This is a genomic window from Mycoplasma iguanae, from assembly GCF_024722375.1.
Classification (GTDB): domain Bacteria; phylum Bacillota_I; class Bacilli_A; order Mycoplasmatales; family Metamycoplasmataceae; genus Mycoplasma_M; species Mycoplasma_M iguanae.
Map to the genome: position 1 here is coordinate 230,686 of NZ_CP102734.1, position 57,671 is coordinate 288,356.

Below are 57,671 nucleotides of genomic sequence, written 5' to 3' on the forward strand. Positions count from 1 at the left end.
GTTAAATGATTAACAATTATTACTGGAATGGTTTTAGTTATTATTTTAGCTGCAAAAGATGGAAATTTTGTAGATAATATATCAAATAATAAATACATTTCTCCGGCAGTAATTATTGGAACAAGCTTAACATTTATGTATGCTTTTGGTGGTTTTGAATCACTTGCCGGTTTATCAATGGATGTAAAAACCAAAAAAATTCGTATTTTATTAGTTAAAGTATTTGCAACAGTGTTTGTTTTATACTTTATTGCTTATCTTGCTTTCTTATTTATCAATGTAAATCGTGATGTACCACTAAACTTTAGAGGTATTTTCCAAATAAGTTTTGGTGCTACAGGAATTGTTTTATTTACAATTGGGATTTTCTTTAACCGTTTTTCTGCCAGTGTTTCTAATGTTTTATATTATTCAAAAGTTTTTGCTTCACTTTCTATAGATGGGTATTTACCAAAAATTTTTTCAAAAATAAATGCAAAAGGTCAATACGGAAATGCTTTGTGACTAATTTCATTTAGTACTTCAATTTCATCTCTTTTACTTTACTTTTTACCTCGATGAATAGGAATTGAAACAGGATTTGATACTTTTATTCAATCAACAACTATTTCTATGTTTATTCAATTTATTTTAACGATTTGAACTGTTTTATACTTATCAACGCAAAGTAAAATCAAAATTCCTTTTTGGGAAAAAGTACTTTATTTCTTAACAATTTTCTTATTAACTTATATTTTATTAATTTTTGTATTTCCCCCAGCATTAGGAGATGCAATTAATTGATCAAATTTATTCGCATTTTTAATTTGATTAGGAACAATGTTATTAGGATTCTTAATTTCATTCTTTACAACATTACTGAAAAAAGTTCAATTTTTCAAACAAAAACAATAATATAAACAAAAAACATTAAAAAACTAATTTCTATCAGATTTTTAATGTTTTTTGTTTATATTAAAATTTTATTTTCAAAATTACACCATTTTTTTCATTTCAAGTAAAAAATGTGTAAAAGTCTTATTAAAAAAAAAAAAAAAAAAGCCAAAATTTTATATAATTAATTACATATTATCTAGACTATTAAAAGTTAAAGTTGTTTTAACTTTTTTAGCTACAAATTAAAACTATCTCTAATCACAAACCAGAAATATAAATGAGGTTCATTATGAATGTTAAAAATAAAAAATTAATAGGAATTTTCTTTGCTGCTTGAGGTGTCTTAACAATTTCAACAGCAGTTGCAGTTCCTTTAATTTTAAGAAATAATCAAAAGACATTAAATAGTTCAAGTCAGTTTTCCGATATTAATAAAATTGATGTATCTATTGTTAATATTTCACCTACAGAAGTAAAAATAGAACTAAATGACTTAGATAATTTTTTAAATAGAAATTTAACTTTAGAATATTCTCCTGTAACTGAAGTACAAAAAACTTCATCAAATTCTAGCTTACCATCACAAAAAATTAATTTATTTGTTTCTAAAGAATCTATGAGCCTTTTGATTGGTGACTTAAAATTAAATACAACATATTCATTAAAAGTTTTATCAAATGATCAACCTATAAATTTTAATAATAATACAAAAACGGATGCAATCGTTTTTTCTACTTATAATAAACCTAAATTACATGCTTCTACATCTGATGAAAGTATTTATGTTAAATCTTCAAAATTAAATGAACAATTTTTAAAATCTAATATTAATATTCGTTATAAAAAATATTCTTCATCTTCTAATTCAGTTGATAGTTTTTATCAAAGTGCCAAAGGGATTGTAGGTTTAGATGCTAAGGAAAACGGTTCAGAAGAATATGTTGTTTCAGCAAATTTAGAAGGTCTACAAAAAGGAACTGCTTATGTTATCTATTTAGAAATCGAAGGACAAAGTTCATTCATTTCTGATCCAGTTATTGTTTGGACTAAGGGTGGGAATCCAGACGCTATAATTATGGAAGATCACACATTTGCAACCGGAGCATTAGGATTTTTAGGTGGAGTAGAAGATTACTCAATAGTTAAGGATACAAATACAGTTTTCTCTGTTCGTTATTGAGAAACAAACGGAAATTCTAGAGATGTTAAAGAACAAAAAATAGAATTTCAAAATACTCCAGATGTTCCTTTTGTTTTAAAAGGATTAAAACCGGTTACAGAATACACTTATATATTAGTTAAAACAGAAAACGGAAAAGACAGCAAAATTGTTAGTGAAGCTACTAAAAATTTCACAACAATAGCCCAACCAACTGTTGAACCGGTCAAAAGCGATCTAAATGATAATGTTTTTTCAGTAATTCGATCAAGATTTAGTAATGATTTAACCCTTAATGTTTGAAAATCTGCTTCAACTGCAGAAATTAAATTTAATAAAATTGCATCTGCTACAAATGAGGCAAAAGAAAGAGATTTAGTTGCAGTTGCCATCTCTGAACCTGTCAATAAAGATAACATTAATTGATCTCAAAATCAAAGTGGTAAAGTTTCATTAAATAATAAAGAAGCTAAATTTAATAATTTAACAGCTGGCAAATACATTGTTCAATTATTTAATAAGTTAGATGTAAATTTTGAGGCTCCTTATTTAGCACAAGGAATTAGCTTTGAAATTCCCCAACCTTTTAAGATTTTTGCGAACCAAACTGAATTATTAAAATCACAATTTAAAATTAATGTTTCTGATATTAGTAATGTAGTTTCTGGTGAAATCAGTCTTGTATGAGATATTAAAGACTCAACAGATCCAAAAACTAGAAAAGTTTCAACCATTAATTTAGAAGAAAATCAAAATGATTTTGAACAAACTATTTCAAATCTTTTAGCTTCAAAAGAATATGTAGTAAGTGTCTTTCCTTCAAAAGCAGATTTAAATTCACCGAGTGATGCCTTTGCAACGCTTAATTTTAAAACAGAAGATTTTGTTTATATAGAAAATATAGAAGCAACAGTTAAAAATCCAGAAGCAAAATTTACTTTAGCTGGATTAAAAGATACTTATTTAGATAAACCGCTAAAATTCCAATGAAAAAACAGAGATGAAGATTGAAATGAAACTAATTCAAAAGATTTTACTATTGACAAAACTTCAGTAAATAATGAAAAATATCAATTTTCTCTTCCGATTAAAGATTTAAAAGAAATTAAACTGAATAATATTTATGAATTTAGAATTGTGGAGCCAAATAAAACAGAAAATGTTTCTCAAGGTGGAGAAAACACTTTCTATTTTAATGATTCAATTTATAGTATTTCATCAGTCAAACAAAATTTTAAAGATGCCAATCTTTTTGATTGACATCAAGATTTAGATGTCAAAAAAGCAACTTCATGAAATGCTGGTAGAGCTCCATCTGGAACTAAATGAGGAGATACTGCATACACTTATGGTGGAATGAATGGAACAAATCAAGCTACAACTGTCGCCGGAATACAAACAGGTAAAACAGTTGATCTTGCATATCTTTTTGGTGCACCAGCAAAAACAAGGCAAGAATGATTGGAAATTTATCAATTTTTAGCTTTTAAAGGAACTGAAGCAAAACAAAAAGAAATGGCTGATCAGTTTTCATATGCTTACTGATTTAACGTTGGCGATAATATCACAAGTAAATATAAAGTTTTACCTTATGCTACTGATTCAACTGAACCAGCTAGAGTAAGTAGTAATGATTTCTATGGTGGAATTTATTATACATTTTTAGGAGGATTAGGTCCCCAATCAGATCTAAGTGCAACCCCTAAATCATCGGATTTCATTAATCAATCATGAAAAATTAGCAGCTTAGAAGGACTAGGTAAAGCTCTTTTATACAAGTTATATAAGATTAAAGAACATGGTTTTGATATGAATAATAGATTCATAAAAAATAAACTAGCAAGTAAACAATCAGATATTTATGCTTCACAAGTTAACTCAATCGATAAATTAAAAGGATATTTTAATTTATCATCAGCAACAAGTTCTAGTTTTAAATTTGAACTTGCTACTCCATTAGATAATGAAAAAAATATTTTTGCCAATGATGTTGAAGGAAGATTATATTACAAAGTAAGTGTTAAAAATAATACTGATAACGCTGAACAATTCACTTATTGAACTTATATACCTGGATTTAAAAAACCTACAGCTGCAACTGCAAATGATGTAAAAATTGAAAGAAGACTAGATTCGCTTTCTACACCTTTAATTTTGGAAGCAGAATTTAAATTATTAAAAACACAAGAACAAAAAAATGCTTTTATTAACAACCATTTTCTTGTGGATGTACCTTATATTTATGATTGAGAAGTTAATGAATTAACTAAAATTAATGATGAAAAAGTTAGTGTTTCTCTAACTTTAAAACCAAAAGATACTGTTTTAGGTAGTTATGAAAATCATAATAAAACAGAAAAATCTTCTTTAAGTGAAATCAGCTTTAAAAAAGAAGTAGATGTTTTAAGAACTGTGCAAAATACAAAAGATTTAACATTTACTTATAAATTCCCTGGTGATAGAAATGAGATGGCTAGTTTTGGAAGTCCAATCGGAAAATATAGTGAATGATCTAATATATTAGAGTATCGTGGTTTTATTCTTTTTAATCAGACATATGAAAAATTAATTATTAATTTTAAAGAAGCAATCATCAAAAAACAAAATGGTGATTCAACTGATTATGATGATTTAGTTACTAAACTTTCAAATTTAATAAATGAAAGTAACTCTAATGATAGCTTCAAAAAAGGACAGAAACTATACATTAGAGGAGCTCATCAACCTTTCTTTACTACCCAAACAGGAAATAATTCATTTATTAAAGAACAAAGTGTTTTAGGTACTGGAACTAATGGAGAAATAAAATTAGATTATTTCCTTTCAGATTCTGGTCATGATGAAGATAATAAAACTACATCAATCAAAAAAATGGTAGAAGAAATAGTTAATAAATACGGTAAATTAGCTAACCCCGAAGCAGACACACCTTCTGCAACTAATCCTAAAGCTTAATTTAAAAACTTAATCTTTCTAAGGATTAAGTTTTTTATATTAAAAAACGTCACTTTAATGACGTTTTATTTTTTTTGATTTTATTGATATTTAATTTTATCTAAAGTAGTTTGATCAAATACTTTTAAGAATTCAACCATTAAATCAATGATAGCTTGAATATCTTTTAAAGATGCAACACCAATTGGTGAGTGAAGATATCTTTGGGGAATTGAAATACCAATTGTAGGTACACCACCTTTACCATATTGAAGCTCTTCGGCATCAGTGCCTCCACCTTGAGCTACATATTTATAAATAGCAATATTATGTTTTTTAGCTAAAGATATCAGATATTCTACAAGTTTAGGATCCATTAATGTACCACCATCTGCTACATTAATAGCTACACCTTTACCTAATGTAGGAACTCCACTAATTGCTCCGTGAGTATCATGAGATGCACCTGTATCAATTGCAAAGGCAACATCTGGTTCGATTAGTGAAACTGCTGTTTTAGCGCCACGTAATCCTACCTCCTCTTGAACTGTTCCTACAAAGTAGGTTTGGTTTGGTAGTTTTTCATTTGTTAGTCTTTTTATTATTTCTGAAATAATAGTAACTCCAGCTCTGTTATCCATAGCTTTTCCACCGACTAATTCAGGGTTATAAAGTCTAATAGTTTCACCAGTAAAATAAATTCTATCACCTGGCTCTACACCTAGTGATTCAGCTTCTTTTTTATCTTTAAATCCACAGTCAACGAATAATTCTTTCATCGGAACTGCTGCTGTAACTTTTTCTTTTTCAAGAATATGAATTGAAGTGTGACCAAAAATTCCTGCATATTCTTTGCCTGTTGAAGCAATTAATTTGGCTTGTGTTCCTACAACAACATTAGGTCAAATCCCACCCACAGATTGTACTCTCAGTTGACCGTTATCTAAAACATCAAGCACCATAAAACCAACTTCATCCATGTGAGCAGCTAGCATAATTTTTGGCCCTTGATTATGACCTTTTTTAGTCATAATCAGTGATCCTAATCCATCTCGTGCATATTCAACATTAGCTTGTGCTGTATTTTTTTTAAGTGCATTAACTACGGCATCTTCATAACGAGACATAGCTTCAATTTCCATGTATTCTTTTAAAGCTAAAAACAAATCATCATATTGTTTTTTATCTCACATACTAAACTCCTTTGTCATTTTTTTATTAGATTTAATTATAAATTAAAACCCTTTTTAATGTAAAGATTTTTAACCACTAAAAAGCTATAAAAAACAAAGAAATGATTTGTTTTAAAATTATCTATTTATTTAAATAACATTTCAAAAAAAGAATAATTTTTTAAAATGTTATAATTTTATACATGTTAGATTTTTTAGGTAAACGGCTACAAAAAGCAATGAATTCAATGAGTAAAAAAACAGTTCTTACAGAGGAAGATATTGTTGTAGTAACTCGCGAAATTCGTTTAGCTTTATTAGAAGCCGATGTTAATTTAAATGTAGTAAAAAGTTTTATAAAAAATATTAAAGAACAAGTTGTTGGAAGCGAAATTGTCGGCAAACTAAACCCCGAACAACAAATGATTAAAATTGTACACCAAGAATTAAAAAATATTCTTGGTGGTAAAACACAAGAAGTGACTTTAAATTCTGGCCAAAATATTTTTATGATGGTTGGTTTACAAGGAACGGGAAAAACTACTTCTGCTGCTAAAATTGCTAATTATTTTTTAACAAAAAAACAAACTCAAAAACCATTATTAATTGCAGCTGATACTTATCGCCCGGCTGCTATTGAACAATTAAAGATTTTAGCTAAAAATATCAATGTTGAAGTTTATAGTGAACATCATGAAAATAAACCAGAAGATATTGTTGCTCGTGGAATAGAATATGCAAAAGCTAACAATTATGATTTAATTATTATTGATACAGCTGGACGTATTAGTATCAATGCTGAACTAATGGAAGAGTTAGTAAAAATTAAAAAGATTGCAAAACCTCAAGAAATTATCTTTGTAACCGATGCCTTAGTTGGGCAAGATATTATTAATGTCGCAGAAGAATTTCATAATAAATTAACACTTTCTAGTTTAGTGATTACTAAACTAGATTCCGATGCTCGTGGTGGAGCTGCTCTTTCTTTAAGACAATTATTAAATGTACCTATTAAATTTATCGGTACAGGTGAAAAAAGTTCTAACTTGGATTTATTTCATCCAAACAGAATGGCTGATCGTATTTTGGGTATGGGTGATGTATTATCTTTGATTGAACAAGCTGATCAAGTAATTGATAAGGAAAAAACCAAAAAAATCACTAATCGAATGTTATCAGGTCAATTTGATTTAGATGATCTTTTAGAATCATTAAAACAAATGCGTAAATTAGGCAAAATGTCTAAATTATTAAAAATGGTACCCGGCCTTGCAACAAAAGCTATCGATCAATCTAAAATCGATGCTGCTGAACAAAAGATTAAATTATTTGAAATTTTACTTTCTTCAATGACTCAAAAAGAAAGAAAAAATCCTAAATTATTAAAAAATGCCGCACGGAAAGATAGAATAATTAAAGGATCTGGAAGAAGCAATCAAGAATACAATACTTTAATTAATGAATTTGAAAAAATGTCAAAACAAATGCAACAATTTGGCCAACTTTTTAAAAAAGGTGGCACTGGTTTTAATCCAGGATCATTTAATGGAATGTTTTAATTAAAATAATAAAACCAACAACTAAAATTGTTGGTTTTATTATTTTTTTGGCACAAAAAACCTGTATAAATGATTTATTTAATAGACTTGATTAATCAAGTTAATTGAAAACTATGAGTTTAATAAATATATAATTTTATTAGTCAAAATTGAGAAGAGGATTTTATGTACAAAAAAAGATGATTTTTTTCTTTAGTAGCACCTTCTTTGACTGTCTTTTCAATTGTAATGCTAATTCCAACAGTTATGGGTATTATTTTGTCTTTTACTGATTGACAAAAAGGAAAAGAATTATATGATAACGGTTGAGTAGGATTTGCCAATTATCATAAAGCATTTCAAGATGGTGTCTTTGGCACTTCAATTTGATTTACTTTTGTTTTTTCAATTGTTTGTTTAATTTTAGTAAATTTAATAGGTTTTACAATTGCTTTAATGTTAAATAAAGCTTTTTATGGAAAAAATCTTTTCAGAAGTGTTTTTTTTATCCCCAATTTGATAGGTGGTCTAATTCTAGGTTACTTATGACAATTAATTTTTGATCGTGTCTTTATTGAAATTTTTGGTGGTGAATCCTTAAGACTAAAATCACAAATGGGGGGAATGTTTGCAATGGCAATTGTTTTTGCTTGACAAATGTCAGGTTATGTCATGATTATTTATTTAGCTGCTTTACAAAGTGTAGATAAAAATCTATCAGAAGCATCCAAAATTGAAGGAGCAAATAGATTTAGAATTTTTAAAAATGTAACATTACCAGCGGTGATGCCTGCTATTACTGTGTCTGTATTTTTAGTATTAAGTGGTTCATTTAAAATGTTTGACCAAAATTTAGCTTTAACAGATGGAACTAATAATACAGGACTTTTATCATTCGATATTTATAGTACAGCCTTTAATCCTGCCTATTTAGGAACTTATGGAATTGCTCAGTCTAAATCATTTATTTTTACTTTATTAGTATCAGCAATTGCTATTAGTCAGGTTTATATTTCCAAAAAATTCGAGGTGCAGCAATAATGAAATTATTTGAAAAAAAATTTATTTTGGAAAAAGAAAAAAAATCGCCCACTTTAGTAGCTCTAAAAATTACTTTTTTTACTTTTTTAGTAGCAATTGCAGTTATCTGAATTTTCCCATTTTTTTTAATGATTAATAGTTCTCTAAAATCTACTAGCGATTTTATTTTTGAAAATGTTTTAAAATTAGCCAAGATAGGTCAAGGAGCAAGTCAAAATTATAGCAATGCTTATGTTGCTTTAAATTTTTGGGAGTCTTTTTGAATTACTTTATTAATTACTGTTTTAGCGAACTTTTTCATCATTCTCTTTAGTTCACTAGCTGCATGACAATTAGCAAGAAATAAGAAATGATATTCAAAAATAATTTTTTATTTGTTTTTAATTGTTATGATTGTTCCTTTTCAAGCGATTATGTTACCACTTGTTTCTATTATGGGTAAATTACATTTTATGAATATTCCTGGTTTAATTTTTATGTACACAGGTTTTGGAATGAGTTTATCAATTTTTATGATGCACGGTTTTTTAAATACAATTCCTGTATCTTTAGAAGAAGCTTCTAAAGTAGAAGGATATAACCCTTTAAGAATTTATTTTAAAGTAATTATTCCTTTATTAAAACCTATTATTACTACAATTGTAATTTTAAATACAATGTGAATTTGAAATGACTTTTTATTACCTTACTTGATTTATCAAAATAATCCTAATATGCCCACAACTACTGTTGTCAAACTATTTACTAGCTTAGTTGGAACATATGGAACTGATTTTAAATCATTAATGGCTGGATTAACAATTTTGATTATCCCTGTAGTAATATTCTTTATTTTTGCTCAAAGAAACATTGTAGCTGGATTAACAAAAGGAGCAATTAAATAATGAAAATATCTAATAAAAACAAAATACTACCTTCTTTTCTAGAAAAAAATTATCAAAAATTATTAGCAGAATCAAAAGATCAAACTGAAGATAATAATGTCTTAGAATTAAGAAATATTGATAAAGTTTATGATAATGGTTTTCAAGCCATTTTTGGTACTAATATAAAAATTAAAAAAGGTGAATTTTTAGCACTTTTAGGTCCTTCAGGTTGTGGAAAATCTACTACATTAAGAATGATTGCCGGTTTAGAAGATGTTACAAGTGGTGAAGTTATTTTAAATAATGTAAATGTTACCAACTTAGAGCCAGCAAGTAGAAATTTAACAATGGTTTTTCAAAATTATGCTCTTTTTCCACATCTAACAGTTAAACAAAATATTTCATTTGGATTAAAATCTAATAAGAAAAAATTAGGCCAAGGTGGCAAAATTTTTAAACAAATTCTTTTTTTAAAAAATAATTTAAAAGCAAATTTAAATCTTTTGAATAGCATTAAAAATCTTGAAAAAAGTAAAACAAAAATTATTGCTTTTGAAAAGCATCTAACTAAATTGGAACAACAGTTAGAACAACTTTTAAAAACTCAAACTAATACTTCTACATGAAAAAGGAAATTCAAGAAATTAAAAATTCAAAAAAATATGTTGGAAAATATTATTGAAATTTCCAAAAATAAAGTTCAATATTATGAAGCAAAAAAAGATTTGCAAAAACCAATCATTTTAGAGAATGAAAAAATTAAGCAAGAAATTGAAGTATTAGAAAAACAAAGAATTCAACTTGCTAAGAATGATAATTACAAACAAATTATTGATCAAAAAGTTGAATTAGTTTCTAAAGTTTTAGGTTTGGAATATTATCTAAATCAAAAACCAGGTGCTCTTTCAGGTGGTCAACGTCAAAGAGTTGCTTTGGGTAGATCAATTGTAGGAAATCCCACCTTATTTTTAATGGATGAACCACTATCTAACTTAGATGCTAAACTAAGAGCAACAATGCGTACTGAAATCCGTAGTTTGCATGAAAAAATTAATGCAGGGACAGTTTATGTAACTCATGATCAAATTGAAGCAATGACAATGGCCGATAAAATCGTTGTTATGGCTGATGGATTCGTTTTACAAACTGGAACACCTAGTGATGTTTACAAAAATCCTTCATGTATTTTTGTAGCAGGTTTTGTAGGAACTCCTTCAATGAATTTTATTTCAGGACAAGTTAAAAATAAAACTTTTGTATCAGATAAAGGATTAGTAATTCATCTAGATTATCCAGATAAAATTCAAAACACTTATGATGGACAAAAAGTTATTTTAGGAATTAGACCAACTGACTTTGCAGTTGATGAAAATTTTAAAGAAGTTTATAAAGCTATCAAAGTAAAAATAACTCATAAAGAATTATTAGGTAATGAAATTCAATACAAAGCTTTAATAAAAGTAAAGGAAGAATTTTTAGAAGAAATTATTTTTATTACTAATTCATATGAAAATTATGAAGTTGGAAGTATACAAGAAATTTCACCAATTCATTCAAGAGTTCATTTATTTGATCAAGAAACATCAATTGCATTAACTTCAAAATTTAACTTAGAAACAATTAGTGCATTAAAAAACTGAATTATTTCAGAGGAAAAAATTCAAATTAGAAGAGAAATTTTAGAAAAATCGAAAAATAAGAAAAAATATTCATTAATAAAAAAACTAAAAAATCAAATATTTAAAAAGGAAGATAAAAATGAAAAATAATAAATTTAAATGATTAAGTGCATTAACTTTAGCAACAACTCCTGTAGTATTTTTAGCAGCTTGTGCATCAACTGCTGCTTCGGAAACAAACTCAAAATTATTTGAAGCTATGTCTAAAGATCAATTAGCAATCAATTTAAAAACATCATTAGCTGGTTATTCAACAGAAGCAATGGAAATTATTTCTAATAAACAAGAAATTAGTCAGCAATCTAAAGATTTAATTGATGCTTTCAATAAATTTTATGGTACAAAATTATCATATACCCAAATTGGCGGATCAACTGATTATGGACAGTTTTTAGCAACAAAATTTGCCAATGGAGTAGGTAATGTTCTGCTTCTAAGCGGCGGATCACTTGCAGGTTTCCAAGATCAAGATAATATTTTAATTGATACTCCTTCATCTAAAATGCTTGCCAATGAAACTTCAACAATTGGTCAATATGTAGTAGGGAATAAAAGATATATGGCTCAAACAATTGAATCATATGGTGTAATTTATAATAGAGATGCTTTCCAAAAAGCTAAAATTACAGTTTTTGAAGGTCAACCTTTTGAAACAACACAAACAAAGCCTGCTGAATTACCAGCTGATAAACCACAAAACTACAACGGAACTATAAAAGTTGGTGAAACATTATATGTATTTACCGATGATTTAAATTTAGAAGGTTGAAAAGCAATCATCAGTCAAGTAAAAAATGCTGGTCTAAAACCTTTTTATACAACTTCAAAAGCTACAAGCGGAAATATTTGACCTTTAACTAATCATTTATTAGGTGCAGTAGTTACAGCACAAACCGGTCTAAAACCTTCTAACTTGACAGAATTACAAGATGCTGAAAAAGTTTTAACAGATAGTGTAATGCAAGGAATGAAAGACGGATTAGAAATTTATGGTCAAAATGAAACTTATAATAGAAACACTAATACAGTAGATATTGCGATGCAACAAGTAGCTTTTGGTAGAGAATATGCCATGAGTCAAAATGGTACATGAGCTACGCCACAAATTAAGCAAGCTAATCCAAATGCAAATGTAGGATTTTTACCTCTTCCAGTATTTGATGCAACTTCAAAAACTTCTAAAATTGTTAAAACAGTATCTCAAAGATGAGGTGCTACAACTTTAGCAAACGATCCAGCTAAATTAAAAACAGCCCAATTATTTTTACAATTTTTATACCAAACAAAATCAGGTGCAGAATATGCAGCAAATGAAATGCAATTAAGTACACCTTATGGTCAAGTTTCAGGTGTAAGTTTAGAAATTAATGATCCACTTTCAAAATCACAATCTCAATATTTAGATAGTGATATTATTGAATCGGTAGATAATTACTTTGTACAAGGGTTTAATAATCAAAACCAAGTTTTAGTATCAGCTGTTAATTCTGGTTTTGCTAATCCAACTGAAGAAAAAACCAAATTAACTGCTGAGTGAAACAGATTAAAAAATAGTGCAACTGATAAATAATCATTCAAATTTATTTTTAAATTCTTCTTTTTTCTAATTAAGAAGAATTTTTTTTATGCTTTTATCTTTTATAATTAATTGATTATTTTTATAAATTGATAAAATTAGACATATGAAAAATGAGAATTTAAACTTAACACAACGAATTATGTTGTATTTAAAAGAAATAATGGATAATAAAAAAGTAGATATAGATCAACAACTACCATCAGAGCACTTTTTAATGGAAAAATTTTATTGTTCACGTCTTACTGTTGTGCAAGTTTATAATAAATTAAAAAGTTTAGGCGCAGTTTATACGAAACCTAAAAAAGGTTATTTTGTTGCAAGAAATTATCATAATTTAATAAAACCCATTTCAGGTTCTATAAAATATAATAAAACAAATATTTTAAATAAATCTAATTATGAAAATACTTGATTTAAAGATTATGAAATCAAGTTTGATTATGGATTTAATGCATTTACAAAACAATACTTTAATGATTTAGAAATGATCATGGAAGCTGATTATTTCATTTCTAAAAAGTATAATCAATCTACAAATATCGAATTTGAACAAAATATTATTGAATATTTAGTAGGTAAAATCTTAGTATTAAATAATGTCGTTTATCATTTACAATATGAAGATAATAATTTATGAGAATATAAAAAAATTGTGGTAATTTACATGTATGGTTATGATGAAGAAGGAATTATTATAGCTGCAAAATATAAAATAAAACCGGAGCATTTCAAATTCAGTAAACAGGAATTTTCACTATTTTAATTTTGTTGCTTGATTAGCCAAGAAAAATCTTAATAAAAATTTTTTTTGTATCAAAATATAACAAGAAAAGTATTTTTTTTTTTTTTTATATTTAAGGATACAAAATGGCTAATAATAATATAGAAAGAATAACAAAAATAGATGCTAACTTAGCTAATGTTAAAGCTAAATTAGGTGTTTATTTTTTCAAAAAATTTATTAAATTTTCTTTATGACAACCTGAAGCTTTGGAAGTTTCACTTTTAGTTTATGATCAAGCAAATCCCCAGTTATTAGTTTTTAAAAAAACATGTATCAAAAAACAAAATGTTTGAACTACAAAAATAGATTTAAAATATGAAAAATATTTTTATACATATTTAATAACTCATCCTAACAAAACTCAAAAAGAAGTTTTAGATCCTTATGCTAAATCTATGGCAGCTTTTAATTGATTAGAAGTCAAATCTCAAGCAAAAGGAGCTATTGTTAATTTAAATGCCACTCATAAAATAGAATATAGAAACAACCTTAATGAAACTTTAATAAATAACCCCGTAATTTATGAATTACATATTAGAGATTTTACTTCTTTATGAGAAGCAAATCTTAAAACAAGAAAAGGCACTTTTTTAGCAGCGATGGAAGCAGGTCTTTTTCCTTACTTAAAAAATTTAGGTATTAGTCATTTACAAATTTTGCCTATTAATGCTACTTATACAATTGATGAAACAAATTTAAATATTTTAAATAAATCTCAAGGAAATGGATTAACTACTAACTATAACTGGGGTTATGATCCTCATAATTATTTTACAATCAATGGTTGATTTTCTTCCAATCCCCATGATCCTTACAGCAGAATAAATGAATTTAAAATGTTTGTTAATGAAGCACACAAACACAATATCAAAATTGTAATGGATGTAGTTTACAATCATCTTTTTAAAAATGATATTTTAAATGATGTTTTATCAGATTACTATTTTAGAGACTTTTCTCAAGTTTGACCAGTAGATCAACCAGCATTAGCTTCTGAAAGAAAAATGGTCCAAAAATTAATTTTAGATTCACTAATTTATTTTGTAAAAGAATTTGATATAGATGGTTTTAGATTTGATCTATCATGCTTTATTGATAAAATCACTTTAACCAAAATAGTCAAAAGATTGCAAAAAATAAAAAAATCTATTTTGCTTCATGGCGAAGCATGACCTTGAAGTGATTTAGATTTTAATAATACTTGAATTAAGGGAGTTAACACCAACAAATATGGTTTTGCTTATTTTAATGATTCTACAAGAAATGCGATTAAAGGTAAAGATTTATTTCAAAATTTAGATACTGGATTAGTGAATGGTAATTTAAATTATTTTAATTCATATATTAATGGTATTGTAGGTAATATTAAAAATTATCCATTCATTAATTCATTTTATTCTCAAAATAAATATGATAACTTTGCAGTTTCACCTTTAATGAATTTACAATATTCAGCTTGCCATGATGGTTTTACATTATGAGACAAAATTAATGTGTCCTCTGATGCAAACTTAATAACAAAAATTGATCAGTATCGTCAAGCCTTGATGCTGCAATTAACAACACAGGGCAAACAATTATTTTTAGCTGGTACAGAATTTTTGCAATCTAAACCAAATGATGCAACAGGTGCAGAATCAGGCAGAATTTTAAAAATAAACCCCATAAATGATTTTTTTAATTTAGAACCTTTTGACAATGGTTTTAATGAAAATTCTTATAAAACAACAGATTATGTGAATGGTTTAAAATGATCTAATTTAAAAAACATAAATGTAAAAAAAGCTATTTTTAATTTTTTTAAGGAAATCTTACATTTTTACAAAAACACTAATTATTTTCAGTTTAAAACCTCCCAAGAAATTATTGATAATATCCATTTTATAAAAGTAATTTATGGCTTCACAATTTTTAGAATTTATGATCAAGCAAATCCCCAAAAAGAAATTATTGTAATCCATAATTTTTTAAATCAAAAAATTGATCTTGCAAAAGACATCAATTTGCAAAATTATGAATTAATTTTCAGTTCAAAAGCAAATATTAGAAAAATAACTAAAAATATTGAGCCTCACTGCTCATGAATTTTAAGTAAAAAAGGAGAAAAATAATGAATTTAAAACAATGAAAAGATAAAGTTATTTATCAAATATTTCCCAAATCATTTTATGATGCAAACAATGATGGATCAGGAGATTTATTAGGAATTATTAAAAAATTAGATTATATTAAATCTTTAAATGTGGATGTTATTTGATTATGTCCCATCTACAAAACAGATTTTGCAGATGCAGGTTATGATGTTTTAGATTATTTTGCTATCTGAGAAAAGTTTGGAACTTTAGCAGATTTTGAACTTTTAGTTCAAGAAGCAAAAAAACGTGACATGGAAATTATGTTAGACATTGTTTTAAATCACACTTCAAAGTCTCATCCTTGATTTAAAAAAGCTTTAGAAAGTGAAAATAATCTTGAACACAATTATTATATTTGAGCAGATAAACCTAATAATGCAGAATCTATCTTTGGTGGAAGTGCTTGAGAATATGTACCACATTTAAAAAAATATTATTTTCATTTATTTGCAAAAGAACAAGTAGATTTAAATTGATCGCACCCCAAAACTATCGAAGCAATGGCATCAATTATTAATTTTTGATATAACTTAGGAATTCGCTGTTTTAGATTAGATGCAATTCAACATGTAAATAAAGAATTCACTGACCAAGGAGTTATCCACTCTTTTGGTGAAAATATGGTACTTTATTTGCAAAGATTTCTAGATTTAATTTTAAAAGATAAAAAAGACATTTTATTTGTTGGTGAAGCCTCAGCAATAAATCATGACAAAATTTTACAATATGCACAAGGCAAAGATAAAATTTCTTCCAGTTTTTATAATTTTTCATGATGATGAATAGGATGAAGCAAATCAACAGGAAGAAATGGTTATGATGCAAACTGAAAAATCCAAGATTTTGCACATAAAGATATGATTAAAATTCAAAATAATAAAAAAATAGATACTAATTTTTTAACTAATTTTTTAACCAACCACGACACATCTCGAGCTATATCGCGTTGAGGTAATGAGAATATTTTTTGAAAAGAATCAGCAAAATCTTTAGCTTTATTACAGTTTGGTACTAAAGGGGCACAAGTAATTTACTTTGGTGAAGAAATTGGAATGTTGAATCCTAATTTTCAAAATTGTCATGAATTTCGTGATGTTGATGCCTTAGTAGCATATGATATTTTTGTTAATCAAAAACAAGTCTATTCAGAAAACGAAATGACTAAATATTTAGCAATTAACGGAAGAGATAATTCAAGATATCCAATGCAATGAGATAAAAATAAACCAAATTTTGGTTTTAATAAAGGAACTAAAACTTGAATTAAAACAGGAAGAAGTGAAAAACCTAATTTTGTTAATGAACAAGAAAATGATCCAACTTCAATTTTAAATTTTTATAGACAACTAACAAAATTAAGGCAAGCTCCAGAATACAAAGATATTTGAATTAATGGTACACAAAAAATGTCTTTAAAAGCTAATGACTTAATCATTTTCCAAAAAACAAAAGCCAACAAAAAGTTATTATTTTTAATCAATATTTCTGGAAAAGAAATTTTAAATATTAAAAAATTTAATTTCACAAAATTAATTTTAGATTCATATGATGATAATAAAATATTTAACTATTCACTAAGACCATATGAATCAAAAGTATTTTTTATAGAAGAAAATAAGGGAAATAAATAATGGCAAAGTTAATTTATGATTTAGATAATAAAATTATTTCACAAATAGGATATGATAAATTAAAAACCGCTAAAACTGAGTCAATTTTTGCACAAGGAAATGGTTTTTTAGGAATTAGAGCAGTTGATGAAGAAAGATCTATTTATAATAAAGAAGATTTTTTCATTGCAGGTTTATTCAATAAAGGTGACAAAAATGAAACTACAGAATTAGCTAACATGGCTGATTTATTGCAAACTTCAATTCTTATTGATGGAGAAATATTCGAAATATTACCAGAATTTGAATATAGTAAAAGCTTAGATCTAAAAACTGGTGAATTAAAAAGAACTATTAGATTTCAAAAAAACAATAAAAGCTTTGAGTTTATTTTCCAAAGATTTGTCAGTCAAGAATTTAAAAATTTTTATTTTCAAAAAATTACTTTAAAACAATTAAGTGGATATAAAACAAAAATCAAAATTTCTCCTATGATTAATGGTCAAACAACTAACAGAGGAATTCAACATTTCGATGAAGGTTTTAAAAAATATGTAAGTAAAAATACTTTGCAATATGAAGAAACCACCAACGAATCAAATATTTTTGTAATTCATTCTATGGCGATCAAAGCTTATTTAAACAACAAACTTTTAGAAAGTGGAAATGATGATTATGTTATTAAAATGCATCGCCGACAAGTAGGATTTGACATTAGTTTTGAATTAGAAACTAATCAAGAATTTAAATTAGAAAAAAATATGTCAGTTTTTACTAATTTAAACCAGCCAGAAAAAACAAAAAAAGATATAATAACTCAAGCTCTAAAAAATATTGAAATTTTAGAAAATCAATCATATGAAGATTTTGCTCAAGATAACACAAAACATTGAAATAATATTTACCAGGAATTTGATGTTAAAATCCATGGCAAAACAGACCATGCAAAATATACACAATTAGCATTAATGTTCGCCATTTTCCATATGAATACTTTTGTACCAAAGAATAATCCTTTTGCTTCTGTTGGAGCTAAGGGTCTTTCTGGGGAAGGGTATCAAGGACATTGTTATTGAGATACAGAATTTTTTATTAATCCTAACTATCTTTTCACTAATCCATCAGTAGCAAAAAATCTGTTAATTTATCGTTATAAAGGAATTGAAGGTGCTAGAAAAAAAGCTGCTGAATCAAATTTAAAAGGAGCACAATATCCATGAGAATCAGCCCAAGGAGATAGTGGGGAAGTGACACCTTTTTGAGGTCAGCCTGATGTTAAAACTTTTAAACAAGTACCCATTGCATCACGCAATCAAGAAATTCATGTTTCAGGTGATGTAGCATTTGCTTTTGATCAATATTATCAAGTAACAAAAGATCAAAAATTCATGGAAGATTACGGTTATGAAGTAATTATTGACACAGCTATTTACTGAGCTTATAGAGCAGAAAAAAAAGATGAATATTTTGTTATTACTAATGTAATGGGTCCAAATGAATATAAAGGAAATATAGACAACAATAATTTTATTAATTTGGTAGCTAAAAGAAATTTAGAGTTAGCACTAGGCTATATTCAAGAATTAAAATCAACAGCAGAAGGGAAATTAATCCTTGAAAAAGTGAATCAAAAAATCCCTTATGATTATGATATTAATTTGATGCAAAAAGTTGCTGAAAAATTAGTTCAGCAACTTCCTAATGAAAATAATATAATTGCAGAAAATGATCAATTTTTAAAATTGCCTTTAATTGATGTAAAACCTTTTCAATGTTTAGGTGATGCTGGTAAAAAATTATTTAATACAACAGAAGGACATAAAAGATTAGCTTCTCAAATTGTCAAACAAGCTGATGTTGTTTTGTCAACCTTTATTTTTGGAGAATTATTTTCCCAAGAAGTTGCCGCAGCTAATTTTGATTATTATGAACCGATTACTACACATGATTCATCACTAAGTGCAACAACTTATACTATTAAAGCAATTGATTTTAGAAAAATGGATATAGCTAAAAAATTATTTGATTATTCAATAAACATTGATTTAGGTCAAAATATGTTTTCTTCCAATGAAGGAATTCATGCCGGTTCACTAGCAGCAATTTGACAATCAATTGTTTTTGGATATGGTGGAATGCGTTTTTTAAACAAAAAATTACATTTTAATCCTATTTTGCATGATCAATGAGAAGGGTTAGAATATTCAATATTGTATGAAAATAATAGAATATTAGTTCATGTTTTAGAAAATCAATTTACACTTCAGCTAATTGAAGGAAATGGGGTTGATGTTTATGTAAATAATCAGCCATATAAACTAACTAAAAATAAAGTAGAAACTTTTGGGATAATTCAATCATGATAAAAGGATTAATTTTTGATTTAGACGGAGTAATTACTGAAACTGCCACATTACATTTTTTAGCTTGAAAAGAAATTGTAAAAGAAATAAATATTAATTTTACAGAAGAAGAAAATTCAAAACTAAAAGGTTTATCTAGAATTGATACATTAAAAGCAATTTTAAAGTTACACAAAAAGCAAATTAGTGAGCAAAAAATAGTTTTTTTAGCAGATAAAAAAAATGAATTCTATAAAGAATTATTAAATTCACAATTATCAGAAAAAGATATATTACCAGGAATTGTTCCTTTTTTAAATGATGCTAAAAAACATAATTTAAAAATGATTATTGCTTCTAGTTCTTTCAATGCTCAAAAAATACTAGAAAAAATTAAATTAAACAGTTACTTTGATGGAATTGTAGATCCATCAACAATTAAAAATGGTAAACCTGCTCCAGATATTTTTTTAGCTGCAGCAAAACTTGCCAATTTAAAACCAGAACAATGCATTGGATTTGAAGATGCCTTAGCAGGAGTAGAGGGATTAAAAGCAGCTAATATTTTTACAATTGCACTAACACACAATTCTCTAGAAGACTATTCAAAAGCTGATTTAGTTTTTAAAAGTACTAATGATTTAAATTTAGAAAAAATTTTAAGTATTTTTAAAAGTAATAAATAAAAATATCGCAAAAGCGATATTTTTTAATCTTGTTTTTGTTCATCTTCATTATTCAGTAAAACTGTTTTTATACTTTGATCTTTAATTTTTTTGGTAATTTCGGCACCATAGTGCATATTACCTTTAATTTTTGAATATGTATTATTAAAATCATAAAAGATACCATTTTTATAACCTTGTGTTATGTAACCGGGAACTACTGCTGATAAAATTCCTACAATTCTCATTTTAGCATCAATGACCATTGAACCAGATGAACCACCTTTGACAAATTCATCTGCTTCAACTAAATGTCTTTTAGCTGTTGAATAAACTTTTTTGATTAAAATTTTATTTTCACCTTTATCACGAGCATTTAATTGTGCTGCAATGGTATTTTCAAATTGATTTTCTGGCATTTGGTTACCATCAATTTCTTCATTAACATTAACCCGATTTTTTCAAATTTTTTCAAAATCTGCTTGATTTGTATATTTATCTATATATAGTAATAAATCATTTTCATTAACTCTTCTAGGTAATTGACCTGTTATTAATTCTGTATTTGGATAATAACTTTCAGGATCTAATCCTTCTTCAAAATTTAAATTAGGTGTTAATAAAGATTTTAATTTTCCTGTGAAAGGGGATAGAGTTGTAGCCTTTCAGAAATTTCCCACGCCATGACGCATTGCATTATATTTTTCTTGTCTGTAAATATATTGATCCATTGATGAATTATTTGAAGTTGAATATCCAGGATAACCACCTGAATAAAATTCTTGATTCATATCTAAAACTTTATTATTACTAATTTTTAAAAATAAATCTTTTTCTGTTTTATTAGTAAATGCAGTTCATAATTCATTTCATTTTTGACGTAAATCTTTTTTATTTAATGTCATTTTTAGAACTATAAAATCTGAACCTAAAGAATTATAAGTAAAAGTATTACCCCCAACTGTAACTTCGGTTTGGTGTTGTGGTTGATAAAAAATTGAATCTAAAAATTGAGCTTTTTGTTGCTCTAATAAATCATTTGATTTAAATCAAGTTTTTAAAGATTGATTTCTCCCTCTTCTTAAATCATTGATTTGATTTATAAAACTGGTATTTCTTCTTAAAACACTTGTACCAAACTGTAAATTAGTTACTAAAGCAACATCATTGGGATTGGAAAAAGTTCCTACAAAACCGTTATGGTATTTTCTTGGATTCTTATAATTTCTTCTTCATTGATAACTAATCGCTAAAGGATCTAGAGCAATATTTACTTCTTTGGGCTGATCAGGATTTTTTGGATCACTTATTTGATATGTTCCAATAAAAGCATTCGCATAAGAACCGACATGAACATTTGTTCCAACTAAATAAGTTAATGTGTCACTATCTTCATCATTTTCTTGAACTATTCTATCTAAAATTCAAGCTGTTCCACTACCACCTGAAACGTTTATATATTGAGATCCATCATTTAATTGTGAAGGTAATAAAACCCCATTAGCATTATTTATTGCTGAATCTGTATAATCAGGATTTTCTGAAGTTGTACCTAAGGCCACTGAAGCATAAATAACATCTAAATTCATCGATAGTTTTTTAATATGATCATATAAATCTGCGACAGTTTTTAATCCATCTGCTGTTGTTAAAGTAATTTCAACTTTTTCATGATTTTCACCCACAAACAGGAAGGAAATTACTAATTTTCCTTGTTCATTGTCAATTATAAAATTGAAATTTGAAATATCAGATCAATTAAAGTTTTTATTATTACCAGTTTTTGCTTTAATTAATTTATTTAAAAATTCAACATCATCAGCTTGTTCTTTTTTTTCTTTTAAAGCATCAGCCACAGCTTTAGCTGTGTAGCCTGATGAATTATTTTTTACAAAATCACGTAACTGATTTCTATCAAATTCATAATCACTGCTTGGTTTTGAAACTATTTCAGGTTCTGCTGGTTTTTCTTCTTCGATTTTGGGTGTGTTTTCTACTGGTATACTTGGATATGCGTTAGGAAATCTACGACCTGCATCAAATCCATAATCCTCAAAATAATATTTTGATAAATCTCATAGATCAGTGTTATTAGGTGGAGTTGCTGGTTTATTTTCAGACTCAGGATCAGATTTTTTTTCTTCTTGTTTTTCATCAATTTTAGGTGCAGAAGTTTCAGGTTCTGTTGGAGTAGTATTATGACTTTCTGCACTTGATTGTTCTGTTTTAGGTTCTTTGATTTCTTGTTCAGGGTTTGATTTCTCATCTGGAGTAGGATCATTAGGTTGTTCTGGATTGCTTTCCACTGAAGGTGGTATTTTTTCTTCATTTGAATCATTTGTTGCATTTTTATTTTCGTTTTCAGTATTAGCTGATTTTTTATCATTTTTTTCTCTATTTTTATCAACTAATGTGTAAGAAGTACATGAAGAAAGAATTAACCCTGAAAGGCTTAATAAAGAGAACGAGTAACTTAAAAAAGTAATTTTTTTCGATTTTTTCATATCAATAACTAATTTTTTCTTGTTTTGTAGATAATTATTAAATTATTATACTACTTTAGAAAAAATATTATATATAGGTATTGAGTTATTTAATTAACCATTTTTTGTTATGAACATAATTTTTCATATTGTTAAAATTCTAAAATTTAATTTAAAAAACAAATTAGGGAAAATTTTGATTTTTTAAGTAATTAATAATTTATAATTTTGAATGTATTCAATATGATAAAAAAGGAAAAATCTAATGATTTATAAAAATGCCATGATTACAACAAAAGATGAACAATTCCTTGGTTTTTTAGAAATTAATAATGAAGGTAAAATCATAAAAATTGTAGATGGAACCACAGAAAAAGAAGGTTTTGATTGCCAGGGGCAAATCATAATGCCTTCTTTTATTGATTCTCATACTCATGGTGGTTATAATTTTTCATTTAATGATTTGGCTTATGAAAATATTGCTGATAAATTAAAAAATTATCAAAAAAATTTAGTAAGTGAAGGGGTATCACATGTTGTACCAACGATAGTAACTGATACTTGAAAAAACATTGAAAAAATAATTAAAAATTATCAAAAAATTGATAAAGAATATTTAGCTTATTTTTTAAGTTTTTATTTAGAGGGGCCTTTTATTTCTCCAATCAAAAAAGGAGCTCATAATTCTGATTTATTGATTGGCTTAGACGATGAAAAATTAACTTTTTTAAAAGAAAATTTTTCAAAAGAAAAAGTTATTATTGCAGTTGCTCCCGAAGAAAAAAAGAATTTTCAATTTATTGAAAAATATTCAGCAGATCTATTATTTTCTGTAGGTCATTCCAATGCTTATGGTTTATCAAAAAACAATTTTTTTAATAAACATATTAAAAGAGTTGTACATTTATTTAATGCATGTTCAACCTTTGATCATAGAGATGAATCAATTGTAAATACAATTTTTGAAAGTGAAAAAATTGAAAAGGATTTTGCAATCGAAATTATTGGTGACACTTTTCATGTTAGAGATCAAGTTTTAAAATTTTTATATAAATCTCTTGGTGCTAACAATTTAACAATTATTTCAGATTCCTTACCGCAAAAAGGTTTAAAAAATGGAAACTATAATTTAGGTAGTTTAGAAATAATTAAAGTGGATGATTTATTTTATTTATCAGATCATAAAACTTTAGCAGGTAGTGGAATGCCTTATAATAAAATTTTAAAAAATTTTTACAGAGCTACACAAGCTTCTTGACCTGATATGGTAAAGATGTCTTCATATAATGCAGCAAAAAATTTAAAAGCAGAACAATCATTGGGAATATTAAAAGAAGATACACTAGCAAATTTTGTTTTAATTAATGAACAGTTTGAAGTAAAACTTTTATATAAAGATGGCAAAATAGTTTTTAAGAATAAAGGATGTAAATTAAATGAAAATTAGTACCTTCACAAGTAAAGAAGAAGCAAGTGTTTTTGTTGCTTTTAAGATTTATCAAGCCATTGTCAATAAACCTGATCTTAAATTAGGTTTAGCAACAGGTGAAACACCAATTAATGTTTACAAGGAATTAGTGAAATTAAGTAAAGAAAATAAACTAGATTATTCACAAGTTAAAACATTTAATTTAGATGAATATTCAGATATTGATATCAAAAACTCACAAAGTTATCATGCTTTCATGGAAGAAAATTTGTTTCAATTTCTACCAACATTAAAAAAAGAAAATATTCATTTTCCTGATGCAATGCATGACTATGATGGAGAAATTGAAAAAAATGGCGGCATTGATTTACAAATTTTAGGTATTGGAGTTAATGGACATATTGCCTTCAATGAACCGGGATCAGTAAAAGATTCTAAAACCAGAAAAATTAAATTAAAAGAATCAACCATTTTAGCTAACTCAAGATTTTTTAATTCAATTGAGGAAGTTCCTAAATTTGCTTATTCAATGGGACTTGATACCATTATGAAAGCAAAAAAAATTATTATTCTCATTTTTGGAGCTGCAAAAAAAGAAGCTTTTGCAAAATTATATGCAACAAAGCAGTTTGACATCAATTTTCCTGCATCCATTTTACATGAACATCCTGATGTTGAGGTAATTTTGGATAATGCTGCCGCTAGTTTAGTGAAATTAAACTAAAAAAATCTAAATAATAAAACTTAGATTTTTTTAGTTAGATTTTATTTGTTTAGCTCAATTAAACGATCAATAACTTTACGGTTTAAAATAGGCATTTGTAAGTTTGTTCTTGGTAATACTTTTTTGATTTCTTCAATAGTTGATATTCCATAAACTTTCATTAATTTTTCATATTCTTCATCATATTCTGCATCGCTAACCTCAAGTTTTTCTAGTTTAGCTACTTCAGCAAAAATTAATGATTTTTTTAAATTTTTCAGAGCTTCATCACGAATTTGTTGTCCAATTTGTTCTTCATTAAAGTTTGTTAATTCCAAATATTCTTTTCTTGTAAATCCTTGACTTTTTAGTGAATCTTCAAATTTTTGATTAATGCTTTTCATTTCGCTTAAAATAATTGTTTCAGGAATAGGAAAAGTTGTTTGTTTGATGATGTTTGAAAATAATTTTTCTTGGAATTTAACTCTGGCTGCTTCTTTAACTTCTCTTTCAGTTAAATCTCTTAAATAAGTTGAAAATTCAGCGATAGTTTTAACATTAGGAATAGCTAATTCAGTAATAAATTCATCTGTTAGTTCTGGAACTTCAATTTCTTTAACATCAAAAATTTCAATTTCAAAGGTCGCAGGTTTTCCAGCATATTTTTCCATGTGATAGTCTTCTGGAAAAACCACATCTATTGAACCTTTAAAACCTTTTGTTTTTCCAATTAAATTTTCTTCAAATCCTGGAATAAAGTGACCTGATCCGATTTTTAATTCAAATTCATCTGCTGATCCACCTTCAAATTCTTTTCCTTCAATAAATCCTTTAAAACTAAAAAGAATTAAGTCACCCTTTTTAATAGGATTTTCTGTAGAAATCATTACTGAATTTTTTTCTACTAATTTTCTTTTTTGTTCATCCAGTTCAGCTTCTGTAACAGTTTTTTCTTCTAATTTAATTCCAGAATCTTTGTATCCTTTTAATTCAAATTCAGGGTAAATAGGATATGAAACAGTAATTATTAATTCTGTTTTTGTTAAAGAATCAACAGCAAATGATGCTTCTCCTAAAATGATGTCATCAGGTTTGATTTCTCTGGCTGCTTCTTGAGCAACTTTTGGTAGTAAATTATTTAATGATTTTTCAATTACTGAGTGTTGATTAATCTTCTTTTCAGCTGTTGCGTGTGGAACTTTTCCTTTTCTAAAGCCTGGAACAACAACATTTTTAATTAAGTTATTTTTCACTTTTTCTTGTTCTTCAACTCATAATTTTGAATCAACATTAACAGTAATTTTTAATAATGAAGTTTTTAAATCCACTTCTCTTTTTAATTCCATATTTTTCTCCTAAATATAAGCGCAGTACAATAAAAAAATAAATAAAATTAATTATTTATTTTTTAGATTATTTAAATAATGCTTTAATTATAAATTATTTTTTATTTTCTTATGCAAATTTTGTTTATTAATAATTTGTGATCATTTTTTAGGATAATTTGTAGGAGTTTTAATGTTTTTATCAATAAAAACTAAAAAATTTTGTTTGTTAAGTTTATCTTGCTTTATCTCCATAATTTTAATTTGATCTTTTAGATGAAATTCTTGTAAGTATTCCAATGCATCATTAACTTCATTTTCAACATTAGGTCCTTTAATGAAACAAAAATATCCACCAATTTTAGCTAAATGATGTGCTGCTTGAATTAAATTTGAAAGTCTAGAAACAGCACGGGCTGTTACTAAATCAAAGTGTTCTTTTTTAGGTGATTGTTCTGAGCGAATTTGGACAATTTCTAAATTTTCTAAATTTAGTTCTTGTTTTACTAAATTTAGAAAATTTACTCTTTTAGCTATTGGTTCATAAATGGTAAATTGAAAATTGTTATTGGTTCAAATAATAAATGGTAATGAAGGAAAACCAGCTCCTGCACCAATATCTAAAATTTTGCCTTGTTTTAAATTAGTATGGTTAATGGCATTTTGCATTAATATAAGAGATTCATAAATTCCTTGTTCTCAAAGTGTATCACCTGAAAAACCAGTTAAATTCATTACTTGATTTTTTTCTTCTATAAGTTGGACATATATATTTAATTTATCAAAAATAGCCGGATTATTAACTAGCTCTTTAACTTTAATTTTATAACTCATTTTTTGTTTTATTTAAAGCATTAATGTCCATTTTAATGTCTAAATAAATATCAGAAACTGATTGACCCTTTCAATGAGCCATCATAACTCTTGCAATAAAACCAGATAAAGAAGCAACTTCTAATTTTGAAAAGTTTTTATTTTTAATTTGATCAATTGAGTCTGTAACAATCACACGATCAACATAAGGATCATTTTCAAACAATTCAAATCCACGAGAAAAAATTCCGTGTGTTGCTGCTATGATTATTTTTTGAGCACCATTTTCTTTTAAAGTTTTCGCAGCTTTTAAAATAGTTCCACCAGTATCGATGATGTCGTCAATAATTACTACATCACGATTTTGAACATTTCCCAAAAGTCCCATAACTTCACTTTCATTTGGTTTTTCGCGTCTTTTATCAATAATAGCTATTTCAATATTATTTGATAAAAGTTCCGAAAGAATTCTTGCACGAACAGCACCTCCATGGTCAGGTGCAACAATCGTAAATTTTTGTGAGTATTTTTTAACTGCTTGTGCTAAAACATATTGTCCTCTTAAATCGTCTACAGGAATATCGAAGAAACCTTGAATTGAGGGGTTGTGTAAATCAACTGCAATTACTTTATCAATGCCAACACTTTCTAATAGGTTGGCTACTAATTTAGAAGTAATTGGTTGTCTTCCTCTACTTTTTCTGTCCTGGCGAGCATAACCATAATAGGATAGAATGACTGTTATGCTTTTAGCTGAAGCTCTTTTCAGAGAATCAATGAAAATCAATAATTCCATAATATTTTCGTTGACAGGGGTTGAAGTGGATGCAATAATATAAACATCACAATTTCTAACTGTATCTTCAGATTGAATTAAAACTTCACCATCAGCAAATCTTTCGTACTTAATTTTTGTTAGAGGTAAGTCGATTTGCTTTGAAATTTTAGAAGCTAATTCCATTGAATTATTCATACTGAATAAAACTTTGTTTATTTCATTTCGCATTTTAAAAAAATACTCCTTATTTTTTTAATTTATCTTATAAGTTGTATTTTACAACTTTTAACTTTAAAATTGCATTTTTCAATACAAAAACTTGAAAAACAAAAAAAGTTCCAATAAGTTTATTGAAACTTTTTTTGTAATATTTCTTGAACAACTTTATTTGCCATTTGTGGGTTAGCATTTCCCTGTGTTTCTTTCATTAAATTACCTAAAAGAAAATTAGTTACTCGGTCAGGTTTTTGGGGATATGAATTTATTAAATTTTCATTTTCCAGGATTATTTTTTCCAGGATTGCAATTAAATCAATTTCACTGATTGATTGATTCATTTTGTTTTCTATAATAATTTGTTGAATAGACTTATTTTCTTTTTGTAAAATTTGAATAATTTGTTTAGCTTGTTTAGAACTAATTTTTTGTGATTCAATTAATTCTAGAATTTCTTTTAAATGAAAAGGTTTAATGTTTAAATCTTTCAATTGGACAGCTTGATTATTGACAATTGAAATGATATCTGAGAAAAATAAATTAGCAGCTTTTGTTTTGTTATGGAAATTAATAGCTTCAAAATAATCTAAATAATCAATGTTATTAATTAAACTATTGATATGAATTGGATTTAATTTTATTGCTAAAAATTCTTTTTCTCTTTCTCAAGGCATTGTCGGAATTAAAACATTTTCAAGTAGTGATTGTTCTAATTGAATTACAGGAATATTTGGTTCGGGAAAATATTTATAATCAACCTCTCCGGTCTTTTCACGCATTAAAACATTAGTTAAGGTTATCTCATCAAAGCGTTTTGTTTGTTGTTTAACTATTTCATTATTATCCAGCATTGAACTTTGTAAAGCAATTTCAAAATCGATCGCTTTTTTTATGTTAGAAATTGAATTCATGTTTTTAATTTCTACTTTATTTCCTAATGTGGAAGAATTTTCAGGTTTAAGTGAAATATTGACATCAACTCTTAAAGAACCTTCTTCCATTTTGGCATCTGAAATTCCTAAGTAAAGTGCAGCTTTACGAATATTATTTACATAAGCTATCGCTTCTTGTGAAGAACTAATTACTGGTTTGGTAACAATTTCAATTAAAGGAATACCTGCACGATTGTAGTCTAATAAAGTTCATTTTTCTTGATGTAATTGTTTAGCTGTATCTTCTTCTAAGTGAATTCTTTCTACAGCTATTTCCTTTCAAACACCATCAACAAAGATGGGCATTATTCCGTCTTTGCCAATTGGACGAAAAAATTGAGTGATTTGAAAACCTTTGGGAAGATCGGGATAAAAATAATTTTTTCTGTCAAAGTGTAATTGATTGTCAATTTTCATATTTAAAGCTTTAGCTAATTTAATAGCACTAATTACTGCAGCTTTGTTTAATTGGGGCAATGTTCCTGGATAACCAATATCGATTGGATGAACATTTCTGTTTGGATCATCTAAAAAGCTGTTTTTTGCAGGTGAAAACATTTTAGTTTTAGTGTTTAATTCTAGATGAATTTCAATTCCAATAACTACATCATATTTACTATTCATTTTCACCTCCTAATAATTTTTCCATTCATAAAGCAAATGAAAACAATTTTTCATCTTCATAAATACCATTTTCTAAAGTTAAATTTACAGGTAAATTATCTTTTTTTATTCAAGGAATGGAAATAGAAGGATTACCTGCTAAATTTGCACCAGTTAAAATATAATCCATGAAATTTCATTGTTCTTTACTATCAAATTTAGGAGCAATATCTGGTGTAGAAGGGAAGATTATTAAATCAAATTGCTTATGAATTTTTTCATAATATTCTTTAATTAAACGGCGTACTTTTTGAGCTCTTAAAAATAAATCTTGTTGATTTTCTTTATTTAAAAAATATGATCCCAATAATAGTCTTCTTTGGACCATGTAACCAAAACCTTTGCTTCTGGTGTTTGTCATAATTTCATCTCATGAATCACCTTTTTGGCGATTAGCAAAACTAATTCCATTAATATTTGCTAAGTTGGCAGAAGCTTCAGAATAAGAAATAATTTCATAAACTGTTTTAATAGTTTCTAATAATTGGATATTTGGTTCTAATATAGTTACATCAATATTTTCTGCAATTAACTTATCTTTTAAAATTTGATATTGACTAAAAACTTCTGGAGTAAGGAAACCATTTAAGTTAAAAAATGCTACTTTTTGGGGTTGAATCATTTGAGCATTTTTTATTGGAATATTTACTGTAGTAAAGTCTTTTTTATCAATTCCATAAGCAACTTCAGATAATGCTAAAGCATCTGAAACATTATGTGTAAAATAAGCGACATGATCTAAAGAAGAAGCATAAGCAAAAAGACCATAACGTGAAATTGCTCCATAAGAAGGTTTGAATCCTACAACACCCACATAAGAAGCAGGTAAACGTACAGAATCGCCAGTATCTGAACCTAATGCAAAACCTAAATTTTTAGTAAAAGCTGCAGCCGCTCCAGATGAAGAACCACCAACTTTACGAGTTAAATCCAGCGGATTTTTAATAATTCCTCAGTATGAAAAAATACCTTCACCACCTAAAGCTAGTTCATCGCAATGAGTTTTAAATACTGGTATCGCTCCTTCTGCGTAAACTTTTTCTAAAAATGTTGCATTATAAGAAGGTTGAAAGTTTTTTAATGATAAAGAAGAAGCTTGAGTGGAAGCATCAGCTGTTGCATAATTATCTTTAATTGAAAAAATAACATCTGCTAAAGAACCTTCAGTATTTTGTGAAATTTTATTTTCATAAATAAATGAAATAGCATTATTTTTATTGTTTTTAGCTTCTTCTAATGCTTTTTGAAAATTTCCTTTATTTTTAAACATTTTAAATTACCTTCTTAATTCTTATAAATTGATCATTGGAATCTTTAGCATTTGATAAGATCTTTTCTAGAACTAAATTTTCTGATTGATCAATTTCATCTTCACGTAAATAAAATTGTGGACTTTCTTCAATTCTTGCTAATGGTTCAATATTTGTTACATCAATTTGACGTATTTTTTCTAGAGCAGCCATAATTTCATCAAATTCTTTTTCTAGTTCATTTAAAACTTCATCACGTGGTTCAATTTTCAATAGATTTGCAACTTCAATCATTTTTTTTCTGTCCATATTAACTCCTATCATTTTGGTAAAGAAATAAATTCTTGATCGTTTAAATAATCTAGTTCTTTTTTTAATCCGGCAAACTTAATTCTGGTGGCATGCAAATAAACTCTGGTCGCTCTTTTTCCTCCATATTTACGATCACCATCAATGGGGAAACCTAATTTTGAAAGTGATGCCCTAATTTGATGTTTTCTTCCAGTATAAATTTGGGCATATTTTTTCTTGTTTTCAAAGAAAAATCTTGTTTTTCCTTTTTTTCCAAATTTTGGGTGAACCATTACCTTTTGATTAGCTTCATCTTTTAAAAAATAATATTCAACTGTGATTTCTTTTTCGGGCATAGAATTTTTAAAGGTATAAATTTTTTCGAAATTTGCTTGCTGGTTTTTCATCTCTCTTAAAGTTGAATAATTTTTTGCATAAACCATAATTCCTGAAGTAGTTTTATCTAATCTACCAATCGAAGATGGAATAAAGGAATCTGTTTTTTCAAATTTTAAATATTTTAAAACTTGTTCATCTAACGAGTTATTTTCACTATGAACAGCTTGATTTTCTTTTTTATTTACTATTAAAATATTTTCATCTTCATAAATAACTGCAAAATCAATACTAATATTTTTTACTTCTTTTGATGACTTTCTAGCATTAGAAATTCCATAAATAACAATTTCATCATTTTCATTTAGGATATATTTTTTTTCAACTTCTCTTGAACCATTAATTTTTAAATCTTTTTTTCGAAAAATCTTTTCAATTTTTGAAACAGGTAAATTATCCAAAAATTTTATTAAAAATTTGTAGATAGTTCTACCTGCATCATTGTTTGTTGCCCTTACTTTAATCATTTCCATCGTGATAAATTTTACTTTAAAAACTAAAATAATCGATACCGATAATGAAAATAATTAAATTATTTTAGCACTCAAATATAATTTGTGCTAAAATATTAAACACTATGAGTAGAAAACGAGATTATTATGAAATTTTAGGTATTCCAAAAAATGCAAGTGAGCGTGATATTAAAAAAGCATATCGTAAACTTGCTATGCAATATCATCCCGATAAAAATAAATCAGCAGATGCAGAAGCTAAATTTAAAGAAATTAATGAAGCCAATGAAATTCTTTCTGATCCCGAAAAGAAAGCAGCTTATGATAAATATGGTCACAGTGCTTTTGAACAGGGTGGATTTGCTGGTGGACCTGGCTTTAGCGATTTTGGTGGATTTGATTTTGATTCAATTTTTGAATCATTTGGTTTTGGTTCATCAAGATCAAGAAGAAGAAATCAACCACAACGTGGTGATGATATTTTAGCTCAAATTAGAATAAGTTTTGAAGAATCAATTATTGGAAAAACAATTATCCAAGATTTGACCAAATACGAAACTTGTGATAAATGTCATGGAACCGGTGCAGAAAAACCAAGTGATATTCAAAGCTGTCATGTTTGTCATGGAAGCGGATCAATTGACAAAGTCATAAGAACTCCTTTTGGACAAATGGTTAATAAGCAAACTTGTTATACTTGTGAAGGAAGTGGACAAGAAATTAAAGTTAAATGTTCAAAATGTCATGGTCAAAAAATTATTCAATCTCGTAAAGAAGTTACCATCAACATTCCCGAAGGAATTATTGATGGTGAAAAAATTTTATTAAAAGGTTATGGTCAACCCGGAATTAATGGTGGACCTGCAGGAAACTTATATGTGGAAATCAGAGTTTCAAGTCATAAGTTTTTCACAAGAGAAAGAAACGATATTCATATCACTGTACCAGTTTCAATTCGCGATATTATTAATGAAGCAACAATTGAAGTACCTTCACCAAAAGGATGACAATTTTTAAAATTAAAAGATTCATATGCATCAGGTGATGTTATTCCAATTAAGGGCGGAGGTGCTAAACGTCCAGGAAGTAATTCATATGGTGATTTAAAAGTAAAAATCATGCTTTACATTCCAAAATTATCTTCAAAAAATAAAGAAAAATTAAGTGATTTATTAGAAGATGTTAAAGACAAAAAAATTGAAGAATGAAAAAGCAATTTCCCTAAACAATAATTAAGATAAAATAGTATTAAATTATGACTATAAAAAATGTTTTTAGAGTCATTTTTTTCTTTTTTTTAATTATTTTCTAGCGAAAAAATATTTTTTTGTTAAAATTCTGTATGCTATTTATATAAATTGAATGAATATATTACTTAAAATACAAAAAGAGAGAAAGGTTATTTAAAGCTAGTTTATTTAGCTTTTTTCTTTTTTTATGTTTTCTAAAAAATAAGATTCAATTTTAACCTACTTAAAGGAGAAAATATGGGTAAACAAAAATTTGAATTAAAAAAATTTGGACCTATTACTTTAAGGAGAGACTATTCAAAAAGTAAAAACGTTTTTGAAACTCCTGATTACTTAACTTCTCAAAGAGAATCTTTTAACTATTTCATTGAAAAAGGAATTGATGAAGCACTTAATCAATTTTATCCAATTAAATCAAATAATGGAAAAGTGGAAATTCAATATATCAGAAATAAAAAAATTAGAATTGAAAAGCCAAAAAATGAATTTGAAGCTATTAAAGCTGCAAAACAAAAAGGTGAATCATATTCATGTAAGGTTTATGCTCATTTGAGAAAATTAAATGTTGAAACATCAGAGATTAGCGAATCTCAAGAAGTTTTATATGGAGAAATTCCTTTAATGACATCAGCGGGAACTTTCATTATTAATGGTAGTGAAAAAGTTATTGTTTCGCAGTTAATCAGATCATCAGGAGTTTATTATGGAAGAAATGTTCGTAATAAGCAAGCTGATGACTTATTTAACAAAGTGGAAATTTTACCGCAATTAGGTTCATGAGTTGAAATTTATCACAGAGTTACAGGTAATTCAATTGATACTATTAAAGTAAGAATTGACAAAAATAAAAACATTTTACTTTCTACATTTTTGAGAGCTTTAGGTTTATCAAAAGAAGATGGAACAATTAATGCATTATTTGGTAATTCACGTGTTTTAAATGAAACCTTAAAGAAAGATAAAAATGCTGATATGCGTGAGTGTCAAAAAGCAATTTATCGAATTATTCGTAAAGGTGATCGTCTGACTGATGAAGCTGTTGAAAACTTAATTCCTGTAACTTTATTTAATGAACGTCGTTACAATCTATCAAAAACTGGTAGATACATGATTAATAGAAAATTAAACTTAATTCAAAGAATTGAAGGAAGATTTTTAGCTGAAGATTTAGTTGATGCAAACTCAAATAAAGTACTGTTTAAAACAGGAACTCATATTACTGCCCAAATGGCAAAAGAAATACAAGAATATTTTAATAATGGAACTTTAGCTTCTTATCCTATTCCTGGAATTTCTCCTTCAGTTTATGGAAAACAAATTGAAATTAATCCTGAATTAGCTAAAAGAATTAATATTATTTCTGTTAAAATTTGACCTTCTAAAAAAGCAATGGAACAAAAATCAGAACCAACTTTAATTATTGGTAATGATCCTACAAGTGATGAAGCTCATTTATTAATTTCAGATATTGTCGCTATTGTTGGTTACTACTTTAATTTAAATGAAAACATTGGTCAAGAAGATGATCCTGATTCATTAATTAATAAGAGAATTATTGGGATTGGTGAATTGCTACAAAATCAATTAAAAATTGCTTTTAACAAATTAGAAAAAAATTCAAAAGAAAGAATGTCTATTAAAGAAATTGACAAAATTACCCCAAGAAATATTACAAACAATAAACCTGTTTATAATCAATTTAAAACATTCTTTAACTCTTCAAAACTTTCACAATTTATGGATCAATATAATCCACTTTCAGAAATTGCTAATAAAAGAAGAATTACATCTTTAGGTCCTGGTGGTCTTAACCGTGAAACTGCTCAATTTGAAGTTCGTGATGTGCACCCTACTCACTATGGAAGAATTTGTCCAATTGAAACTCCTGAAGGACAAAATATTGGTCTAATTCTTAATTATGCTTCTTACTCAAAAATTGATGAATATGGTTTCATCCAAGCTCCTTATTTCAAAGTTAATAATGGTGTAGTTGATTATTCTAAAGTTGTATGATTAACAGCCATTCAGGAAATTGGTTACACTTTTGCTCAATCAACTGTAGAAATTGACAGCAAAAATCGAATTATTGAAGAAAATGTAACCGTAAGAAAAAATCATAATTATTTAATTGTTGAACCAAAAGATATTGATTACATTGATGTTTCATCAAAAGAAATGACATCAATTGCAGCTTCCGCTATCCCCTTTTTAGAAAATGACGATGCTAACCGGGCATTGATGGGATCTAACATGCAACGTCAAGCTGTGCCTTTACTAAAAGCAGAAGCTCCTTTAGTTGCTACCGGTTCGGAAGCTGATATTGCTAAATATGCAACTACTAACTTAGTAGCTAAAGTTGATGGTGAAGTTGTATTTGTTGATTCCGAAAAAATTAAAATTAAAGATGCTGAAGGTGCAACCAAAACTTACAATTTAAGATTATTTGAAAAATCAAATCAAGGAACACTAATTTCACAGCGTCCAATTGTCAAAATTGGTGATAAAGTTAAAGCTGGTGATTTAATCGTTGATGGTCCTTCTTCTGATAAGGGAGAATTAGCTTTAGGTAAAAATGTGCTTGTAGCTTTCACAACCTGAAATGGTTATAACTATGAGGATGCCATTATCATTTCTGAAAAATTAGTAAAAAATGATGCCTTTACCTCAATTCATATCGAAGAACAAACTATCCCATTTAGAAACTCAAAAGCTGGAGATGATATTTTAACAGCTGATATTCCTAATGTTTCAAATTATGCTAAACGTTCTTTAGATGCTAACGGGATTGTTACTGTTGGTTCTGAGGTTTCTGCAGGAGATGTGCTAGTAGGTAGAACTTCACCTAAAGTGGAAGATAATTTAACACCTGAAGAAAAATTGATGAATGCAATTTTTTCTCAAAAAATTTCTAATAGAAAAGACACATCACTAAAGGTAAAACATGGACATGGTGGAACTGTTATTGATGTGCAAATTCTTTCTCGTGATGCCGGAGATAATTTAGAAGATGGAATTGAAAAAATTATCAAAGTTTTCATTGCTCAAAAGAGAAAAATTAAAGTCGGAGATAAAATGGCAGGACGCCACGGAAATAAAGGGGTTATTTCTCTAGTGCTTCCAGTTGAAGACATGCCACACTTAGAAGATGGAACACCAATTGATATTTTACTTAATCCCCAAGGTGTTCCCTCACGGATGAATGTTGGTCAAGTGCTTGAATTACACTTAGGTATGGCCGCTAAAACTTTAGATGTAAAATTTGTTTCTCCTGTCTTTGACGGAGTAAAATATGATCAAATTCAAGAATTATTAGAAGAAACTGGTTTACCTAAAAATGGAAAAGTAACATTAATTGATGGAATCACAGGTGATCATTTTGACAATGAAGTATCTGTTGGTGTGATGTACATGTTAAAACTGTATCACATGGTTGATGATAAGGTTCATGCACGGAGTGTAGGTCCTTACTCACTAATTACGCAACAACCATTAGGAGGAAAATCTCAAAATGGTGGACAAAGATTTGGAGAAATGGAAACATGAGCGATTGAGTCTTATGGAGCTTCAAATATTTTACAAGAGTTACTAACTTACAAATCAGATAATATCGAAGGGCGTAACCGTCTATACAATGTACTAGCTCAAGGTGGAGAAATGCCACGTCGGGGAATGCCAGAATCATTCAGTGTTCTAGCTTATGAATTAAGAGGATTGTGTATTAAACTAGAAATTCATGAAAAAGACAGAGAAGAATTAGTGCAAGAGGAGTTTTAGTAGATGAAAATAACAAGAAAATATTCATATATTGATGAAAACAAAATTTCAAAAATTTCACTAGCTCTTGCTACTAGTGAAAATATTAAAACTTGATCACATGGTGAAGTTACTAAACCAGAAACTGTTAACTATAAATCATATAAACCAGAAAAAGATGGTTTATTTGATGAATTAATTTTTGGACCTACAATCGATCATAAATGTCCAGTTTGTGGTAAAAAATACAAAAAATCTAACGAAGGTATTTTATGTACTGCCACAGCACAATGTGAAGCTTTAAAACCAGAAATTTTACCTAAAATATCACGTCGTTCAAGAATGGGTCACATTAAATTAAATGCACCTGTTGTTCATTTTTGATATTTTAAAATTGACCACTCAATTTTAGCTAAATTATTAGGATTAAAAGTTGAAGGCACAAGTCAAGTTATTACAAGAACTGCCATTGAATCTTTAATTTACTACAAAAGTCACATTGTTTTAGAATCAGGTGGACTAAAATCATTACCTAAAAACAAGATTATTGAGATTTCCGATGCTGCTGTAATTTATTTTGAAGCATTAAAAGAAATTCAACAAAATTATGAACCAGGTTCAGAAGACTATGAAGAACTAAAAGAAGCTCTAAATGACTTAGATGAAAGAGCTCGTTCAAAAATGGGAAAAGATTATGGTGTTGATTTTTACGAATTAAATGAAATTATCGAAGAATATTCAGATGCTAGAATCAACACTGGATCAAAGGCAATTGAATATTTATTAGAAAATATTGATCTTGAAAAAGAACAGCAAAATGTTAAAGAACAAATTAATAAAATTAATGCTTTAGATAATACAGAAGAAAAAGTGACTAACTCTAAACGTCAAGAACGTGATAAGTTGTATAAAAGATTACAAGTTATTAATTCTTTTATTAACTCAGGACAAGATCCCAAATCAATGTTAATCACTTATCTACCTGTTATTCCGGCAGATTTACGTCCTTTAATTCAGTTAGATGGTGGAAGACACTCAACCAGTGATATAAATGAACTTTATCGTAGAATTATTATTAGAAATAACCGTCTAAAAAAATGACAAGAACAAGAAGCACCAATGTTAATCATTCAAAATGAATTAAGAATGATTCAAGAAGCTGTTGATGCTTTAATTGATAATCAAAGAAAGACACCTTCTCCAATTGCCTCAAAAGATAATCGTCCTTTAAAATCAATTTCAGATGCTTTAGTTGGAAAAAAAGGAAGATTTAGACAAAACTTACTTGGAAAAAGGGTTGATTATTCAGGGCGTAGTGTTATTGTTGTAGGCCCAGAATTAAAAATGTATCAAGTAGGTATTCCGCGGGAAATGGCTGCTAAATTATTTGAACCTTGAATTATTCGTCGTTTATTAGAAAAAGAAATTGCTCCATCAATTAAATCAGCTAAAAAAATGATTGAGGAATTAGATAACAAAATTTGACCGCATGTAGCTGATGTTATTCAAGGAAGACCAGTATTATTAAACCGTGCTCCAACATTGCACCGTTTATCAATTCAAGCTTTTGAGCCAGTTTTAGTACGTGGTAAAGCGATTAAATTACACCCACTTGTAACTACAGCTTTTAATGCTGACTTTGATGGTGATCAGATGGCTGTGCATGTGCCTGTTAGTGATGAAGCAGTTCGTGAAGCACGTGAATTAATGTTTGCAAACAAAAATATTTTAGGTCCAAAAGATGGAGAACCTATTACTAATCCTTCACAGGATATGATTTTAGGAATTTACTATTTAACTAAAGAAAAACAAGGCGCAAAAGGTGAAGGAAAAATTTATTCTTCATTCAGTAATTTAATGCGTGCTTATGAATATGGTCATGTCGAATTACATGCCAGAGTTGCCTTACCTTATAAAAAAGTAAAACAAGAAGTTCATAATACAAACAGAGATAAATATTATGCTATTTCTACAGTAGGAAAATTTATATTAAACCAAATTTTCCCCGATAATTTTCCATTTGTATTTGATAATGAGGTAGATAATTTACTATTTAATTTTGCAAAATCTGAAGCAAAATATACAGTAGAACCTGGTACTAACATTGTTGAATTTATTCAAAATTTACCAATTAATGAACCATTAGGTAAAAAACACATCGCTAAATTAGTTTCTCAAGTTTATTATGCATATGTTCCAACTTTAGCAATGGAAGATGTGGTAAAAGTAATTAAAATTGTCAACTCTTCAAACTTCCATAACACAACTTTAGAATACAGTAAATTAGATAACTATAAAGGCGAAAAAATTTCCCACAAAGAAGCTAAATTATTATCTAAATTTACTAAAGAAGAATTTGAAAAAATCAACAGAAGAATTCTGTTAGAAAATCAAAATATTGAAAGAACTTTTGAAGCAGCAGAAAGAACTGAACTGCTTGAAAAAGTTTGATTTAGATATACTAATGCAGTAGCTGAAGTGTTAGATAAAATTAAAGATTTAGGATTTAAGTATTCAACTAAATCAGGAATTACAATGTCAATTTTTGACATTAAATTATCACCAAATAAAAATAAAATTATTGAAGAAGGTGAAGAATATATTGAAAAGCTGAAAAAGCTTTTTGCACATGGACTTGTTACTGATGATGAAAGATATAAACTTTCAATTGAAAAATGAGCAGGTTTAAAACAAAGAGTTGAAAAAGAATTAGATAAAGTTACTTCAGAAGAACCAGATAATCCCATTTTTATGATGATGAAATCAGGAGCTCGTGGAAATATTTCTAACTTCGTACAATTAGCTGGTATGCGTGGACTGATGGCTAACAACACTCAAGCTACCAAAAGTGATGCTAATAACGAAAGAATTGTTCGTTCAATTGTTGAAGTTCCTGTTAAATCTTCATTCCTTGAAGGTCTAACAGCTTATGAATTTTATTCATCAACCCATGGAGCACGGAAAGGGCTAACTGATACAGCACTTAACACCGCCATTTCTGGTTACTTAACTCGTCGTTTAGTTGACGTTTCTCAAAATATTGTTGTACGTAATCAAGATTGTGGTTCTGATTTTGGTTTTATAGTTAAAGACATCATTGATACAAAAACTGGGCAAATTATCGTTCCTTTATGAGAAAGAATTGAAGGAAGATTTACAAATGTTGCTTTACATGATGAAAACGGTGAATTAATAGTTGCAAGAAATACTTTAATTACTCCGCAATTAGCAGATTTAATTATTGCAAAAGGATTTAAAGAAATTGAAATTCGTTCAATTTTAGGATGTAATACAAGAAATGGTGTATGTAAAATCTGTTATGGGAAAGATCTTGCTACAAATCGTTTAGTATCAATTGGTGAAGCTGTTGGTATTATTGCAGCTCAATCAATTGGTGAACCTGGTACACAGCTAACTATGCGTACCTTCCATACTGGAGGGGTTGCTGGGGTTGAAGATATTACCGGTGGATTTACGCGGTTAATTGAATTAATTGACGCCCATGATAATCCATGAGGTAAACCTGCTATCATTTCTGAATGACATGGTGAAGTAACTGAAATTGAAGAAAAGCGTGATGCTGAAGGTAATGAACTAAACCAATCACTTGTATGAATCCAAACAGATACAGGTCAAAGAAAAGCAGTACACGTTGCAGGAACAAGAAAATACAGAGTTAAACCTGGAGATAAAGTTGTTCCTGGACAAAAAATTGTTGAAGGTCCAATTATTTTAAAAGAATTATTAAAACACGCTGATGCTTATGCTGTGCAAAATTATTTATTAAAAGAAATTCAGAGAATTTATAGAATGCAAGGAATTTCTATTAGTGATAAATACATTGAAATTGTTATTCATCAGATGCTTTCAAAAATATTAATTTCTATTCCTGGAGATTCTGATCTATTTGAAGGATCAATTGTTGATATTTTAGAATACCAAGAAATTAACGGGAAATTATTAGCTCAAGGTAAAAAACCAGCATTTGGATCAATTGTAATTAAAGGTGCAAAACAAATTCCTTTATTATCAGATTCATTCTTAGCTGCTGCTTCTTACCAAGAAACTTCAAAAATATTAGTGCATGCTTCAATTTCTAACCAAGTAGATAATTTGGAAGGTTTAAAGGAAAATATTATTTTAGGACACAAAATTCCTGCTGGAACAAATTCAAATTTTGAACCTAAATCAAAATTTGATATTAAAGATCCTGCTTCATTTTTTGAAGTTGAAAAAACTGTAACAGAGGAAATAAACGAAGATTTATACTAATTTCTGATTAAAAAACTTAAGATTGATTCTTAAGTTTTTTTCTTTTTTATAGTTGCCAAATGCAGTTTATAACTTGCTAATTTTGGCAATATTTTAAAATATGTTATACTTTCTCACATGAAAACAAAAGATATTATTGAAAAACTGGGTGAAAATAAGCTAGCAAATATCATTTTATCATTAGGTATTGTCGTGTTAATAACTGCAGTATTTACACTAATTTATGAGATGTCAACTTTTAAAGCTGAATCAGTTGATGCATCTAGAAATTATGTCCATATGGATGAAATATTTTTAAACGCTTCACCATTATTTAAATTCACAAATCAAACTAATATTTTTCTAGGTATTACAATTGTGCTTGTAGGTGCAAAAATGCATCAAAAATCAAGATGACAATTTGACTTGCTATTTATTGCGAATGTTTTAATCACTATAACCTTCATTATTTATTGAGCATTAATTTCTTGAAGAAGAGCTGACCAATGAGTTACAGCACCTTTTAAATCTTTTTTATCTGTTTTAGTACATGCCATTAATCCCATTATTGGTTTTGTAGTTATGTTCTTAGTAAGAAAAAATATTATCGTAAAATGAAAAAGTATTTCTTATGCTTCATTATATGTTCTAGCTTACTTTGCTTTTGGATTAGTATTATTCTTTATTTCAAAAGCAACAACTACAGCAGCAAAACCTGCGGTAATTTATAGCTTTTTGAATTTTACCAATCCTTTATTTTATAAAGGTGGTAATTTAGCTGTGGTAATTATTTTAGATATTTTTATGTTTGTAATAGCAACATTAATAACTACAGCATTTGCATTTTTCTGAAAAGCTGTTTATAAAATGGATGCTCAAAAGCTAAATTGAAAATTTAAATTAAAAAGATAATTTTTTTACTATTCAAAATTTAAAAAAGTGCTATAATTCATAAGCATTTATTTCAATTTAAATAAAAAAAGCCCTGTTACATTAATAAAATTTAAGACAAAATAAATTCAGATAAAATTGAGGAAGGACAAACTCTAGATGAGGCAAACTACTATTGTTAAGCATCAAGAAGTTAATAAGAAGTGATATCTTATTGATGCTGAAAATCAAGTTTTAGGTGCAGTTGCAACTTTAGCAGCATCAATGTTAAGAGGTAAAAATAAACCTACTTTTACCCCAAATGTTGACATGGGAGATAATATTGTTATTATCAATGCAGAAAAAGTTGTTTTAACCGCTAAAAAAGAAGACGATAAGATGTACTATTCACATTCTGGCTATCCAGGTGGATTAAAAGCAATTAATGCAAGAAACCTAAGAGCTAAAAAACCAACTATGCTTTTAGAAAAAGCAATCAAAGGAATGTTACCACATACAAAATTAGGTAGAAAACAGTTCACTAATTTATATATATACGCAGGTTCAGAGCATGCTCAACAAGCACAAAAACCTGAAAAAATTGAGGTGATTAAATAATGACTGAAGTTATGTATCGTGGTTTAGGAAGAAGAAAATCTTCTGTAGCTAGAGTTATTTTAACTCCTGGTAATGGTCAATTTACCATTAACAAAAGAATTGCTAATGATTATTTAATGTCTGATTTATTAATTAAAGATGCTTTACAACCACTTGAAATTACAGAAACAATGAATCAATGAGATATTAAAGTAAACTCAAAAGGTGGAGGACTTTCAGGTCAAGCTGGAGCAATTCGTTTAGGAATTGCAAGAGCTCTTTTAGAAGCTTCTGGAGATTACAGAGCAAAATTAAAAGAAGCAAAAATGTTAAGTCGTGATTCAAGAATTAAAGAACGTAAAAAATTCGGACTTAGAAAAGCTCGTAGAGCAAGACAATTCTCAAAACGTTAATAATTGTTTGAAGAATAATTCTTTATTATATAATAGTATAACTAAACAACAGTTAAAGTGATTTAAATGTTGTTTTATGGGAGCGTAGCTCAGCTGGTTAGAGCACACGACTGATAATCGTGAGGTCGATGGTTCGATCCCATTCGTTCCCACCATTTCATTTTAAATGACCAAACAAACTTTTAAGTTTGTTTTTTTTTTTTTTTTTTGCAAAAAGAAATTTCCAGTTTTATCAAGTGAATGCGCTTTTTTTAAACTATAATTTTAAAGTCAAATATTAAAGGAGAATTATGGCTAAGAAAGAACTAAAAAATAAAAAACCAAAATATTTATTTGTAATTGATTTAGATGGAACTACACTTTCTGATTCAGCTATAAGTACTATTCATCCCGAAACTATTGAAGGAGTTAAATTAGCTCAAGAACAAGGGCATATTGTTTGTATTATTACAGGAAGACCTTGAAGAAGTTCAAAAAAAGCATATGAAGAATTAGGTTTAAAAACTGTAATTGGAAATTACAATGGTGCTCACATTCACAATCCTTCTGATGAATTTTTTATTCCCAAAATTGCTTATTTAAATTTAAATGAGATGTTGTATATTTTAGGTGATAAACACTTAAAAAAATACATTAATAATATTGCCATTGAAGGTCCCGGTTGAGTCCAACTTCAACATAGCGATCCTTTATTAGAAAAAATCTTCGGCTTTGATGAGATTGAGAAAAAAAGCATTGGTTTAAATTTTGCTAAAATACCGTTACAACCAACAGGAGTAGTTTTTGACATCAAAGAAGGTGTTGATTCTTATGAATTAAAAAAATATTTAGAAAGAAGATATGGTGATTTAGGAGAATTTTCTTCTTGATCAAAAGGCGATGGATTACCTCCTGTTTTTGATATCACTTCACTGGGAATTAGTAAAGGAAAAACATTACCACTATTAATGCGTTATTATGACATTGAAATGGATCATACAATAACTTTCGGTGATGGATTTAATGATGTTTCCATGTTTCAAGTAAGTAATGTAGCTGTTGCTATGAAAAACAGTGATAAGCGAGTACAAAAATATGCCACTGTTGTTTTGAGAAAAAGTAACAAAGAAGGTGGGGTCGGTTATTATATTAAGCAATTTTTAAAAAATCCCGAAAAACATATTAAAAATTCTAAAAAACTAAGATTGCAAAGAGCTAAAGACTTAGCGCCAGAAATTACATAAATTATGTTAAATAAAATAGATCAATTAAAAATTATAGGTGCCGATGAAACAGGAGTGGGAGATTATTTTACTCCTTTGGTAGCTTGTGCAGTCTATTTAAAACCCGAAAATTATGCTAAAGTACAAGCTTTAAATTTACGTGATTCTAAAACATTAACTGAAACTAGAATTTTAGAATTAGCTCAGCAATTAACTGAAATAGTAGTTTTTGAAACCACTATTTTTAAACAGCAACTGTATAATAAATTAGAAAAAAAATACAATGCTAATGAAATTAAAATGTTAATTCATTTAAAAAACATTAATACTTTAGAAAAAAAACATGTAGTTGATTTTATAATCATTGATCAATTTTCTACAGAAAAAAGTATTAACAAATACTATCAAAGAATTATTGGTGAATCCCAAAAAAACTTTCTGCCCCTTCAAGCAAAATTAATATTAGAAACAAAAGCAGAAAATACTTATTTAGCAGTTGCTGCAGCTGCAATTATTGCACGAGCAACATTACTAGAATATATGAAAAAGCAAAACAAAAAATGAAACATCAATTTTCCTCTTGGTGCTTCTAGTATTGTTGATGATTTTGGAAAAGAATTTGTGAAAATCCACGGAAAAGAAAAGTTGGTTGAAGTAGCTAAAATTTCATTCAAAACCACAGAAAAAATCTTAAATAACTAAAAAATATTTTTTGATATTTTTAAGATTTTTTAAGTGCTTTTAATTATAATTTAAACTATGTTTTTAGTAGATTTAAAAAACTAAGAGCAAGATTTTTAAATTATTATATTTAAAAAATGAGGAGAAATCATGAGTTTTATTCAAAGCCTTGAGCAAAATGTAGCTATTCTAAATCAAAAAGAAGGAATTAAAAAAATTCTTTTAATTGATGGTGATGATAAGCGCGCTCAAGAAGCAGCAAAATTATTGAAAAAAACAGGGCTTGTTGAACCTGTCTTATTATTAGAAAAATTTGAAGTAGTTGAAGGTGTAACTACGATTGTAATGGAAAAAAAGCAACAAAAAGAATTTGCACAAAAATTTTTTGAATTAAGAAAAGGTAAAGAAACTGAAGAAGCTGCAACAAAAGCAATGGAAACAAGACCATTTTATGCAATGATGTTATTACAGCAACAGCTAGTTGATGGAGTTGTAGGTGGTCTACTTTATACAACTGGAGATATTTTAAGAGCAGCATTCAAAATTATTGGCGCAAAGCCTGGAATTAAAACAATTTCATCTGCAATTGTTATGGCTAAAGGCTCAAAATCTTTAATTTTTAGCGATATTTCTGTAAATATTAATCCAAATGAAATCCAACTTCATGAAATTGGTTTAAATGCAGCTGATTTTGCAAAAAGTTTAGAACTAGATCCTAAAGTTGCTTTTTTATCTTTTTCTACAGACGGTTCAGCTATAAGTGATGAAACTAAAAAAGTTGTAGAAGCTACAAGACTTTATAACGAGAAAGCACCTCAAAATCCAGCAATTGGTGAAGTGCAATTTGATGCAGCCTTAGATTTAGAAGTAAGAAAAAGTAAATACAAAAAAAATAGTTTTGCAGAAGTGGCAAATGTGCTTATATTCCCTGATTTAAATTCAGGCAATATTGGATATAAAATCGCCCAAAGACTTGGTGATTATGAGGCGATTGGTCCAATTATTACAGGAATTAACAAACCTGTAAATGATTTATCACGTGGTGCAACTGTAAATGATGTTTATGGAACAGTTTTAATTACTACTTTACAAACAAAAGGACAAAAATAATTTATGGAAAAAATTTTAGTTATAAATGCTGGTTCTTCTTCGATGAAATGAGCTCTATTTAATAAAACTGATTTAAATCAAATTGCAAACGGAATTGCCGAAAGAATTGGCATCGATGGTGTTTTAGGTCTTTCATTCAATAATGATAAAAAAGAAAAACAAGTGAATTTAAAAAACCATTCAGATGCTGTTAAAGAAATTTTAATTTTTTGAAAAGAAAACGGTGTAATTAAATCAATCGAAGAAATTGAACTTGTTGGTTTTAGGGTAGTTCATGGTGGAAAATATTTTTCAGAAGCAATTAGAATCGACCAAAAAGCAATTGAATTAATTGATGAATGTTCAAAATTTGCGCCTCTACACAATCCTCCTGCAGCAGCAGCAATTCGCGCTTTTGGAGAACTGTTGCCAAATGCTAAATTTTCTGCTAACTTTGATACAGCTTTCCATGCAACAATTCCACAAGTTAATAATATTTATCCTATTAATTTTGAATTAAGTGAAAAACACGGAATCAAAAAATATGGATTTCATGGAACATCACATCATTTTATTACTAAAAAATTAGAAGAAATCTTGCAAAAAGACAAAGTTAATTTTGTTAATCTTCATTTAGGAAATGGTTCTTCGCTTTGTGCAATAAAGGATTCTAAATCTTTAGATACTACTATGGGATTTACTCCTTTGGCAGGTGTAATGATGGGAACAAGAAGTGGAGATATTGATCCTTCTATTCATGAATTTATTATGAAAGAAGAAAATTTAACCGTAGAAGAATTTACTAATATTTTAAATAAAAAATCAGGACTTTTAGGAGTTTCAGGAGTTTCCTCAGATATGCGTGATTTAATTGCTGAAGCTAAAAGTGGAAATCAAAAAGCAGAATTTGCTTTAGATCTTTTTGCAAAAACAATTGTTGATTATTTAGTTTCTTATATTAATAAAATCGGCCCTGAAGTAGATGCAATTGTTTTTACAGCAGGTATTGGTGAAAATAGTTCATCAGCAAGAAAAAGAATTATTGAAAAATTACATTTTAAAAATATTAAATTAGATCTTTCTCAAAATAATTTAAGTCCTAAAGATATTGGACCATATCATTTAATTTCTACTCCAGATTCTGAAATTCCTGTTTATGTAATTAGAACAAATGAAGAATTGATGATTGCTAAAGATGCTTTAAAATTGTCAGAAAATAAATAATGGCAATTAAAAGAGCAATCTTTGCTGGATCATTTGATCCGATGCATCAAGGTCATGTAAGCATCATCAAAAAAGCTTCAACTATTTTTGATTTTATTTATGTAATTATTACTATTAATCCAGATAAAGACCATAATGATAATTTTGATGAACGTGAAAAAAATGCTGAAAAACTATTAAAGAATTTTGATAATGTTCAAATTCTTGTAAATAAAAATCAATTAACAGCTGAATTAGCTAGAGATTTAGATGTAACTCATTTAATTCGTTCAGCTCGCAATGACATTGATTTTAATTATGAATTAGAATTAGCAGCAGGTAATAAAAAAATTAATAATAATTTAGAAACTATTTTAATTTTCCCGGATTTAGAAAATATAAATTTTAATTCAACTTTATTACGTCACAAAAAGAAATAGAAAAACTGACAAAGATAAAAATAAAAACTGTAAAAATAAATTACAGTTTTTTACTTTTTTTGCTTTTATACATTTTTTTACATTTATAAATATGACAATTAAAAAACAAAGTGACATCAAAGATTGTGGCATTGCAGTAATTCAATGATTTTATGAGTTCTTTTTTCATCAAAATATCAATGTTAATGAAATTAAAAAAATGGCATTTTATAGTAATAACGGAATTAGCATATCTAATTTAGAAAAATTAGCTTTGAATTGTGGATTTAGTTTGAATAGCTTCAAAGGTAATTTTGAAGCTTTAAAAAACTTAAATTTAGATCAACCTATAATTGCTTTAACTAATATACAAAGTTCAAATCACTATGTCATTGTTTATAAAATTACTTCAAAATTTTTTTATATTTTGGATCCAGTTACTGGGAAGAAAAAAATCAAAAGTGAAGATTTTACAAATATGTTTTTAAATGTAATTTTAGTAGCTGAAAAAAATGCCCAATTTAAACCAAAAATTAAAAAACTAAATTTTTTTGTAATTATTTTAAGTAATTTATCTTTAAAATTTTCTTTTTTGATTATTGTTATTAATTTTATAAATATATTTTTACGTATTTTTAGTTCTTTTTATATGAGAATAATTTTTGATTTAGTTATTCCACAACATTCCAGTAGGTTACTGTTTGAAATTTTTAGTATATTTTTGGTAGTAGTTTTATTGCAAGCATTATCTAATTTTTTAAAAAGTTATTTCCTAAAAAATTTAAATTTAAAAATTGAAAAAAAATTATTTGATGTTTATCTAGATTCATTAAAAAGTATTAGTAATCATCAAATTAACAAAGTGCAAAAACAAGATCATTTAAAAAGAATTATGTTGATAGAAAATGTAGCGAATTTTATAGCTAATTTTACTTATACAATTTTTTTTGAATTTATTATTTTCTTCTTTAGTTTAATTATGATTGTTTGAATTAATGGATGAATTTTTTTAATTATTTTTATCAACTCTTTTTTATTAATTATGATTTCTTTCTTATATCAAAAAAAATTAATGAATAAATATCCAGAAATTTATCAAATTTCATTGAGACATTTTTCTAATAGCAATGATTTAGTTCAAAATATTGATAAACTCAAAAATTCCAATTTTCAATCTTTTGTTGTTAATAATTTTTACAAAACTTATACAAAAAAACAAAATTTAGAAATTAAAACTTTTCATTTAGATAATTGTTATTTTCTAGTAAAAGGTTTAATAAATATTTTAAGTCCTTTAATTATCATTTTTGTCGGCGTATTGATGTATTTTGATAATATGATCTCTGTAGGTAGTATTTTATTATTTTTATCATTTATTAATTTTTATTTTAACCCCTTAGAAACTTTCACAGATTTGATTTTAAATTATCCAATAATAAAATCTAATTATCAAAATTTAGATTTTATTATTAGCTCAGATAAAGAAGAAGACAAAAATACTTTAATATTAAACGAAAAAATAAGGAAATTAGACTTTCAAAATTTTAATTTTAGTTATGATAATAATCTAAATATTTTTCATTTTGATAATTTAATCATTGATTCAAATATTTATTTAACAGGTAATAATGGTAAAGGAAAAAGTACATTTCTTCAAGTTTTAGCTCAAAAACTAGATCCAAAAGGTAAAATGTTAATTAATGATATTTCTTCAAAAAAATTTTCTAGGAAAAAATTAAGAGATGAAATATTTCACATTTCAAGTGATGAAAATTTTATTAATACTAATATTTTTACTTTTATAACTGAAAACAATATAGAATATCAACATTGTTTTTTGATTAATTATCAAAAATATCAGTTGAATAAAATTTTAGAGAAATTAAATTTAAATTTCAATATGGAAATTGAAAATAATGGCAACAATTTTTCTTCAGGTCAAAAGCAAGTTATTTCCTTATTAAAAATTTTCAACAAAAAATATAAATTAATATTAATCGATGAAGCTTTTGAAAATATTGATTTGGCTAGTTGTAAATTATTGCAAAAAGCGATTATCCAATTTCAAAAAGATGCATTATTTATTGAAGTTTCGCATAATCAAAAATACTTCTTTGCTGAGAAAGAACTTAAAATTACCAATGACTAAAGTTTCTAATTATTTTATTATTTTTTTTCTTTTAATTATTTCTATTTTTGGTTTATTAATTTATTTTTTAATTAATTATCAAATTAATTTAATCCAAAAAGTTGATTTTACTTTAGAAAAAGATTTTGTTGTTGTTAATTTGAAAAATGTAGATTTAAACAATATAGAAGGATTAGAAATTTCATTTAAAAATGAAAATGTATTTTTAAAATTTTTAAATTATGAAAATACAGCTAATGAATTTTATAAATTAAAATTTGAACATGACTTACAGAAATTTAATTTTTATAAAGATATGAATCAAGGTTTTATCCATTTCAAGCATATTTATTTTTGAAATTTAATTTTAAAGTAAATATGCTTTTTAAAAAAATATACGAATTAGAAAATATTTTTTGTTTATTCTCAATTTTAAATGGGAATAAACAATTTTACTTAATGTTATAATTTCACTGTGAAAAATAACCTAAATTACTTAAATAATACAAATTATAAGTTTAGATATTTAAAAGATTTTCAAGCGATTTTAGATTATTATCAAAAATTAATGAAATTTAAAAAGTTTATCAACATTGATTTTGTTTTAATTGATGATGTAGAAATGCAAAAAATTTCAAAAATTTACCGTAATAAAGATAAAACAACAGATATTTTATCTTTTCCTTCCAATTGAAAATCTTTAGAATTTGTAGAACCTATTCCCTTGGGAGAGATTTTTATTTCATATAACAAAGTAAAAGATCAAGCAAAAGAGTATAAACATTCAATCCGGAGAGAATTTTGCTATTTATTTACACATGGCATATTGCATCTTTATGGTTTAGATCACCAAACAGAAAAAGAAGAAAAAATAATGAATAATTTAGCTGACAAAATCATGAAAAAAATGAATATCGGGAGGTAAAATGTACTCAAATTTATTAAAACTTTTGGAAAATTCATATTCACCTTATTCCAACTTTGCAGTAGCTGCAATTGTTGTAGATAATGAAGGAAATACTTGAAATGGGGTTAATGTCGAAAATGCAGCATACCCTTCAGGATTATGTGCAGAAAGAAGCGCATTATTTGGTGCAATAAGTTATGGTTGAAAACCCGGAACTATAAAAGAAATTCATATTATTTCTAGAAAAAAAGATGATTATCTTTCCCCTTGTGGTAGTTGTCGTCAGGTTATGACAGAATTAATGAAATATGATGCAAAAATTTTTCAATATAAAAGTACAGGTGAATTTAGAATTAATTTTTTATACGAACTTATCCCATTTTCAATTTTGGGTAAGGATATCCAATAATGAAAACTTGTTTTGTTTCAATTATTGGTAGACCAAATGTAGGAAAATCTACTTTGTTAAACAATATTCTTGATTATGATCTTTCAATTGTAACATCAAAAAAACATACAACAAGAGATCTAATAAATGGCATTTATAATGATGGTGAATTTCAAATAATTTTTACTGATACGCCCGGAATTCACAAAGCTATAAATAAATTTGGTGAAAAGTTAAACAAAAATTCTTTTAATTCTTTAGAAGGCGTTGATTTAATTTTATTTTTATCTCCAATAAATGAAGATATTGGTAATTCAGATTTAATGATTATTGAAAAAATTAAAAATTTTAAAAATAAATTAGCAATCATTACTAAAGTTGATTTAGAACTTGATAGAGAAATATTAAATAAACGTGCCGCACAACTCAAAGAATTAGGATTTTTAAATGTTTTAGGGGTAAGTTATGAATACAAACAAACAGTTATTGATTTAATTGAGGAAATCAAGACATACAGTTATGAAAGCAATCTTTTTTATGAAGAAGATCAAATAACAGATAAATCAATGAGTTTTATAGTTAAAGAAGTTATTCGTGAAGCCGCAATTAATAATTTAGATCACGAAGTACCGCATTCTATTGCTGTTGTAATTAATTCTTTTGTCGAATCAGAAGATCAACCATATGAAATTGATGCAACCATTTATGTTGCTAAAGAGTCCCAAAAAGGAATTTTAATTGGGAAAAATGGCACAATGATTAAAAAAATTGGTAAAACAGCTCGTTATAAATTAATGGAACAATTCGATCATAAAATAATTTTGAATATAAAAATTAAAGTGAATAAAAATTGAGTTAAAGAAGAAAAACAAATAAAATTATTGGGATATTAAAATAAATTTTTAAATTAAGGTAAACTTTAAAATAGTTTAAGAAAATTATAAAAAAGGATATTTTATGAACATCAAAATTAAAAGCAAATCTAGTAAAATAGTTCTAATAATTCTTTCATTTTTTTCTGGTTTTATTGGAATAGATGATTTTTATTTAAAGAAATACATTACAGGTATATTAAAATTATTGTTTTTTGGAGCTTTTGTTGCTTTAGCATTATTTTTTATATTTTATTACTTACCACAAATGCAAAACACTTACAAAACATTACTTGATGAAATTAAGGATAAATTTGAGAAAGATTATGGAAATCCAAATGAATCAACAAGTTTTTCCCAAATATGAAGTGATATTCAAAATTATTTTATGAGTGGATGAAATACATTTAGAGAAAAGAATGAATTAGCTCTTTATGTTGGCGGTGCAGCTATTTTATTTGCAATCACCATTGTTTTTTATTGAATTTTCGCTGTTATTTCATCAATTTTTGGTCGTCGTGATCGTTACGGTCATTTAGTTTCATTTAAAGGCGCAACATTAGAGGAAATTTTAGAAAAAAGAGATAAAAAAATAGCTCAAGCAGTAATTAAAAAAATCAAAGAGCAAAGAAGAGACTTAAATATTAATAATTTATAAGATTAAAAAAATAACAACTTTGAAAGGTTGTTATTTTTAATTATTTTGCATATATTTTAAATATTTGGATATTTTTTTTAATTGAGTTAACAAAATTTTTATAATATCGAAATTTCATGTGATCTTTTTTTAGTTCTGGAGAATTCAAAATGTCTTTATATTCATAAATAGAAGTGTAATTTGTAATTTTTCGTTTATTATTTCGATATTTTACAATTTCTTCTAATATTTTTTCATATCAATCAGATTTTCTATGTGAATTTCAGTCATCTAAAGTTAAAATATCAACTTCTTGCATAAATTTAATAATGTCATTATTAACATTATTTTTCAAATTATCAATTAAGTATTTTTGCAAATCATTAACATTAATAAAAGCAACAGTTTTACCCATTTTTGCATATTTTATAGATAAATGCTGCATAACATATGTTTTACCTTCTGAATTATTTCCTCAAATATAAATTCCTTTATTATTTTCTAAAAGTGGATAATTTAAAATTTCATTTAAAAGTGAAGCGGTTGAAGGATAAACTCGTTGTTTTTCTACATTAAAATCAAAATCAGTAATTTCTGTCAATCTAAAGTTATTTTCAAAATAATTTTCTGGTTTATTTACAGGTTCAACATAAATTCGAAATATTTTATTAGAATCTGTTACTTTAAAAGAAGTCCCAAAATTTTTTGTATTATCATAATTTTCATATGCCATGTCAATGAAAATATCTAAATTTTCAATAATTAATTTTTTATTAATTTTATGTTTTCATTTTTCAATAGTGGAATGAATATTATTATATTTTGTTAAATATTTTAATAATTCACTTAAGTTTTTGGAACTTTTATCATTAAAATAATTATCAAGTATTTCATTTAATTTTTCTTTTGAGTGTCTTATTTTTGCATCTAACATAAGCTATTTCATTAAATTCAAGACAAAATCACTTGAAAAATCATTTTCTTTAATATCTTCATATTCATTTGCATCAGAAGAAATTTTTAGTTGATAATTAGGGACTTCATTTTTAAAAATTTCGATAATTTCATCATCATCAAATAAAGTTTTATTCAAATTAGTCTTAGATTTATTTTTTTGATTCCAACTTTCATTTAATTCAGCTAAAACATCATCAGCTTTAATAATATCTTTTTCTAAATACGATTTTGCAATCTTATCAATATAATTAATATTAATATCTCCGCCATTTACTTTAGAACAAAAATCTAAAAAATGTTTAACTGCCTCTTGAGAAAATCCTTGTTCAAGAATTTTCTCAATTCTTTTTTTAATTGAGGGAGCAATCTTACGACCTGTAATTTTCTGGTAATGTAATTCAATTAAATTTGTTGATTTCATTTTTGAAATTAATGATTTTTCTTCATTACTAATACTTTTATTGGCAAAAATATTTTTAATATTTACATTAAATACATCAATAAATTTAGCTGTTGTTTCAATATATTCATCTTTATCAATTTCATATCAACAATTTTCTTCGATTAATTGTTCAATTTTTTCAATTGGTAAAAATTCAGCAAGTTTAGCTAAAAACAATTTATTTTCAGCAATCATTTTTGCGTTTAAGGGCTTTTGTAATTTAAAGATAGTTTTTTTATAAAAAGAGCTTTCATAAGTTTTAATTAGCCCAATAGCTTCTAGTTTAGCTTTTGCATCTAATAATTGTTGGGTATCTAGTTTTAACATGACATTAATTTCATTAAAATTAAAGGTTTTAACATTTGATCGATAAATATTTCATAAATCAATAAAATATTGATACAAAATAACGGCATTAGCTCCTAAAAAAGGAGTATAAAAAACTCTAAAATTTTTTAAATCATTTTCATTAATAAATTTTGTATTTTCTAAAAAATATTCATTATTTCTCATTTGAAACTCCTAAGATTTTTAGTTTCGCAAAACTGTGTAGTTTAATTTTAAAATAGATTTAAGCTTGAAAATATTTTTTGTATTTTTTTATTCTATCCTTGGTTAGTTATTAGATATAGTTAACCACACAATTTTGGTTTCAAATCCCTTATTTTAAAGGCTTATATATATGTAAAAAAAGTTTTCCACATACCCAAAATTTCTATTTTTTAGTTATTTTTTTATGAATTATTAACTGTTTTTCTTAAAAACATTTTTAATTGTTCATTTGTTTCGAGGTTTTTTACATCAATTAATTTAACATTATTTTTTTTAAAAATTTTTTGATTTAAATTAGCATTAAAATCACTAATAAATTTGTTTACTCCCTTTTTTTTAACATTATTTTCTATTTGTTTTTCATCAATATTAAAAAGTTCGAATATTTCTGTAAAAAACTGTTCAAAATTTGCATTTTTTGAAAAAACATTAGGAATTTCAACAAAATCATATTTATATAAACTTAATTCTTTTTCTAGAAATGGATAAACAATTTTTTCTAATTTGTTTTTAAAATCATTATCGACTGTAATTTTTTTACGAAGTTTTTCGCGGTCTACTTCATTTTCATTTATAAATTCATTTCCCATTTTTTTTTGAATTTCCAAATAACAAGAATTATTTTTTTTATAGCATTCACGAAAAAAAATGTCCGCTTCTAAAACCGAATATCCCAAAGAAGCTATTCTTTTTAATAAATAACTTTTACCAACTCCATAATTTCCAATAATTGCATACTGTTTTTTCATTTTTTAACCTTTTTCAATTAAAAGTGCTAATCTTTTTAAAAACAAAGATTCCAGTTTTTCTTTTAGTTTTTCATTCATTTGCAATTGAAGTTTCATTTCATTTAAATTAATATTTAAATCAATGTGACGATCTAAAATTGCTAAATTACGACACATGTAAGCATTTTGTTTATTTTTCAAAAATTTTTCTTGAGTTTTTGGAGTTAGTTTGTCCAAATTTAAATAAATATTATCAATTGTGCCATATTTATTTAATAAACTTTTAGCAGTTTTTTCACCAATTCCTGCAATTCCGGGTAAATTATCAGAGCTATCACCAGCCAAACCTTTATATTCTATAATTTGTGATGGATTTAAATTATGTAGTATATAAAAATTATCTAAATTTTTAGTTAAATAACCTGATGTACCTTTTTTAGTGTAGATAACATTAACATTTCTATCAATTAATTGCAGTAAATCATGATCCCCAGAGAAAATATAGATTTCATTATTTTGGTTGATTTTTAATTTTTCTGTTAATGATGCGATTAAATCATCTGCTTCAATTGTATCGATACTTAAACTTTGTAGTTGCATTAAAGAAATAATTTCTCTTACATGATTCATTTGAGTAAATAAATCATCGGGTTGTTTTATTCTTCCTGCTTTGTAATCTTGATAGGTATCATGTCTTTTAGTTTTTGAACCATGATCAAAAGCGATAAAACAATGGGTAAAATCAAAGTTTTTAATTAATGAAAAAAAAGAAGTAAAAAAAACATGGATTCCATTTGTTTGCAATTGATTATCAGTTTTATTAATAAAATTACTATTAAAATTTGAGTAATATGATTTAAACATGAGATATGTTCCATCAATTAAAAGAATTCGATTTTTTTCCATATTTTTTTATCCTGCAATTTCTCAGTTTTGGTCAATAATATAGTTATTGTCTTTTTTAGTGATATTAAAAAAAACAAACTTCCCTTGAGGTAAATTTTTAAATGAATTTCATTTTGAAGAAAAAATGAAAATTTTAACAGTTTTTGAGCTATCGCTTAGCACAATTTTTCCCATTTCTCTTTGATATTTATCATGAAATGGTTCAATTTTTTCAACCATTAAAGCTAATTTATGGGTTTGATTTTCTTCTAAATCTTCTAATTTAAAGCTAGTTTCTCAATTATTTTTAATTAAGTAATTATAAGGAAAACCTAAGTGTTTAATTTCTAAAGTTCTTTCATATTCTTTGTCTAATTTTAAAACTTCCATTTGTGGTGTTTTAAAATTTACATTTTCTGTTTTATTTAATTCGTTAAATTCCTCTAAATTGTTAAAAAAATCAACATAAGCACCAATCGATTCTTTATATGCCTTTTCCAAAGTTTTGATATTACCAAATGATTTTAAGGTATTAGATTCAATTAGTAATTTAATGTTTGCTTCTCCTAAATTAATAAATTTAGCACGAGCTGCAAAATTAGCAAAAGAAGTAAAAATTCCATTTTTGTTTCTTTCATCTACTAATTTTGTTACAGCAACTTTTCCAATTCCTTTAATCATATTCAAAGGTAAATATAATATATTATTTGCATAAGATGATTCCAAAGAAGAAAAATTAATATCTGGAGAAGCAATTTTAAAGCCTAAGCTTTTTGCTTCAATGAAATATTTTTCAATTGTGTCTTGATTACCTTGTGCGTTATTAATTAAAGACTCAAAAAATTGTCTTGGATAATGAGTTTTCAAATATGCCATTTTATAAGAAATTACTGCATAAGAGACAGCATGTGATTTATTAAAACCATATTCAGCAAATTTTTCAATTAAATCAAAAATAGATTTAACTGTCATTTCATCGTAGCCATTAATTCTTGCGCCTAGAAAAAATTTATCTTTAACAATGGCAATTTCGCTAAAATCTTTTTTAGAAATAGCTTTTCTTAAAATATCAGCTTCTGAAAAATCCATTCCACTGATTTGCTGGCATATTTGCATAATTTGTTCTTGATAAATAATTATTCCATGTGTTGGATCAACTATTTTATTGTATTCAGAAGAAATAAAAGGGATTTTTTCTTTACCATTTTTATAACTTATGTAGTTAGGTATCATCTTCATGGGTCCAGGTCTAAAAAGAGATATAATATCTGCAACATCTTCAAACTTATTTACTCTAACTTTCCTTAAAGTTGAAATCATTCCAGGTGATTCTAAT

45 protein-coding genes and 1 tRNA gene (2 of these 46 only partly in view) are annotated in these 57,671 nt (G+C 26.7%); 32 read left to right on the forward strand and 14 right to left on the reverse strand.

All coding sequences use genetic code 4. The features are described from left to right. Together NV226_RS01155 and NV226_RS01160 are read left to right on the forward strand one after the other, a co-directional pair. Positions 1-894: the 3' portion of an APC family permease gene (locus NV226_RS01155; RefSeq protein ID WP_258211071.1), read on the forward strand. Its footprint begins 492 nt before the window's first position; the window shows 894 of its 1,386 coding nt (coding positions 493-1,386); its start codon lies beyond the left edge, outside the window; the stop codon is at positions 892-894. 271 nt (positions 895-1,165) lie between these two features. Beyond that, the gene (locus NV226_RS01160) at positions 1,166-4,990 is read left to right on the forward strand and encodes a hypothetical protein (RefSeq protein ID WP_258211072.1); all 3,825 of its coding nucleotides are present in this window, start codon (positions 1,166-1,168) and stop codon (positions 4,988-4,990) included. A gap of 80 nt (positions 4,991-5,070) precedes the next feature. On the opposite strand, the gene NV226_RS01165 is transcribed toward NV226_RS01160, so the two are convergent. Further along, positions 5,071-6,162, reverse strand: a complete 1,092-nt coding sequence (locus NV226_RS01165; protein ID WP_258211073.1) for a M42 family metallopeptidase — start codon at positions 6,160-6,162, stop codon at positions 5,071-5,073. Between the two features lie 182 nt (positions 6,163-6,344). On the opposite strand from NV226_RS01165, the gene ffh reads away from it, so the two are divergent. From ffh to pgmB, 10 genes are all read left to right on the forward strand, one after another. Further along, positions 6,345-7,700 carry a signal recognition particle protein gene (gene ffh / locus NV226_RS01170; protein WP_258211074.1) on the forward strand — a complete coding sequence of 452 codons (1,356 nt, stop codon included), beginning with the start codon at positions 6,345-6,347 and terminating at the stop codon, positions 7,698-7,700. 165 nt (positions 7,701-7,865) lie between these two features. After that, a complete protein-coding gene (locus NV226_RS01175) occupies positions 7,866-8,720 on the forward strand; it encodes a carbohydrate ABC transporter permease (RefSeq protein ID WP_258211075.1) in 855 nt (284 codons plus the stop codon). Beyond that, on the forward strand, positions 8,720-9,604 hold the full coding sequence (locus tag NV226_RS01180; protein WP_258211076.1) for a carbohydrate ABC transporter permease: 885 nt from the start codon (positions 8,720-8,722) through the stop codon (positions 9,602-9,604). The genes NV226_RS01175 and NV226_RS01180 overlap by 1 nt, the downstream gene beginning before the upstream one ends. Beyond that, positions 9,604-11,355 (forward strand): ABC transporter ATP-binding protein, encoded by a 1,752-nt coding sequence (locus tag NV226_RS01185; protein WP_258211077.1) that lies wholly within the window; start codon positions 9,604-9,606, stop codon positions 11,353-11,355. The genes NV226_RS01180 and NV226_RS01185 overlap by 1 nt, the downstream gene beginning before the upstream one ends. After that, a complete protein-coding gene (locus tag NV226_RS01190; protein WP_258211078.1) occupies positions 11,345-12,835 on the forward strand; it encodes an extracellular solute-binding protein in 1,491 nt (496 codons plus the stop codon). The genes NV226_RS01185 and NV226_RS01190 overlap by 11 nt, the downstream gene beginning before the upstream one ends. A gap of 112 nt (positions 12,836-12,947) precedes the next feature. Beyond that, positions 12,948-13,607 carry a GntR family transcriptional regulator gene (locus NV226_RS01195; protein WP_258211079.1) on the forward strand — a complete coding sequence of 220 codons (660 nt, stop codon included), beginning with the start codon at positions 12,948-12,950 and terminating at the stop codon, positions 13,605-13,607. Between the two features lie 104 nt (positions 13,608-13,711). Continuing rightward, positions 13,712-15,739, forward strand: coding sequence for an alpha-amylase family glycosyl hydrolase (locus tag NV226_RS01200; RefSeq protein WP_258211080.1), 2,028 nt, complete (start codon positions 13,712-13,714; stop codon positions 15,737-15,739). Then, positions 15,739-17,394 carry an alpha-amylase family glycosyl hydrolase gene (locus tag NV226_RS01205; RefSeq protein WP_258211081.1) on the forward strand — a complete coding sequence of 552 codons (1,656 nt, stop codon included), beginning with the start codon at positions 15,739-15,741 and terminating at the stop codon, positions 17,392-17,394. The genes NV226_RS01200 and NV226_RS01205 overlap by 1 nt, the downstream gene beginning before the upstream one ends. Further along, positions 17,394-19,739, forward strand: a complete 2,346-nt coding sequence (locus NV226_RS01210) for a glycosyl hydrolase family 65 domain-containing protein (RefSeq protein WP_258211082.1) — start codon at positions 17,394-17,396, stop codon at positions 19,737-19,739. The genes NV226_RS01205 and NV226_RS01210 overlap by 1 nt, the downstream gene beginning before the upstream one ends. Further along, positions 19,733-20,401 (forward strand): beta-phosphoglucomutase, encoded by a 669-nt coding sequence (gene pgmB / locus NV226_RS01215; RefSeq protein WP_258211083.1) that lies wholly within the window; start codon positions 19,733-19,735, stop codon positions 20,399-20,401. The genes NV226_RS01210 and pgmB overlap by 7 nt, the downstream gene beginning before the upstream one ends. A 23-nt stretch (positions 20,402-20,424) precedes the next feature. On the opposite strand, the gene NV226_RS01220 is transcribed toward pgmB, so the two are convergent. Beyond that, on the reverse strand, positions 20,425-22,884 hold the full coding sequence (locus NV226_RS01220) for a DUF31 family putative serine protease (RefSeq protein ID WP_258211084.1): 2,460 nt from the start codon (positions 22,882-22,884) through the stop codon (positions 20,425-20,427). 244 nt (positions 22,885-23,128) lie between these two features. Here NV226_RS01220 and NV226_RS01225 point away from each other — a divergent pair, with 244 nt between their 5' ends. After that, positions 23,129-24,310 (forward strand): amidohydrolase family protein, encoded by a 1,182-nt coding sequence (locus NV226_RS01225; RefSeq protein ID WP_258211085.1) that lies wholly within the window; start codon positions 23,129-23,131, stop codon positions 24,308-24,310. Further along, positions 24,300-25,016 (forward strand): glucosamine-6-phosphate deaminase, encoded by a 717-nt coding sequence (locus tag NV226_RS01230; RefSeq protein WP_258211086.1) that lies wholly within the window; start codon positions 24,300-24,302, stop codon positions 25,014-25,016. Before NV226_RS01225 ends, NV226_RS01230 begins: the two co-directional genes overlap by 11 nt. Before the next feature lie 41 nt (positions 25,017-25,057). Here the strand turns inward: NV226_RS01230 and tig are convergent, their stop codons facing one another. The 7 genes from tig to NV226_RS01265 form a co-directional block, all read right to left on the reverse strand. Beyond that, the gene (gene tig / locus NV226_RS01235; RefSeq protein ID WP_258211087.1) at positions 25,058-26,341 is read right to left on the reverse strand and encodes a trigger factor; all 1,284 of its coding nucleotides are present in this window, start codon (positions 26,339-26,341) and stop codon (positions 25,058-25,060) included. Positions 26,342-26,428: 87 nt separating this feature from the next. Beyond that, complete coding sequence (rsmG, locus tag NV226_RS01240) at positions 26,429-27,154, reverse strand: 16S rRNA (guanine(527)-N(7))-methyltransferase RsmG (protein WP_258211088.1); 726 nt, start codon at positions 27,152-27,154, stop codon at positions 26,429-26,431. Then, entirely contained in the window at positions 27,144-28,139 is a 996-nt protein-coding gene (locus NV226_RS01245; RefSeq protein WP_258211089.1) for a ribose-phosphate pyrophosphokinase, read from the reverse strand. Before NV226_RS01245 ends, rsmG begins: the two co-directional genes overlap by 11 nt. 119 nt (positions 28,140-28,258) lie before the next feature. Then, positions 28,259-29,683 (reverse strand): Asp-tRNA(Asn)/Glu-tRNA(Gln) amidotransferase subunit GatB, encoded by a 1,425-nt coding sequence (gene gatB / locus NV226_RS01250; RefSeq protein WP_258211090.1) that lies wholly within the window; start codon positions 29,681-29,683, stop codon positions 28,259-28,261. Continuing rightward, positions 29,676-30,992, reverse strand: a complete 1,317-nt coding sequence (locus tag NV226_RS01255) for an amidase family protein (protein WP_258211091.1) — start codon at positions 30,990-30,992, stop codon at positions 29,676-29,678. The genes gatB and NV226_RS01255 overlap by 8 nt, the downstream gene beginning before the upstream one ends. 1 nt (position 30,993) lies before the next feature. After that, positions 30,994-31,281, reverse strand: coding sequence for an Asp-tRNA(Asn)/Glu-tRNA(Gln) amidotransferase subunit GatC (gene gatC / locus NV226_RS01260; protein ID WP_258211092.1), 288 nt, complete (start codon positions 31,279-31,281; stop codon positions 30,994-30,996). 8 nt (positions 31,282-31,289) lie between these two features. Next, entirely contained in the window at positions 31,290-32,132 is an 843-nt protein-coding gene (locus NV226_RS01265) for an RluA family pseudouridine synthase (RefSeq protein ID WP_308738124.1), read from the reverse strand. A gap of 104 nt (positions 32,133-32,236) precedes the next feature. On the opposite strand from NV226_RS01265, the gene dnaJ reads away from it, so the two are divergent. The 18 genes from dnaJ (at position 32,237) to NV226_RS01355 (ending at position 52,792) form a co-directional block, all read left to right on the forward strand. Beyond that, complete coding sequence (gene dnaJ / locus NV226_RS01270; protein ID WP_258211093.1) at positions 32,237-33,343, forward strand: molecular chaperone DnaJ; 1,107 nt, start codon at positions 32,237-32,239, stop codon at positions 33,341-33,343. 255 nt (positions 33,344-33,598) lie between these two features. After that, positions 33,599-37,135, forward strand: coding sequence for a DNA-directed RNA polymerase subunit beta (gene rpoB, locus NV226_RS01275; protein ID WP_258211094.1), 3,537 nt, complete (start codon positions 33,599-33,601; stop codon positions 37,133-37,135). A gap of 3 nt (positions 37,136-37,138) precedes the next feature. Next, the gene (locus NV226_RS01280) at positions 37,139-41,386 is read left to right on the forward strand and encodes a DNA-directed RNA polymerase subunit beta' (protein WP_258211095.1); all 4,248 of its coding nucleotides are present in this window, start codon (positions 37,139-37,141) and stop codon (positions 41,384-41,386) included. Between the two features lie 117 nt (positions 41,387-41,503). Beyond that, positions 41,504-42,277 carry an MAGa3780 family membrane protein gene (locus NV226_RS01285; protein WP_258211096.1) on the forward strand — a complete coding sequence of 258 codons (774 nt, stop codon included), beginning with the start codon at positions 41,504-41,506 and terminating at the stop codon, positions 42,275-42,277. A 138-nt stretch (positions 42,278-42,415) separates the two neighbouring features. Continuing rightward, positions 42,416-42,853, forward strand: coding sequence for a 50S ribosomal protein L13 (gene rplM / locus NV226_RS01290; RefSeq protein WP_258211097.1), 438 nt, complete (start codon positions 42,416-42,418; stop codon positions 42,851-42,853). Then, positions 42,853-43,245: a 30S ribosomal protein S9 gene (gene rpsI, locus NV226_RS01295; protein WP_258211098.1), complete on the forward strand. Its 393-nt coding sequence runs from the start codon at positions 42,853-42,855 to the stop codon at positions 43,243-43,245. Before rplM ends, rpsI begins: the two co-directional genes overlap by 1 nt. Before the next feature lie 78 nt (positions 43,246-43,323). Continuing rightward, positions 43,324-43,400: transfer RNA gene (locus NV226_RS01300), tRNA-Ile, on the forward strand. Between the two features lie 135 nt (positions 43,401-43,535). Next, positions 43,536-44,468 carry a Cof-type HAD-IIB family hydrolase gene (locus NV226_RS01305; protein ID WP_258211099.1) on the forward strand — a complete coding sequence of 311 codons (933 nt, stop codon included), beginning with the start codon at positions 43,536-43,538 and terminating at the stop codon, positions 44,466-44,468. A 3-nt stretch (positions 44,469-44,471) separates the two neighbouring features. Then, positions 44,472-45,149, forward strand: a complete 678-nt coding sequence (locus tag NV226_RS01310; protein WP_258211100.1) for a ribonuclease HIII — start codon at positions 44,472-44,474, stop codon at positions 45,147-45,149. A 129-nt stretch (positions 45,150-45,278) separates the two neighbouring features. After that, complete coding sequence (locus NV226_RS01315) at positions 45,279-46,238, forward strand: phosphate acetyltransferase (RefSeq protein ID WP_258211101.1); 960 nt, start codon at positions 45,279-45,281, stop codon at positions 46,236-46,238. Between the two features lie 3 nt (positions 46,239-46,241). Then, positions 46,242-47,441, forward strand: a complete 1,200-nt coding sequence (locus tag NV226_RS01320) for an acetate/propionate family kinase (protein WP_258211102.1) — start codon at positions 46,242-46,244, stop codon at positions 47,439-47,441. Next, positions 47,441-47,860, forward strand: coding sequence for a pantetheine-phosphate adenylyltransferase (coaD, locus tag NV226_RS01325; protein WP_258211103.1), 420 nt, complete (start codon positions 47,441-47,443; stop codon positions 47,858-47,860). Before NV226_RS01320 ends, coaD begins: the two co-directional genes overlap by 1 nt. A gap of 91 nt (positions 47,861-47,951) precedes the next feature. Further along, positions 47,952-49,988, forward strand: a complete 2,037-nt coding sequence (locus tag NV226_RS01330; protein ID WP_258211104.1) for an Mbov_0121 family peptidase domain-containing ABC transporter — start codon at positions 47,952-47,954, stop codon at positions 49,986-49,988. Continuing rightward, complete coding sequence (locus NV226_RS01335) at positions 49,981-50,343, forward strand: hypothetical protein (protein ID WP_258211105.1); 363 nt, start codon at positions 49,981-49,983, stop codon at positions 50,341-50,343. The genes NV226_RS01330 and NV226_RS01335 overlap by 8 nt, the downstream gene beginning before the upstream one ends. Before the next feature lie 99 nt (positions 50,344-50,442). Further along, positions 50,443-50,892 carry an rRNA maturation RNase YbeY gene (ybeY, locus tag NV226_RS01340; protein ID WP_258211106.1) on the forward strand — a complete coding sequence of 150 codons (450 nt, stop codon included), beginning with the start codon at positions 50,443-50,445 and terminating at the stop codon, positions 50,890-50,892. A gap of 1 nt (position 50,893) precedes the next feature. Further along, positions 50,894-51,283, forward strand: coding sequence for a cytidine deaminase (gene cdd, locus NV226_RS01345; protein ID WP_258211107.1), 390 nt, complete (start codon positions 50,894-50,896; stop codon positions 51,281-51,283). Beyond that, on the forward strand, positions 51,283-52,155 hold the full coding sequence (gene era / locus NV226_RS01350; protein WP_258211108.1) for a GTPase Era: 873 nt from the start codon (positions 51,283-51,285) through the stop codon (positions 52,153-52,155). The genes cdd and era overlap by 1 nt, the downstream gene beginning before the upstream one ends. 64 nt (positions 52,156-52,219) lie before the next feature. Continuing rightward, a complete protein-coding gene (locus NV226_RS01355; protein WP_258211109.1) occupies positions 52,220-52,792 on the forward strand; it encodes a TM2 domain-containing protein in 573 nt (190 codons plus the stop codon). A 40-nt stretch (positions 52,793-52,832) separates the two neighbouring features. Here the strand turns inward: NV226_RS01355 and NV226_RS01360 are convergent, their stop codons facing one another. From NV226_RS01360 to dnaE, 5 genes are all read right to left on the reverse strand, one after another. Beyond that, positions 52,833-53,705, reverse strand: coding sequence for a DnaA ATPase domain-containing protein (locus NV226_RS01360; protein WP_258211110.1), 873 nt, complete (start codon positions 53,703-53,705; stop codon positions 52,833-52,835). Positions 53,706-53,708: 3 nt separating this feature from the next. Continuing rightward, positions 53,709-54,683, reverse strand: coding sequence for a DnaD domain protein (locus NV226_RS01365; protein ID WP_258211111.1), 975 nt, complete (start codon positions 54,681-54,683; stop codon positions 53,709-53,711). Between the two features lie 221 nt (positions 54,684-54,904). Beyond that, entirely contained in the window at positions 54,905-55,471 is a 567-nt protein-coding gene (coaE, locus tag NV226_RS01370; RefSeq protein ID WP_258211112.1) for a dephospho-CoA kinase, read from the reverse strand. Between the two features lie 3 nt (positions 55,472-55,474). Then, positions 55,475-56,356 carry a 5'-3' exonuclease gene (locus NV226_RS01375; protein ID WP_258211113.1) on the reverse strand — a complete coding sequence of 294 codons (882 nt, stop codon included), beginning with the start codon at positions 56,354-56,356 and terminating at the stop codon, positions 55,475-55,477. Positions 56,357-56,362: 6 nt separating this feature from the next. Beyond that, positions 56,363-57,671: the final stretch of a DNA polymerase III subunit alpha gene (gene dnaE / locus NV226_RS01380; RefSeq protein WP_258211114.1), read on the reverse strand. 1,598 nt of this gene lie beyond the right edge of the window; only the last 1,309 of its 2,907 coding nucleotides appear in the window; its start codon lies off the right edge, out of view — the gene reads right to left on this strand; it ends in the stop codon at positions 56,363-56,365.